Below are 46,925 nucleotides of genomic sequence, written 5' to 3'. Positions count from 1 at the left end.
TTATCCGGCGGCGGCAGACCCGCGAACTACTAGATGCGATTGCGATTGAGCGGGCTGGGAGCTTCGCCTGACGACCGTGATTGTCCAGTTAGTGGTATTGGCAAGGGAGCTTGATGGGTGCGCCATCGGCCTTAGGTGGCGACCTGGGCGCCATCACTACTACTTGTTGTCTCCGCCCAGCCGTCACGGGACCGTTCTCGCCGCTGGATCAGGCCAGTTTGCAACACGCCCAAACCATGCACGGAACCCCCGTTCGGGGTGGACTGGAAGACCCAGCAGAAGACGGTCACCGACGAATACGAGCAGCGTGGCTTCGCGGGGCGCTTTGGACCCGGCCTGCCCCGCGTCTCCGACGGGTCGATGCTGTTCTTGCTGCACCTGATCTCCAAGATGCAGCCCGCCAAGGGCGGCGAGGGTGGCAGTCGCCTGGCCATCGTGCTCAACGGCTCCCCGCTGTTCACCGGTGGGGCCGGATCCGGGGAGTCCAACATTCGGCAGTGGATCATCGAGAACGACCTGCTGGACGCGATTATCGCGCTGCCGACCGAGATGTTCTACAACACCGGCATCGCCACCTACATCTGGATCCTGGACAACAACAAGCCCACCAAACGGCGGGGGAAAGTTCAGCTCATCAACGCCGTGGAGATGTTCGGCAAGATGCGCAAGTCTCTGGGATCCAAGCGCAAGGAGCTACGGCAGAAGGACATCGAGCGGATCTGCCACCTGTACGAGGGCTACCGAAACGAACACGGCACCGATGAGCGCCTGGCCCACTCGAAGGTGTTCAAGGGTGAGGAGTTCGGCTACTCCACCATCACCGTCGAACGGCCCCTGCAGCTGCGGTTCACCCCCAGCGCCGACAACATCGAAGAGGTCCTGGCGCAGAAGGGCATCGCGAAGCTCAAGACCGGTGAGCAGGCCGCGATCCGCAGTGCCCTGACCGGGCTGATCAGCTGGGAATGGAAGGACCGTGACGAATTCGTCGCCGAGCTGAAAACCGCCCTCCAAAAAGCTGGGTTGACCAAACCCCCGGCCCCGCTGGTCAAGACAATCTGGTCGACCATCGGCGAGCACGACGACAGCGCCGCTGTCGTCACCGACCGCAAGGGCAACCCCGAACCCGACACAGCCTTACGTGACACCGAGAATGTGCCGCTGACCGAGGAGATCGAGGAGTACTTCGCCCGCGAGGTCCTGCCCCACGTACCTGATGCCTGGATCGACCACGGCAAGACCAAGGTCGGCTACGAGATTCCGTTCACCCGCCACTTCTACCGCTACACCCCACCCCGCCCACTGGAAGAGATCCAGAAAGACCTGCGGGTCCTCGTCGAGGAGATCCAGGTCATGCTCGCCGAGGTCGGGGCATGACCTGGCCTGCTTACCCGCGCTACATACGTTCGGGTATCGAATGGCTCGGCGATGTGCCGAGTGAGTGGGCGGTCGATCGGCTCAAACAGTCGGTGCTGCGGGGCCAGAACGGTGTCTGGGGCGATGAACCCGATGGTGGCCCAGACGATATTCGGTGTGTTCGAGTTGCAGACTTCGATCGTCCGCATCTTCGCATACAGGATCGCGACATCACCTACCGGAAGGTAAGCAGCTCTGATCGGCGGGGTCGCGTACTGGAACCTGGAAACCTCATCCTGGAGAAGTCGGGCGGCGGCGAGAAAAGCCCAGTCGGGTTCGTGGTGTTGTACGACAAAGGCGAACCTGCCGTCTGCTCTAACTTCGTCGCAAAAGTAACCCTGCGCCCTGGGATGAACCCCCGCTACTGGACCTACGTCCACCACTCCTTGTATCACTCGCGGTTGACGCAGCCGTCGATCAAACAGACGTCGGGTATTCAGAACCTGGACCAGCAGAGCTACTTCAACGAGAGAGTGTGCTTCCCACCGGAAGACGAGCAGACCTCCATCGCCGACTTCCTCGACCGAGAGACGGCCAAGATTGATGCGTTGATCGCCAAGCAGGGGCAGCTCATCGCCACCCTGCGCGAGGACCGCACTGCCACTATCACCCACGCCGTCACCAAAGGCCTCAACCCCGACGTCGAGATGAAAGACTCCGGCGTCGAGCTACTGGGTGAGATCCCCCGGGTGTGGTCGGTCAGACCGTTCTTGCGGTGTGTCGACGGCAGAGTGGACTACCGGGGAGCGACTCCGAAGAAGGTCGATGACGGCGTGCTCCTCATAACCGCTCGTAACGTGCGGCCTGGGTGGATCGACTACACGATCTCCGAGGAGTACGTCTCCGCCGATGAGTACGGCGAGATCATGCGGCGCGGACTTCCCGAAGTAGGTGACCTCCTCTTCACCATGGAGGCTCCACTGGGAAACGCAGCGCTGGTGGATCGGACAGATATAGCGCTGGCGCAGCGGATAATCAAGTTCCGTCCTGATCCTCGCGTCGTACACCGGAAGTTCCTCTTATACGCGGTCATAGCGGAGTCGTTCCAGGCTCAACTTGTTGCACGCGCAACAGGTTCAACAGCATTAGGCCTCAAGGCGAGCAAGTTACCGGAACTGCAGTTGGTGGTCCCAGATATCAGGGAACAGCGCCGCATCGCGGGCTTCCTCGACGAGCGGTGCGCCCGGATCGAAGCCTTGATCAACAAGGCCAACGAGGTGATCGACATGCTGCGGGAGTACCGCTCGGCGCTGATCACCGACGCGGTGACCGGCAAGATCGATGTGAGGGGGGCGGCGTAGTGGTTGCGCTGCAGCATCACGAGTCGGTGTTCGAGTCCGAGATTTGCGAGTACCTGGCCGCGCACGGCTGGCTGTACTCATCCACCGACGACGGGTATGACCGTGAGCTGGCGCTGTTCTCGGAGGACGTGTTCGACTGGCTGGCCGACACCCAGCCGGACCAGCTGGCCAAGCGGGTCAAACCGGACCTGACCGGAGACGCCCGGGCCAAGGCACGGGCCGGGGTGTTGGCGACGTTGGTGAAGGCGTTGGGGGCTGATCCGAAGGCCAACGGTGGCACCCTGTCGGTGCTGCGGCGCGGGTTTAAGGACCTCAACGCGCAGTTCCAGATGTGTCAGTTCCGGCCCAACACCACCCTGAATGAGACCACCGCCAAGAAGTACGCGGCGGTGCGCCTTCGGGTGATGCGCCAGGTGCACTACTCGACGCAGAACCACCACAACAGCATCGATCTGGTGTTCTTCGTCAACGGCATCCCGGTGGCCACCGCCGAGTTGAAGACCGACCTCAGTGTCCAGAACATCACCGACGCGGTCCTGCAGTACAAGCATCACCGGCCTCCCAAGGGAGAGCCTCTGTTGGCGTTCGGGTCTCGGGCATTGGTGCACTTCGCGGTCTCCAACAGCGAGGTGCAGATGACGACCAAGCTGGCGGGCAAGGACACCGTGTTCTTGCCGTTCAACCGGGGCGATCACGGCCACGCCGGAAACCCGCTCAACCCGCACGGGTCGAAGACTTCGTACCTGTGGCAGCAGATCCTGGCCCGCGACACCTGGCTGGACATCCTGGGCCGGTTCATGCACCTGCAGATCGACGAGACCATCGACCCCGCCACGGGCAAGAAGGTCCGCAAGCAGACCATGCTGTTCCCGCGCTTTCACCAGTGGGAGGCGGTCACCAGGCTGGTGGAGGCCGCTCACGAGCAGGGGCCGGGACACCGCTACTTGATTCAGCACTCAGCCGGATCGGGGAAGACGAATTCAATCTCGTGGCTGGCGCACCGACTCTCGGTGCTGCACGACGATGCGAACGCTGTGGTGTTCGACTCGGTCATCGTGATCACCGACCGCACCGTGCTTGATGCCCAGTTGCAGGAGGCGATCTTCCAGATCGACCGCACCCCGGGGGTGGTGGCCCACATCGCGGGGCTGGGCGGCGCAAAAGCTCAGGAGCTGACCCACGCACTGTCCGGTGGGACGAAGATCATCATCGTCACCATCCAGACCTTCCCCTACGCGCTCAAGCTGATCCAGGAGCAAGCTGATCTGAGGGGTAAGAGTTTCGCGATCATCGCCGACGAAGCCCACTCGTCGCAGGCCGGGGAGGCCTCCAAGCGACTGAAAGCAGCGCTGAGCGCCACGGAGATCGAGGAACTCGCCGACGGCGGCACCGTGGATGCCCAGGACGTGCTGGCCGCAGAAATGGCTGCTCGGGCGGAGTCGAAGAACCTGTCGTTCTTCGCGTTCACCGCCACGCCGAAGGCCAAGACCCTGGAGTTGTTCGGGCACAAGGGTATCGATGGCACCCCGCACCCGTTTCACCTGTATTCGATGCAGCAGGCCATCGGGGAGGGCTTCATCCTCGACGTGCTGCGCAACTACACCCCCTACAAGACGGCGTTCCGGCTGACCCACAACGGCCAGACCTACGAGAGCGAAGACACCGCCAACGCCGGGACCATCGCCGTCACGGGCAGCGCGGACGGGGAGTTAGTCGACAAGAGCGCTGCCATCAAGTCACTGATGAACTGGGTACGGCTACATCCGACCAACATCTCCCAGAAGGTGCAGATCATCGTCGAGCACTTCCGCGCCAACGTCGCACCCCGCCTGGATGGGCGGGCCAAGGCGATGGTGGTCACTTCGTCGCGGAAGGCGGCGGTGCGCTACAAGATCGCCATCGACAAGTACGTCACCGGGCAGGGCTACACCGATGTGGCCGCGCTGGTGGCGTTCTCCGGTGAAGTCTCCGACCTCGAGTCGGGGATCGAGAAAGTCAGCGAGACTTCGACCTTGATGAACCCGGGGCTTAAAGGCCGCGACTTGCGCGATGCGTTCGCCACCGACGAGTACAACGTGATGTTGGTGGCCAACAAGTTCCAGACCGGCTTCGACCAACCGCTGTTGGTGGCGATGTACGTCGACAAGCGCCTATCCGGGGTCGCGGCAGTCCAGACGCTGTCGAGGTTGAATCGGACCGCGCCGGGCAAGGACCAGACGTTCGTGTTGGACTTCGCCAACACCGCCGAGGACATCGTCGAGGCGTTCGAGCCCTACTACGAGGCCACCACGCTGGCCGACGTGACCGACCCGAACATCGTGCACCAGACGATGAACAAGCTGGATTCGGCGGGGATCTATCAAGAGTCGGAGATCGAGGGCCTGGTCGTCGATTACCTCAAGGGCAAGGGCCATGAGGCGCTGAACAAATGGGTGGGCCCGGCGCAGGATCGCTTCCGGGACCGGGAACGCACCGCCCGCGAGCACAACGATCAGCACGGCCTCGATGAGTTGGAGTTGTTCCGCAAGGACGTCGGCACCTTCTTGCGGCAGTACGATTTCCTGTCCCAGATCATCAACTACGAGGACGTCTCGCTGGAGAAGTTGTCGATCTACCTGCGCCACCTGGCCCCGGTGATCTCCAGCGAGCAGCTGCACCACGAGATCGACCTGTCCACCGTGGATTTCGACTACATCGCTCAACGCCAGCAGGCCACCACCTCGGCCAAGCTCACCGGTGACGTGCCGCTGGAACCACCCAAGGAGGCGGGAACCGGTATCGCTCGCGACCCCGAGATGGTGGCACTCGATGAGGTCATCGCCCAGATCAACGACCTGTTCTCCGGGGATCACCCGGACTCCAGCGTCCGCAACGTCGTCACCCACATCCGGGACCGGCTCGAGGAAAGCGAGACCCTGCAGCAGCAGGCCCAGAACAACACCCTGGCGCAGTTCTCGGCCAGCCCCGACCTGCAGAACGAGTTCGTCGGCGCGGTGATCGGGGCCATGGCCTCCTCCGAAGACCTGTCCGCCCAGATCCTCAACAACCCCGAGCTGTCCCAGAAGCTGCTCGGTGAACTGGTGCCGCTGATCTACAAGGGGCTGAAGGTGACGGCGTGATCGGAGACTTTGCTGGTCGAATCGTCAGCGGTGCATCGTCGTTGATCGCCGGGAGTGCGCGAGGCGTCCAAGCAGGCTTTAGAGGAGTGAAGGACTGGGCGGAAGAAAAATGGGCCGACTGGGAGATGCAGCGATACCTGAAGTTTCATCCATCGGTCGCCCCCGATCCGGCGACCAAAGAGCGGGAAGATAGCTTTTACCAGCACGCGCACCAAGTCGTTGATCTGTATAAGTCGATCGAAGATGCCGAGATCAATGCCACGGCTGGTGCGACTAGGGCCGACAGGGCGTATCTGCGTGCGGAAGCCCGGGCGGCCAAGGCGGAAACCAAACGCGCCCTGCCGCTACTAATCGCGGCATTCGAGAGTGAGATCAGAGGCCAGTCGGTGGATGACGTCGTCGAAACCGCCAGTACCCTGATCGAATCTCTTGCTGCCCACCTGAAGTATGCCGTCCCGCGAGTTCTCCATCCGCACGATGTGCTTCAAGACCTGCACTCCGCGATGTTAACGCAGGCCAATCCATGGCTCGACAATCTGGACAATTGCGATTAGCCAAACCAGCCGCAACGCCCCGCGAGTGATCCTCGTCAGCTGGTCGCCGAGCGTCTAATGTCCGCGTCGCGAAGACGGGAGACCCCCGAGCACCTCGTGTCCGGCGCGATCCAGCGCAGAGCTGCGGACAAGACCAGCAGGAAGAACACCACGCACACCGCGCAGTTCGCTTCTGCGCTTCCTTTCGAGGGTCTTCTTCGCCTGCTCCGGATCGGTTATCCGCGACTGGACTTCCTTCGCTCGGTGGTAGAGAAGCCGGTAGCGTTTGCCGCCGGATGCCGAGCGGCGCAGCGTCTCAACGAGGGTGTTGATCCGCTCAATCTCTTCGGCGGTCAGCTTCCGATCAGAAGGTATCCCCGCGACTTGGCCAACCTCACCGGCGAGCAGCTGGTACTTGGTCTTCTTGGGCACGGGGTATCCTTCGCAACGCATTACCGCGAACGCCACCGACCTAAGGGTCCAGCAGTCAGACGCGAGCGTTCGGTAGAGCATATCGAAACAGCTGGACATCGACGGGCCGTCACGCGGATGGCGGCAGCGATACCCAGGCCCACCCGCTGGGCCGGTTCCATGTGAGCACATGCTGGTACCCGCCCGTAATCCACAGGTGCGTCGCGGCGAAGTCCTCACGCGGCACGTGCGCTGGCACGTAGCCGCGTGGCGAAAGCAACTGGTCGACCAGATCGAACCCCGCCCGGTAACGGTCGACACCGACCATCAGATGCCGTTCAGCAACACCCTGGTGGTCGCGCAGCTTGTGCAACTTCGACACAACGCGAGCGTCCGCGAACATCCGCTCTAGATCGTGATCCAGATTCTCGGCGCGAGGCCAACCCGTCGTAGGCGGCAGGCGCACGGCGACTGTGCCGGGAGCAGACAGTGCACTCGGTGAAAGGGCCAACCCCGACAACATGAACCACTGAACGTCTGTGCAGTCTTCGCTGACCGGTAGTCGAGTTGGGTCATCAACGCCGTGGCGGTCGCATGCGGCGATTACCGCTCGAAGACGCACCTGCAGTTGATCCAGTTTGGTGCTGAGTTCGACCCTGACCGCCCATCCTCGTGGGCTATCAACGGGGATCGTTTCGCCGCCGCCATTCAGCTTGGCCTGCAGCGCTGCCGCCTGGCCGTCGCGGTAGGTGGTCATCTCGACAGCGCCATCCACCCCCTCGGGTGAGGTAAACACGTAATCGACCGCGCGCTGACGCCCGTCGCAGTCGAACTGTTCTAGCTCGACGCCGTGCAGCCACTCGATGACGGCGCGTAGATACAGCTCAGAGTTGCTTTCGTTGCCCACAGACGAACCGTAGTGGACAGACTCGGACCACCGATTCTACGCGGCCCGGCTGGCCTGCTTGCGTCCTCCGTTGCCGCCGGTGATGACGTTCGACAGTTCAATAGCTAGACCTATTAATTAGTTCAAGCTATTATTGACGGTGTGGTTGATCTGGCGGCAATTCGCAAGGCTGCCGGGCTGACCCAGGCGGAGATGGCGCACCGACTCCAGGCCACCCAGGGGGCGATCTCGCAGACCGAACGCCGCGATCCCATGAGCCTGAGGCTGGGCACGCTCGTCGAGTACCTCGAAGCCCTGGGGGGCCGCGTGGAGCTGACCATCGCCGTCGGTGAGACCACCTGCACCCACGATTTGACCGAGAAGGGGAGCTGTTGAGCCGACTGACCGCAATCGAACTCGCCGACGAGGCCGATCGGGCCAAGGCCCGCCGGTTCTTCATGGCGTGGTTGGTAACCGCCACCATCGTCTCCGTCGGCGGCAACGCCGCCCACGCCGTACTGGAGTGGCTGCCCGTCGTCGCGGTCAAGATCGCCGTCGCCTGCCTGCCGCCGGTCGTCGCCCTGATCGGCATCCACGGCGTGGCCGTGCTGGCACGCAGTGGCCACACCACCCGCGCCCGCACCTCGGCCACCGGCGGGTGGGTTTACGGCCTGTCGGTGGCCGTCACCGGCTTGCTGGCACTTGGTGCTGCAGTGCTCAGCTTCGCCGGGCTGCACAGCCTCGCGGTCGCCGGAGGCATCGACCCGCAACTGGCTGCGCTGTGGCCGATCTGCATTGACGCGGGGATCGCGGTGTCCACCATCGCGCTGGTGGTGCTGCGCCCCGCATCGCCTGCTGACCTACGCGCTGCACGTGCAGGTACTGCTGCACCCACGCCGGTGCAGACCAACGCACCCGCGGACCGCACAGCAGCAGCAGTAGCGGCCTCACCTGCACCGCGCACCGCGGGTGCGCCCGCAGTGCCCACTGCACCTGCACCGCATCATCGGCCTGCGAACCAGCCCTCACTGCAGGCCGTCGCACAGGCTGCAGGCGCGGACCCGGACGTGGCCGAACTGGCCCGCACCCTGGTCGATACTGGTGCAACCACCAAGAGCGTCGGTCAGGTCGAACAGGTCCTGGCCGCACATGCAGCCGGGACTGCGATCACGCGGATCGCCGCCGATGCGGGGATTCATCACCAGACGGTGCGGTCGATACTCACCGCGGCTGCCGAACAACGGCAACTGGCCACGGTCGGATGAGCTGACCCGCGGACCGAAGTTCGTGTGGAAAGCAGCCTCTCCCCACAGCATCACCGCGTGATGCTCAGGCGGATGGTCAGATCGGCGACCTCGACGTTGAGCGTCGGCGGCTCGGCGGCTCGGCGTTCTCGGCGGTGGGCTCGGTCTGGTCCTCGGCGCTCATCACGGCCCTCGCTTTCCTGACTAGAGGATGACTGAACATGTTCGCTGTCCGATACTCCGGGCCAGAGTCGGGATGCGTGAACTGCGGCGATTCAACCACGGTCATCATGACCGGAGTTGCTGGCGAGCAGCAGGTCGTGGGCCTCCGTCCCCCTGTGGGGTACGCAGCTCTCCGCAGCAGGTCATGGGCAACCGTATGCCAGGGGCATACGGTTGCCGAGGACGGCGAGTCATGGGCAGTTGTGGTGCTGAGCACCACGACTGGTGCAGTTGCTACCCAGCGGGTAGCAACTGGCGCTGGCGAGCGGTCGCAGCCACAGCCCCACGATCGGGTTGACGGTCGGCGGGTGGGTCAGCTTCCGGGTCATGTCGATCCCCAGCACCGTGTAGCGCGCTCCGTCGATGGCGACGGTGTCGCCCTGCCAGAGGGTGTGGGTCAGCTCGCGGGTGTCGATGCCGACCATGACGGTGTCGAGCTGGGTCGCGGTCTGCCACAGCAGAGACAGCTCCGCCACAGGTCGTGGGCCTGTGCTAGCCAGTGGGTAGTGCAGCTGCCGGTAATACTGGCTAGAGGACGCCTGTAGGCCGGATCCGCAGTAGGGGCAGGGCAGGCCGTCGCTGTAGGCGGTGAACACCGCGCTGGTGTAACGGTCACAGCCCGGGCAGGTCAGCTTGTAGGCCATCAGAGGGCCACCGCGTCGTCGCCCTGGCCGAACTGGGAGGTCAAGATGACCTCGCCCAGGTGGCGGTCGGTGACCCGGTAGAGTGCGAAATCTTCGACCGGGCCGAAGTACTCGGGGTGATCGGTGACCACCTGCAGGTCGGGATCGAGTCGACGTAGACCGCGTAGACCTCGTAGGTGCCGACGTCGGCGGGCAGGCCGTGGGCGCGGGCGCTCACCCGAGGACCTCGCTGGTCTCGTGGGGCTCGGCGGGCCGCTCACGGTTGGCCAGCAGCGCTGCGTGTCGTTCGTCGAGGGCCGCCGCCTGCGCCGGGTTGTCCCCGCGCCAGCGGTACTGCTTGACGTCCTCCCAGATCTCCTCCCACGCGACCTCCAGCTCCTCGACGCGATGGGCGTCCCAGTGCGTCAGGGCTCGGCGGCCAGCGTCGCCCGGACGGCGAAAAACACGTCCTCGGCTTTGTCGGGTCCGGCGGCGCGCAGCATGCCGGTCGCCCACTCCAAGGTCTCGCACCTCAGGCGCTGGCACGTCTCGTGGTTCCGGGTTATCGCCTCGCCAGACTGTCGTTCTTGCGGTGCCATGCCTTGATCTTCTCGCGTAGTTCTTCCACTGGTGTCGGTTCACGGGGCTGTGTGGCCTGCTGGCGCGCTATCTCCTCGCTGTGGTGCTCCTGGGCTCCAGAGCCGTGAAAATGGCATTTTGCGATCTCAAATCGCGAAGTGTCGTCGGCCGAGCCGACCAGAACCTCCGGGTCGTAGTTATTGCCCTCGATGTCTTGGGCCCGCGCCGCCATCAGCTCGTCGAAGTTGCTCAGAATCTGGTACAGCCCGGTCACCCGGCGACCACCCTCCATGGCCTGGCTCCAACTGCGCTCGGTGTAGCCGTTGTCGGCGACCGGGTTCGCGCCCAGCCAGCCCGAGTCGAAGACGTAATCGACGACCAGCACCGCCTCGTAGAGGGTGCGCTCGCCCAGCAGCCGATCGGCCCACCTGAGGTTGCGCAATGCCCGAGCGCGGGTGATCTGGTTCCACCGGCCTCCGCCGACCCAGCCGGGAGCCCTGCTCTGCATGGCCTTGGTGTCGATCTTGGCGGCCAGGTAGGACACCAGCCACCGAGCCTCCAGAGACCCCTGGGCGAGGTCTGCCCACCCCAGATCCAGGCTCGTGTCCCCGGGCACCGTGCTCGGGTCGGGGAACGTGGGGTCGACCAGGTGCAGTGCGGGCTTGGGTGCCCAGACCTTGGGCGAGCGGGGCTTGCGCGTCTTGGGCTTGGCCTTCGGCTTGCCAGAGCCTGCGACGGGCACCAGGGAGTGCCCCTCCAGGGATTCCAGCGGCTGACCCTGCGGCAGGACCAGGGTCTGCCCCCCGGCCAGCGGAACCAGGACCTGGCCACCGGCGGGCTCCAGGGTCTGCCCCGCCTCCAGCAGGATCACCGGGGCCGGAGTTTGCCGTGTGTTACTTACTCCAGGAGAGGTATCTACTGCTGAGAGTGACTCACCTTGATTAGCTCCTTGGGTATCTCCACCAGAAATAACCCTGGTAGTAGGTACACACTGCAAACTCGGCGCACCACCGGCTGGGGCCGATTCTGGTCCATTCTGGACCACCGCCAGGTTCAGCTCCTGGAGCTTGTCGATGGTCCTGCTCACGGTCTGGTGGCTCATGCCGGAGGTCTTGGCCAGAGTCCTGGAGGAAGCACCGGGGTGCTGCCGCAGGAGCATCTGGGTGACGGCGATCTGGGGTCCGTATTGGGCCAGAACTTCCAGGTCGATGTCGATGCCGTCAGGACCCCGGGAAGTCTTCGGCTTACGGATGTTAGTTGAGAGCATAACGATGCTCCTGAGTTGTTGGTTGGTACCGAACTTCGGAGCCACCTCCTGTGGTTGGGAGGTTCGAGGAACCCGGGTTACGGCCCGGGGTCCTCTTCCATCCGGGGCTACTCCCGGCTCACATCGGATCCCTCCTCGGATTCCGGCGGGTCGAGGCGGAGGCCATGTAGCCCTCCCAGGCCGCCCGGCGCTTCCCGATCCGCTCGGTCTCGATCAGCTCCTAGTAGTGGCTCTGGGCGGCGTACTTGGCGCAGTTCAGGCCGGTCACGGCGGTCGTGACTGCCGGGTAGATCGAATTCGGGTGGCACTACCGACGCTGGGGTCCTTCGCGGAACCAGACGGGAGGAGATCCTCGGCCCGCAGCTGCTGCAGGCGGTCACGACATTCCTCAGCGGTCGTCGCGCACCGCCTTGGCCTTGCCCCGCTGCGGCCGCGCTCGGAGTTCACTGGCCGACATGACAGGGGGAGGATCCTCCTCGGCCGGGTCGTCGGCGGGGCGATACCAGGGGTAAGGCCCGCAGTAATCGAGTGCGGGGGCGGCCCGCTTCATCACCCGCTGCCGCTGGGTGTCGTACTCCTCTTGCCGCTGCTTTAGGCGGGCCCGCAGCTCTTCGCCCTTGTCCCGCAGGGAGATCAGCTCTTCGGCCAGCTCCAGCAGGAGGTGTGCCTCTTCGAGTTGCTCCTGCAGCTCCCAGACATCGGCGATGTAGTCCTCCGCCGTCATCTCGCGGGTGTCCAGTCCGTGAACCGCCTTGAGTTCGGCGCGGTATTCGTTGACCATGTCGAGGCGTTTCTTGCCAGTGCTCATGCCGCACCGCCCTTGCGGCCACGGCGGGCCTTGGCCGACTTCAGCGCCAGCCCGCTGAAGTACGCCTTGCGGGCGCTCTCGGCGCGCAGACCGCGCTCGGCGGGTGGCAGCGTGCCGCCGGGGTCTACGTCGCGTTCGAAGCGGTCCAGCGCGGCCTGTCGGGCCGCTGCGGTGCGTGCGCTGCGGTCCGGTGTATTCGCCCACGAGGCGTGTGCCGCCATCCGACTGCGCAACGACCGCTCCGTGGGGGTCAGCCCTTCGTTGATGGAGGTCACTTCTCACCACCCAGGACACGGGCGATCCGCTCCACCTGGTCGGGTAGGAGCGGTGGGCAGAATTGCATCACCTCGGCGGCATGCTCGGCGATTCGAGCGGTGGCCAGATCTCGGTGGGCGGTTACGACCACGGGATCATCGAGGGAACGACCGCGCTTGAGCTGCGAGTACCGACCCGCAGCCCGGCTTAGATCTTTGTTCATCGGGAGTCTCCTGCGACAGGAATGGATCTCTGTCGCACGCTCCCGAGACCGGGCCGGAATCCGACACTCCGGTGTCTCGCGGTGTGCGCTGCGCTTGGTGCCTCGTCACATTGTCACGCTGGTCCAGGCGTCTACCCTCTCCGAGGGCAGCGGCTCGGTCGGATTCCGATTCACCTGGGCGCTGTACTGACTAGCGTAGCAGACTCTGGACGTCTAGTCGTTGTAACCCTAAGTAGCGCAAGGGTTTTCACTATAGTCCGACTATAGGATGACTTTCATTCGACTGGAGATGGCGGGCATCGCTGATCGGTTTCGTTACAGTTCGCCCAGATTCAGGCCGCGTGCCTCGGCGGCGGCGCGCTCGGAGGCGGATGCTCCGGTGTACCGATCGAGCATGGACCTGCTGGTCCACCCGGCCACCGACATCAATCCTTGTTCACTGCCCCCGGCGCGCAGCCACCGAGTCGCGGCGGTGTGCCGCATCAGGTGGAGATGGAAGCCAGGGATTCCCGCTGCCTTGGCCCGGTCACGCAGGGTGTCGTTGAGGCCGTGGTAACTCAGCCCCCGGTTGCCCCCGACTCCCAGCCACAGCGCTGGGGTGGCCGCCAGGTTGTGGGTAGCACGTATCCGTAGGTAGCGGTCCAGGGCGGTTCCGACCTGGGGGCCGAATGGTGCGGTGCGTCCTTTGCCGCCCTTGCCGCTGCGGATCGTCACCACGCCGCCCCGCAGCGGCTCCACGTCGGCCACGGTCAGCGCCACCGTCTCCGAGGCCCGGATACCGGTCTCCAGCATCAGTCGCACGATGGCGGTATCCCGACGGTCCCGGAAGCCGTTGCCCCTGCATGCGGTAAGTAGTGCACTGAGCTGGTCGTCGGAGAGTGCCGGGGTGACTTTGGTGGGGATTTTGGGTGCTCGCAGGCCCACGAGGGGGTCCTCGGGGATCTCTTCCTCCTCGGCCAACCACCGAGTGAATTGCTTCAGGGCGGCTAGACGGAGGGCCACAGTATTGGCGGCCTTTCCGTCTGCGATTAGCTCGCCCATGTAACGCTGCACCAAGGGCCGCGTAAGCTGCTCCGGGTGTTCGTTGTCGCCGCACCACTCCAGATAGAGTCGCGCCCCGCGCAGGTAGGACGTGATCGTCTTGGGGGAGCGGTTGGCGGACAGCAGTGCCAGCTCCCAGGATTGCGTGAGGTTGGACAGCAAAGGTTCCGGCACAGCCGTTATCTTACGTTCCAGCGCTGTGCAAAGCTGAAATCCGAGCATGGCCTGCCATAAGTGCAGGTCAATCCGCTAAAGGGAAGAATCGACTTTCCTAACTAACTGACCATTCTCTAGGAGACGTGAACGACCGTGGCTTCAACTGCTGACTTCAAAAACGGGCTGGTGCTGGTGATCGACGGCCAGTTGTGGCAGATCACCGAGTTTCAGCATGTCAAGCCGGGCAAGGGTCCGGCCTTCGTGCGCACCAAGCTCAAGAATGTGGTGTCGGGCAAGGTCGTGGACAAGACCTACAACGCCGGCGTGAAGGTGGAGACCGCCACCGTGGACCGCCGCGACGCCACCTACCTGTACCGCGACGGCAACGACTTCGTGTTCATGGACAGCGAGGATTACGAGCAGCACCCGCTGCCGGAATCGCTGGTCGGCGACTCGGCGAACTACCTGCTGGAGAGCATGCTGGTGCAGATCGCCTTCCACAACGGGGTGCCGCTGTATCTGGAGCTGCCGGTCAGCGTCGAGCTGGAGGTCACCCACACCGAGCCCGGCCTGCAGGGCGACCGGTCCAGCGCGGGCACCAAGCCGGCCACCATGGAGACCGGTGCCCAGATCAATGTGCCGCTGTTCATCAACACCGGAGACAAGCTGAAGGTCGACACCCGCGACGGCAGCTACCTGGGACGGGTCAACTCCTGACCATGCCTGCTGGCAAGCCGGTGAAGGGCCGGCACCAGGCCCGTAAGCGTGCCGTCGACGTGCTCTTCGAGGCCGAGGCCCGGGGCCTGACCCCGGCCCAAGGCGCGGAGCTGCGAACGGCGCTGGCGAGTGAGCAGCCCGACGTGTCACCGCTGCACCCGTACACCGTCACGGTGGCCAAGGGGGTCACCGAGCACGCCGCCCACATCGACGACCTGATCACCTCGCACCTGCAGGGCTGGAAACTGGAGCGGCTGCCGGCCGTGGACCGGGCGATCCTGCGGGTGGCGATCTGGGAATTGCTGCATGCCGATGACGTCCCGGAGCCGGTCGCCGTGGACGAAGCGGTGAAGCTGGCCAAGGAGTTGTCCACCGACGATTCGCCCGGGTTCATCAACGGCGTGCTGGGCCAGGTGATGCTGGTGACACCGCAGTTGCGGGCCGCCTCGCTGGCGGTGCGGGCGGCGAGCGAGCCGGCGGTCACACCCGGTGAGCCCGACTCCGAGGACACCCCGCAGGACTGAAAGCCGGGTTTCGCGAGGCCTGTCGGCCGAGGGATCCGGAGGTCGCTAAACCGGCCGATCCGCGTCAAGATCATGCAGACTGGCCCCATGGGCCAAGATTGGGACGCACGGAATCGGAGACTACGAGTATCGGCTTTAGCGGCGGTGGCGAACCCGTCGTATTCGCGGGTGGACACCTGGAACCTGCTCGACGACGCGTGTCGGGAATTGGCGGCGGTCGACCGCGCCGGGATGGACACCGCCCACCAATATGCGCAGGTCAAGCGCTTGATGCAACGCCTGGCAGCCTACGAGCGATATTGGTTGTTCCCCGGCGCGGGAAGGCTGGCGGCGTTTCGCAACTACCTCGAGGGCATGGCGACGGTGTCGCTGACCGAGCAGGTGTCGCTGGTGGTGCGGCTGCTGTCGGACTACGGCGACCGGGCAGCGCTGTTCGACCTGGGGTTACCGCTGTCTGATCAGGAATTGGTAGCGCAGGCCCGGCGGCAGCAGTTCTACACCGTGCTGCTGGCCGACGACTCGCCCCCTGATGCACCGGAAAGCCTCGCGGAAAGCCTTCGCGCACTGCGCAACCTCGACGACGAGGTGCAGATCGAACTGTTGGTGGCCTCCAGCGTTGAGGACGCCGTCACGGCCGTAGCGCTCAACGGTGAGATCCAGGCGGCGATCGTGCGCCACGACCTTCCGCTGCGATCGCGCGACCGGGTCCCGCTGATGACCACGCTTTTGGGCGCCAACGACGACGCGGGAGTCGTCGATGGCAGCCACGACGCAATCGAGTGCGGCGAATGGATGCGGCTGCTGCGTCCCCACATCGACCTGTATCTGCTGACGGACGAATCCATCGCCGCGGACACCGAGGAAGAGCCCGACGTCTACGACCGCACCTTCTACCGGCTCAACGACGTCACCGATCTGCACAGCACGGTGCTTGCCGGAATCCGGAAGCGCTACGCCACACCGTATTTCGATGCGTTGCGGGCCTATGCTGCCGAGCCGGTCGGTCAGTTCCACGCGTTGCCGGTGGCCCGCGGCGCCAGCATCTTCAATTCCCGCTCGCTGCAGGACATGGGAGAGTTCTACGGCCGCAACATCTTCATGGCCGAAACCTCGTCGACCTCGGGCGGGTTGGATTCGCTGCTGGACCCGCACGGCACCATCCGGGTGGCGATGAAAAAGGCTGCCAAGACCTGGAACGCCGACCACACCTATTTCGTCACCAACGGGACCTCGACGGCCAACAAGATCGTGGGGCAGGCGTTGACCCGGCCCGGTGACATCGTCCTGATCGACCGCAACTGTCACAAGTCGCATCACTACAGCCTGGTGCTGGCCGGTGCTTATCCGATGTACCTGGACGCCTACCCGCTGGCGGCCACGGCGATCTACGGCGCGGTGTCGCTGCACACCATCAAGCGGGCACTGCTGGACCTGGAAGCCGCCGGACAGCTGCACCGGGTCCGGATGTTGTCTTTGACCAACTGCACATTCGACGGCGTCGTCTACAACCCCGGCCGGGTGATGGAGGAAGTCCTGGCGATCAAGCCGGACATTTGTTTCCTTTGGGATGAGGCCTGGTACGCCTTCGCGACGGCGGTGCCGTGGGCCCGGCAACGCACCGCCATGGTGGCCGCCGAACGCCTGGAGAGCATGCTCGGCTCACCGCGTTACGCCCAGGAGTACCAGGCATGGCGCGAATCCATGGCGGGCATTGATCGCGACCAGTGGAGCGAACACCGGCTGCTGCCGGCTCCCTCGGCGCGGGTGCGGGTCTATGCGACCCACTCCACGCATAAGTCCTTGTCGGCCCTGCGGCAGGCGTCGATGATCCACGTCCGGGACAAGGACTTCAACGCGCTGGCGCGGGATGCGTTCGCCGAGGCGTTTTTGACTCACACCTCCACCTCACCGAACCAGCAGCTGCTCGCTTCGCTGGATCTGGCGCGCCGCCAGGTGGACATCGAAGGCTTTGACCTGGTCCGGCGGGTTTACGACATGGCGCTGGTGTTTCGCCACCGGGTTCGTAAAGACCGGCTGATCAACAAATGGTTCCGGATTCTCGATGAGGACGACCTGGTGCCCGATGAGTTCCGGAATTCCACGGTCAGTTCCTACCGTCAGGTCCGCCAGGGCGGTTTGGCGGAGTGGAACGAGGCCTGGCGTTCCGACGAATTCGTGTTGGACCCGACCCGGGTGACGCTGTTCGTGGGTCGGACCGGGATGAACGGCTATGAATTCCGCGAGAAGGTCCTGATGGACCGATTCGGCATCCAGATCAACAAGACCTCCATCAACTCTGTGCTGTTGATCTTCACCATTGGTGTCACCTGGTCCAGCGTGCACTACCTGCTCGATGCGTTGCGCCGGGTCGCCGGCGAACTGGACCGGGCCTGGGCGGCGGCCAGCAGCGACGATCGGGCGTTGCAGCAGCGCAAAACCGTTGAGATCACCGAAGACCTGCCGCCATTGCCGGATTTCAGCGAGTTCGCGCCCGCGTTTCGTCCCGGCGGTGCCAGCACATTCGGCGACATGCGATTGGCGTTTTACGCCGGCTATGAAGAGGCCGACCGCGAGTATGTGATGCTCGGCGACGCCGGGCGCCGGGTCGCCGACGGTAAGACGCTGGTCTCGACGACCTTCGTGGTGCCCTACCCGCCCGGGTTCCCGGTGCTGGTTCCCGGTCAGGTGATCTCCAAGGAGATCCTCTACTTCCTGGCCGAACTCGACGTGAAAGAGATTCACGGCTACAACCCCGAGCTGGGGTTGGCGGTGTTCACGCCCGAGGCATTGGACCGCTACGCGCAGGCACCCGGCCTCGCCGATTAAGTACGCTGACTCGTCATGGCCACGTCGGACGCAGTTGGCGGGTCGGGTGGCAATCCCCGGCTGTCCGTGCAGGACTGGGTGCAAGCCGGCTTCCGGATTCTGGCCGAAGACGGGCTCAAGGCGCTGACCATCGACCGGCTTTGCAAACGGCTCGGGGTCACCAAAGGCAGCTTTTACTGGCATTTCGCCGACATGAAGGCCTACCGCCAGGGACTGGTCGACACCTGGGCGACCGTGCGCGACTCCGAACGCGGCGACTTCGATGCGCTGTCGGAACTGCCTCCGCGTGAGCGGTTGTCGCGCATGATGACCGCCCTGGTCGGGCCCGCGCATTGGATGCTCGAACGTGCGATGCGCGAATGGGCGCGGTCGGAGGACAGCGTCGCCGCGGCGGTACGCAGCTCGGATCGGCGGGTGCTCCAAGCGGTTCGGCAGGTGTTTCTCGACGACGGCTTCGATGCAGACGAGGCCGAGATGCGTGCCAACGCAACGTTCGCCGCCGGAATCGGGTTTCTGCATCTGGCCGGGTCGGCGCCGAGCTCATCGGCCGCGGGACGGCGAGAACAGTTCCTGGACGTCATGCTTCGCCACTGACGTCCATACCAAAAGGTATGGTACGGTCCGACCATGGCGACCACGATGGCACCGGTGGTGTCCGAGGAATTCATCTCCCGACTGGCGCAGCGCGCCGCGGCGGCCGAGGAGCTGCGCCGACTGCCGGCAGACACCGTCGACGAATTCCGAAAGTCCGGGCTGGCCGACCTGCTCTTGCCGGCACGCTACGGCGGACGCCAGGCCGAGTTTCCCGAGATCCTCGACCCGATTCGGCGCATGGCGCATGGCTGCGCGTCGAGTGCCTGGACGCTCGGCTTCTACATCCTGCACAACTGGATGCTGGCGCTCTTCGGTGAGCAGGCCCAGGACGAGGTGTTCGCCGACGGGCCGGTGCTGTGCCCGGCGCCGTTGGCGCCGACCGGACGCGGCGTGCCCGACGGTGACGGAATCCGGCTGTCCGGGCGTTGGTCATGGGCGACCGGGGTGATGGATGCCGACTGGATCATGGTCGGAGCGATCTGCGGTCCCGACGACGGCCCTTACCCTGCGCTGGTGCTGCTCCCGGCGGCCGACATTCACATCGAGGATGTCTGGCACACCGCGGGCATGCGGGCCACCGGTTCCAACGATGTCGTCATCGAGGATGTGTTAGTCCCGTCGCACCGGCTGGTCAAGGTCGTCGACATCTACTCCGGTACCGCGACCGGCGCCGAGCTGCACGACGGCTCGGCGTACCGGTGGCCGATGGTCCCGGCGCTGGCCCTGGTCGCCGCGATGCCCGCCCTCGGGTCGGCCGAATGGGTCGCCGACTTGTTCGCCGAGCGCTTGGCCGGACGGGTCCTGGCGTATTCCGGTGCCGCGCAGAAGAATCAGCCGGCGGCCCAGATTCGCCTCGGTGATGCGCGGGTTCGGCTGCGTGCGCTGCGCGGCTTGCTCGGCGACACTGTCGGCCGGATTCAAGGTGCGGTGGACGCGCGGGAGCGGATCAGCCGTTCCACTCGGGCCGATGCCCGGGCGGCGGCCGCGTACATCGTCCACGAATCCCGCGCCGTGATCGCCGATCTGCTCGAAGCCTCCGGTGCCAGTGCGCAGTTCGTAACCAGCCCGCTGCAGCGCGCCAAACGCGATGTCGACGTGATCTGCGGGCACGTAGTCTTCGACTACGACGTGGCACGCGAGTTGTCTGGCGCACTCGAGGCCGGCGTGAAGATCTCACCGATCTCGATGATCTGACCACGAAGGGCACCATGAAGACGCTGTGGGTGGAAGCGAGTCCGAAGCAAGAGCACTCACTGTCCTCGGCACTGACCCAGGCCTTTCTGGACGCCGCGCCCGCGGCAGCGGTCGGCGACGTCGAACGGTTCTCGGTGTGGACCGACGAGATGCTGGTGTTCGGGCGCGACGCCGCATTCGCCAAGTTCGCTCCGCTCTACGGCGAACGCCGCACCCCTGAGCAGAAGCAGATCTGGTCGGAGGTGCTGGCCGAAATCGACCGGGTGCGTTCATTCGACCGCCTGGTGGTGTCGTCGCCGATGTGGAATTGGCATGTGCCGCATGCGCTGAAGGCGTGGATCGACGTCATCGTGCAACCGATGGCCAGCTTCACGCTCAACGAGCGCGGCGAACACGTGGGCACGTTGGGGCAGGGCAAGCCGCTGCAACTCGTCTTGACCCGCTCCAGCGCGTACGACGGCAATCGTGCCGACCTGCAGGATTTCCAGCGCCCCTATCTGGAGTACGTGTTCACCATGCTGGGCTACAACGTGCAGACCCTGGTCTTCGAACCGACCACGCGCTGGACCGCCGAGGAGCGGGAACAGATGCGCGACGCCGCGCTGGCGAAGGCTCGCCGGGCGGGCGCGAGTCTCGTGGGCGAGAGCCGCTAGACCGGGCTCACAGACCCAGCGCCGCGTAGGTCCGGCGGACGAACTTCGGCTGCGCCACCCGCAGTTTGGCGATCGAGGTATTGCCGGCGACCGCGACGGCCATGTCGGCGGAGAGCGTCGGAGAGTTCTGGACCAGATAGATCAGGATCAGGTCCGCGGCCGGATCCGCCTGCCACCACGTGCCGTAGGCGCCCGGCCAGCCGAACGCGCCCGCACCGCCCGGTCCGAACAGCGGCTGGGACTTCGCCGGGTCGGTCACCACCGACAGGTTGAGACCGAACCCGCGACCGACCCAGAACGGGGCGCCCAGGAACGCGTGCCGCTTCTGGTCGTCGGTGAGCTGATCGGTGCGCATCGCCCGCGCGGATTCCGCCGAGAGCACCCGGGTGCCGTCGAACATGCCGTCGGCCAGCAACATCCGGGCGAACGCCAGGTAGTCGTCGGCAGTGGACATCAGGCCGCCCCCGGCGTTGGGAAACGCCGGCATCGTGATCGGCACCGGACCCATCGCATCGTCGCGCAGCGTTTCCCCCTCGACGCGATACATGGTGGCGCTGCGCCCACGTGCCTGCGGTGTGACGCAGAAGCCGGTGTCGGTCATTCCCAGCGGGCCCAGGATCCGGTCCTCGATCACCTGGGGCAGTGGCTTGCCCTCGATCCGCGACAGCAGCACGCCCAGCACGTCGGTGCCGTGGCCGTAGGTCATGCGCTCACCGGGCTGATCCACCAGGGGCAACGCCGCCAGCGCCGTCAGCCAGGCTTCGGGTCCGCGACCGAAGGGCAGACGCTGGTACTCCCGCGCGATCGGACCGGGCACGGAGAATCCGTAGCCGATGCCGCAGCGGTGGGTCATCAGGTCGTCGACCGTGATCGCGCGCCGGGCCGCGGTGGTCGATTCCAGCGAACCGGCCGGGTCGACCAGCACCCGCGGCGCCGCGAACTCCGGCAGCCAGTGGGCGATCGGGTCGGTCAGCCGCAGCCGTCCTTCGTCGACCAGGGTCATCGCGGCGGCGATGGTGACCGGCTTGGTCATGGAGGCGATCCGGAAGACCGTGTCGCGGGTCATCGGAAGGCCGGCGCCGACATCGCGGTGGCCGATCTCGTTGACCTGCAGCACCGAGCCGCGCTGCCAGACCAGCGTCACCACGCCGGCCAGCAGGCCGGTGTCGCAGGCCTCGCGCAGGGGCGCCTGATTCGGGTCGAGATTCACCCGGTCAGGTTAGCGGCGACCGCAAGCGCGGCGGGTGTTAGGCTACCCGGCAGTTCGACATCCTTTAACGATCCGTCCCGAGAGGCGGAGAAGGAGGTCCTGCAGTTTCGCATGGGCGCTGCCGGTAATTCCAGCACCGACCGGGAATTGATGTCCTCGGCGGATGTGGGTCGCACTGTTTCTCGGATCGCACATCAGATCATCGAGAAGACGGCCTTAGACGACCCCGATAGAGCCAACTCCCCGCGCGTCGTGCTGTTGGGCATACCCACCCGCGGCGTCACCCTGGCCCAGCGGCTGGCCGCCAAGATCAGCGAATTCTGCGGAGTTGATGTCGCGCACGGAGCGCTGGACATCACGTTGTACCGCGACGACCTCATGCGTCAGCCCCCGCGGCCGCTGGAGCCCACCTCGATTCCGGCGGGCGGCATCGACGACGCGTGCGTGATCCTGGTCGACGACGTGCTCTTCGCCGGCCGATCGGTGCGGGCCGCACTGGACGCGCTGCGCGACGTGGGGCGACCCCGGATCGTGCAGCTGGCTGTGCTGGTGGACCGCGGCCACCGCGAGCTGCCGGTGCGCGCCGACTATGTCGGCAAGAACGTGCCGACCGCCCGCGGCGAAAGCGTGCACGTACTACTGGCTGAACACGACGGCCGCGACCAGGTGGTGATTACCCGGTGAGCACCAGGCATCTGCTGGCAGCCGGCGATTTGAGCCGTGATGAGGCCACCGCGATCCTCGACGACGCCGACCGTTTCGCTCAGGCGCTGGTGGGACGCGAGGTCAAAAAGCTGCCCACCCTGCGCGGGCGCACCGTGATCACCATGTTCTACGAGAACTCCACCCGGACCCGGGTCTCGTTCGAGGTGGCCGGCAAGTGGATGAGCGCCGACGTGATCAACGTGTCGGCGTCGGGATCCTCGGTCAACAAGGGCGAGTCGCTGCGCGACACCGCGTTGACATTGCGCGCTGCCGGCGCCGACGCGCTGATCATCCGGCACCCGTCCTCGGGGGCGGCGCACCTGCTCGCCGAGTGGACCGCGCGCGCCGAGGAGACCGGGCCGTCGGTGATCAACGCCGGCGACGGTACCCACGAACACCCGACCCAGGCGCTGCTGGACGCGCTGACGCTGCGCCAACGACTCGGCGGAATCGAGGGCCGACGGGTGGTGATCGTCGGCGACATCGTGCACAGCCGGGTGGCCCGCTCCAACGTGCAACTGCTGGCCACCCTCGGCGCAGAGGTGGTGCTGGTCGCCCCGCCGACGCTGTTGCCGGCCGGGGGCAGCGACTGGCCGGTGACCGTGAGTTACGACCTCGACGCCGAGCTGCCCGCGGCCGACGCGGTGCTGATGCTGCGGGTGCAGGCCGAGCGGATGACCGGCGGATTCTTCCCGTCTACGCGGGAGTACTCGGTGCGGTACGGGCTCTCGGAGAAGCGCCGGGCGATGCTGCCCGACCACGCGGTGGTGCTGCACCCCGGTCCGATGCTGCGCGGCATGGAGATCTCCTCGTCGGTCGCTGACTCGTCGCAATCCGCGGTGCTGCAACAGGTTTCCAACGGCGTGCACGTGCGCATGGCGGTGCTGTTCCATCTGCTGGTGGGCAGCGGATCCGCGGGGTCGGCTGGAGAGGAAGCAGCGTTGTGAGCGTGCTGATCCGCGGAGTGCGGTGCTACGGCGAAGGCGACCAGGTCAACGTCCTGGTGCAAGACGGCCAGATCGTGCAGATCGGGACCGGTCTGTCCGTACCGGACGGCGCTGAGGTCATCGACGCGCCCGGACAGGTGTTGCTGCCGGGCTTCGTCGACCTGCACACCCATCTGCGTGAACCGGGACGCGAATATGCCGAGGACATCGAAACCGGCTCGGCGGCGGCGGCCCTGGGCGGCTACACCGCGGTGTTCGCGATGGCCAACACCGATCCAGTGGCCGACTCTCCGGTGGTCACCGACCATGTCTGGCAGCGCGGCCAGCAGATCGGCCTGGTCGACGTGCACCCGGTCGGCGCAGTCACGGTCGGGCTGGGCGGCACGCAGCTGACAGAGATGGGCATGATGGCCGCCGGCACCGCCGGTGTTCGGATGTTCTCCGACGACGGTGTCTGTGTGGACCACCCGCTGGTGATGCGCCGCGCGCTGGAGTACGCGACCGGACTGGGGGTGTTGATCGCCCAGCACGCCGAGGAGCCACGGCTGACTGTCGGCTCGGTCGCCCACGAGGGGCCCAACGCGGCCCGGTTGGGCCTGGCCGGCTGGCCGCGCGTCGCCGAAGAGTCGATTGTGGCTCGAGACGTCCTGCTGGCCCGCGACGCCGGCGCCCGACTGCACATCTGCCATGCGTCCACCGCCGGCACCGTGGAGCTGCTGAAGTGGGCGAAGGCGCAAGGTATCTCGGTGAGCGCCGAAGTCACTCCGCACCACCTGATGCTCGATGACAGCCGGCTCGTCGACTACGACGGACGCAACCGGGTCAACCCGCCGCTGCGCGAGGCCTCCGACACCGAGGCGCTGCGTCAGGCGTTGGCCGACGGCGTGATCGATTGCGTGGCCACCGATCACGCCCCGCACGCCGAACACGAGAAGACCTGCGAATTCGCCTCCGCCCGGCCCGGGATGCTGGGCCTGCAGACCGCGCTTTCGGTGGTGGTGGCCACCATGGTGCAGACCGGTCGGCTGACCTGGCGTGACGTGGCCCGGGTGATGAGCGAGCGGCCCGCGCAGATCGTCGGTCTGCCGGATCAGGGCCGTCCACTGGAGGTGGGCGAGCCGGCCAACCTGACCGTCATCGATCCCGACACCACCTGGGTGGTCGCCGGTGCGCAACTGGCCAGCCGTTCGGACAACACCCCCTATGAGGAGATGACCCTGCCCGCGACCGTCACCGCGACCCTGCTGCGTGGCCGGATCACCGCCCGGGACGGGAAGAGCCCGGTATGAACACGCCCACGCTGATCGGCTCGCTGGTCTTCGCGTTTCTGCTGGTGGTGCTGATCGGCGTGGTGATCCGGTTGATGATGCGCGGCTGGCGCCGCCGCGGCCAGCTGCAGGACGCGCTGATCGGGACCCTGCCCACGGTGCCCGACACGGTGGGGGCACCGACTGTGGCCGCCACCCGCGGGCAGTATCTGGGCTGCACGCTGGCCCCGAAGTGGAACGACCGGGTGGTGGTCGGCGACCTGGGCTATCGCACCAAGGCGGTGCTGACCCGCTATCCCGAGGGAATCATGGTGCAGCGCAGCGGCGCCCGGCCGATCTGGATCCCTGCGGACACGGTGATCGCCGTTCGCGCCGAACGCGGCATCGTCGGGCGCACGATCCCAACGCGCAGCCATGACGGAGTGCTGGCGATCCGCTGGCAACTGCCGTCGGGCACCGAGATAGACACCGGCTTCCGCGCGGACGACCGCGCGGAGCACAGCCGCTGGTTGGAAGAAGAGGAAGACGACAGATGAACTCGCGTGCGGTGCTGGTTCTCGAGGACGGCCGGACGTTCACCGGAACGCCGTTCGGGGCCGTGGGACAGACCCTGGGTGAGGCGGTGTTCTCCACCGGCATGTCCGGCTATCAGGAGACCCTGACCGATCCCAGTTACCACCGGCAGATCGTGGTGGCCACCGCCCCGCAGATCGGCAACACCGGCTGGAACCGCGAGGACGGGGAGAGCCGCGACGAAAAGATCTGGGTGGCGGGCTATGTGGTGCGCGACCCGTCGCCGCGGGCGTCGAATTGGCGGGCCACCGGAACCCTCGACGACGAGCTGGTCCGTCAGGGCATCGTCGGTATCGCCGGGGTCGACACCCGGACCATCGTGCGCCACCTGCGCAATCACGGCTCGATGAAGGCCGGGGTGTTCTCCGGTGACGCGCTGGCATCACCGGATGAGTTGGTGACCCGGGTCCGTGAGCAGCCGTCGATGCTCGGCGCCGACCTCGCCGGGCAGGTCAGCACCGACGCCGGATACGTGGTGGAACCCGAGGGCGCACACCGGTTCACCATCGCCGCGCTGGACCTGGGCATCAAGACCAACACGCCGCGCAACTTCTCGCGGCGCGGAATCCGCAGCCACGTGCTGCCGTCGTCGGTGGACTTCGCACAGATCGCCGACCTGAAGCCAGATGGAGTGTTCCTGTCCAACGGGCCCGGGGACCCGGCCACCGCGGAGGCGATGGTGGCGTTGACCCGCGAGGTGCTCGGTGCCGGAATCCCGTTGTTCGGAATCTGTTTCGGCAACCAGATCCTGGGGCGGGCACTGGGCCTGAACACCTACAAGATGACGTTCGGCCACCGCGGCATCAACATCCCGGTGATCGACCATGCCACCGGGCGGGTGGCGGTGACCGCGCAGAACCACGGCTTTGCGCTGGAAGGCGAAGCAGGCCAACGCTTTGACACCGACTTCGGCCCGGCGGTGGTCAGCCACACCTGCGCCAACGACGGAGTCGTCGAGGGCGTCAAGCTCGCCGACGGCCGGGCGTTCTCGGTGCAGTACCACCCGGAGGCCGCGGCCGGACCGCACGACGCGGAGTACCTGTTCGACCAGTTCGTCGACCTGATGGCAGGGGAGAAGTAATGCCGCGCCGTACCGACCTGCGCCATGTTCTGGTGATCGGCTCCGGGCCGATCGTGATCGGACAGGCCTGTGAATTCGACTATTCGGGGACCCAGGCCTGCCGCGTGCTCAAGGCCGAAGGCCTGCAGGTGAGCCTGGTCAACTCCAATCCGGCCACCATCATGACCGACCCCGAATATGCCGACAACACCTACGTCGAGCCCATCACCTGGGAGTTCGTCGAAAAGGTGCTGGCTCAGCAGGCTGAGCGCGGCAACAAGGTCGATGCGCTGCTGGCCACCCTGGGTGGGCAGACGGCGCTGAACACCGCGGTGGCTCTGCATGAGCACGGGGTGCTGGAGCGCTACGGGGTCGAGCTGATCGGCGCGGACTTCGAGGCGATCCAGCGCGGCGAGGATCGCCAGCAGTTCAAGGACATCGTCGCCAAGGTAGGCGGCGAGTCGGCGCGTTCCCGGGTCTGTTACACCATGGCCGAGGTCACCGAGACCGTCGCCGAACTCGGGTTGCCCGTCGTCGTTCGCCCCTCTTTCACCATGGGCGGTCTGGGATCCGGGCTGGCGGCCAGCCTCGACGAGGTGGAGCGGATGGCCGGCGACGGCCTGGCCGCCTCGCCGACGGCCAACGTCCTGATCGAGGAATCCATCTACGGGTGGAAGGAATTCGAGCTCGAGCTGATGCGCGACGGCAACGACAACGTCGTCGTGGTCTGCTCGATCGAGAACGTCGACCCGATGGGCGTGCACACCGGCGACTCGGTGACCGTCGCCCCGGCGATGACACTGACTGACCGGGAATATCAGCGGATGCGCGATCTGGGCATCGCGATCCTGCGCGAGGTCGGGGTGGACACCGGCGGCTGCAACATCCAGTTCGCGGTCAACCCGAAGGACGGCCGGCTCATCGTGATCGAGATGAACCCGCGGGTCTCGCGATCCAGTGCGCTGGCGTCTAAGGCGACCGGCTTCCCGATCGCCAAGATCGCCGCCAAGCTCGCGATCGGCTACACCCTCGACGAGATCATCAACGACATCACCAAAGAGACCCCGGCCTGCTTCGAGCCGGCGCTGGACTACGTCGTGGTGAAGGCGCCGCGCTTCGCGTTCGAGAAGTTCCCCGGCGCCGACCCGCGGTTGACCACCACCATGAAATCGGTGGGCGAAGCGATGTCGTTGGGCCGCAACTTCATCGAGTCGCTCGGCAAGGTGATGCGCTCGCTGGAGACCGATCGCGCCGGGTTCTGGACCAAACCGGACCCCGACGAAGACTCGGCCACCGCAGCGCTGGAGCGGCTGCGCACCCCCACCGAGGGCCGGCTCTACGACATCGAGCTGGCGCTGCGGCTGGGCGCCAGTGTGGAAGCGGTCGCCGAGGCCTCCGGTGTGGACCCGTGGTTCGTCGACCAGATCAACGGCCTGGTGGCGCTGCGCGCCGAGGTGGTCGACACCCCGGTGCTGGACGCGGACCTGCTGCGCCGCTGCAAATACAGCGGCCTGTCGGATCATCAGATCGCCGTGCTGCGCCCGGAACTGGCCGGTGAGGACGGGGTGCGGCTGCTGCGGAACCGGCTGGGCATTCACCCGGTGTTCAAGACCGTCGACACCTGCGCGGCGGAATTCGAGTCCAAGACGCCCTATCACTACAGCACTTTCGAGCTCGACCCCGCCGCGGAGACCGAGGTGGCGCCGCAGGAGGTCAAGCCCAAGGTGCTCATCCTGGGTTCCGGGCCCAACCGGATCGGCCAGGGCATCGAGTTCGACTACAGCTGCGTGCATGCCGCGATCACCTTGAGCCAGGCCGGGTTCGAGACGGTGATGATCAACTGCAACCCCGAGACGGTGTCCACCGACTACGACACCGCCGACCGGCTCTACTTCGAACCGCTGACGTTCGAGGACGTGCTCGAGGTGTACTACGCCGAACAGCAGTCCGGGCAGGGCGGCCCCGGGGTGGTCGGCGTGATCGTGCAGCTGGGCGGACAGACCCCGTTGCGGTTGGCCCAGCGGCTCGCCGATGCCGGTGTGCCGATCGTGGGAACCAGCCCGGAAGCCATCGACCTGGCCGAGGACCGCGGCGCATTCGGTGACGTGCTGACCACCGCCGGCCTACCGGCGCCGCGGTATGGCACCGCGACGACCTTCGAGCAGGCCAAGCGGATCGCCGCCGACATCGGTTATCCGGTTCTGGTGCGTCCCTCCTACGTGCTGGGTGGGCGCGGCATGGAGATCGTCTACGACGAAGAGACGCTGCACGGCTACATCACCCGGGCCACCCAGCTGTCCCCGGAACATCCGGTGCTGGTCGACCGGTTCCTCGAAGACGCCATCGAGATCGACGTCGACGCACTGTGCGACGGTACCGAGGTCTACATCGGCGGCATCATGGAGCACATCGAAGAGGCCGGCATCCACTCCGGTGACTCGGCGTGCGCACTGCCGCCGGTGACGCTGGGGCGCAGCGACATCGAGAAGGTGCGGCGGGCCACCGAGGCCATCGCACACGGCGTCGGGGTGGTGGGACTGCTCAATGTGCAGTTCGCCCTCAAAGATGACGTGCTCTACGTCCTGGAGGCCAATCCGCGGGCCAGCCGCACCGTCCCGTTCGTGTCCAAGGCCACCGCGGTGCCGCTGGCCAAGGCGTGCGCGCGCGTCATGCTGGGCGCCACGATCGCCGAGCTGCGCTCGGAGGGCCTGTTGGCCGCCTCCGGGGACGGGGCTACCGTCGGCCCGAACGCCCCCATCGCGGTCAAGGAGGCCGTGCTGCCGTTCCACCGCTTCCGTCGCGCGGACGGCTCGGGCATCGACTCGCTGCTCGGCCCGGAGATGAAGTCCACCGGTGAGGTGATGGGCATCGACCGCGATTTCGGCACCGCGTTCGCCAAGAGCCAGACCGCCGCCTATGGGTCGCTGCCGGCCCAGGGCACGGTCTTCGTGTCGGTGGCCAACCATGACAAGCGTTCCCTGGTGTTTCCGGTCAAACGGCTCGCCGACTTGGGCTTCCGGGTGCTGGCCACCGAGGGGACCGCGGAAATGCTGCGCCGCAACGGGATTCCGTGCGATGTGGTGCGCAAGAATTTCGAGGAACCCAGTCCGCAGCGCCCGGAGCTGACCGCGGTGGACGCGATCCGGGCCGGGGAGGTGGACCTGGTGATCAACACCCCGTACGGCAACTCCGGCCCGCGGGTGGACGGCTACGAGATCCGTTCGGCAGCGGTCAGCGTGAACATCCCGTGCATCACCACTGTTCAGGGTGCGGCCGCGGCGGTGCAGGGCATCGAGGCGGGCATCCGCGGCGATATCGGGGTGCGCTCGCTGCAGGAGCTGCACAGCACCCTGGGCGGGCAGTAGTGACACCGGGGTTCGGGGCACGCCTGGCCGAAGCGACAGCGGCCCGCGGGCCGCTGTGCCTGGGCATCGATCCGCACCCCGAACTGCTGGCCTCGTGGGGCTTGCCCGCGACGCCGGACGGGCTGGCGGCGTTCAGCGAGACGTGTGTGGCGGCGTTCGCCGGGTTCGCCGTCGTCAAGCCGCAGGTGGCGTTCTTCGAGGCCTACGGGTCGGCCGGCTTCGCCGTGCTGGAGCACACCATCGCGGCGCTGCGCGAGGCCGGTGTGTTGGTGCTGGCCGACGCCAAGCGCGGCGACATCGGCTCGACCATGGCCGCCTACGCCGCCGCCTGGGCCGGCCCGTCGCCGTTGGCTGCCGATGCGGTGACGGCCTCGCCCTACCTGGGCTTCGGGTCGCTGCAGCCGTTACTGGAGACCGCCGCGCAGCATCGGCGGGGAGTGTTCGTGTTGGCCGCCACCTCAAACCCGGAGGGGGCCAGTGTGCAGCGTGCCCGAGACGCCGACGGCCGCACCGTGGCACAGGCGATCGTCGACGCGGCCGCGGAAGCCAATCGGGCCGAGGGCGCGGCGAGCCTGGGTTCGGTCGGGGTCGTGGTGGGCGCCACGCTGCGCGAGGTGCCCGATCTGAGCGCCCTGGGTGGGCCGGTGCTGGTGCCGGGCATTGGAGCCCAGGGAGGGCGCCCAGAGGCCCTTGCCGGGCTGGGAGGGGCCGCTGCGGGCAGCTTGTTGCCGGCGGTCTCGCGGGAGGTGCTGCGGGACGGACCCGATGCCGGTGCGCTGCGTACCGCCGCCGAGCGGTTGCGGGACGCCGTGGCCTACCTGGCCGCCTAGCCCCACCTGACACAACAAGGCCTGCGTGGCGCCCGTCAGGGGCGCCCCGCAGGCCCTGTATTGCCGGTTACCGGCCGCCGAAGTTGACGCCCCCACCGGTATTGGCGTGGTAACCGCCGCCGAAGGGCCCCATGTTGACGTTGGCGCTGTTGTTCTGTCCGCCGCCGGCGCCGATTCCGTTAGGGCCGAAGTTGAAGCCGCCGTTTCTGCCGACATTCATACCGCCCCCGAAGGGCCCCATGTTGACATTCACCCCGCCGTTGTTGCCGGCCCCACCGGTGATTCCGTCATTGGGTTCGGCGCCGGCCGCGCCGATCCCGAAAGCGCCGAGTGCCACCACCGCGGACGCCGCAAGAGCCCACCGGCCAGCACGGCCGACTGTCGTCATCGCCATCAATTCCCACTTTCTCTACCGAAACGGTATTCAGCGGAAATGTTCATAGTCATACCCCCCATAAACACCCCCGGGTGGACCGTCCACCTGGCCGGAACATTAGGCGGCTAATCCACGGCTTCGGCTGGGCAAATGTAAAAACTCCCTGAATAGTTGCTGTCAGTCCAGCGGGTATCTGGTTTCGTGTTTTTTTGCCGTGAGATCGAGCGCCTCCGCGCGGAAATAACGGGCGTTGGGGGCTTACCGGGGTTGCCGCCGGCGCATCCGCAGGCCGGGACGACGACCCTGGCTGCCAGGGGTTGGCCGGGGGCGCAAAGGGTGCCGAACACTGTGGTCGCCCACCTCGTCGAGGTGCCGGCGTCCGTTGCGATGGACCCCGGCAGTCGATGGCCCCCGGGTGGCCGGAACCGCCCTCGACACGCCCGACACGCCGCGCGGCGGGAAGTCAATGGCGTGAAGGTCCGGTCACATCCCGAAGACCACCCCCCGCGGCCACGGCGCGGCGTCCCATCTGACCGAGAATATGTAGCAAAAGGCTAGTTCAGAGCGGTTTTTCGGGCCGGGGCACCGAAGATGACGGTTCCCCCGGAGCGGGTCGAGCGACGGTGGCCGACTCGGGTGGGACGGTGCCGCGCCCAGACCCCATACGCTGGGCATTTGTAGCCGGAAACGGGGGGGTGGGGTTAGATTTCGTCAGACGGCGTGGGTACGGTCGTCGTCTCTGGCCGAAGTACCTGGCCGGGACAAGGAAAACATCGACGTTGTCGATGATGACGAGACGGAGGAATCGTGGCCCTTCCCCAGTTGACCGACGAGCAGCGCGCCGCCGCGTTGGAGAAGGCGGCGGCCGCGCGTCGGGCCCGAGCGGAGCTCAAGGACCGGCTGAAGCGTGGCGGCACCAATCTCAAGCAGGTGCTCAAGGACGCCGAGACCGACGAGGTCCTTGGCAAGATGAAGGTGTCTGCGCTGCTGGAAGCGTTGCCGAAGGTCGGCAAGGTCAAGGCGCAGGAGATCATGACCGAGCTGGAGATCGCCCCCACCCGCCGGCTGCGCGGCCTGGGCGACCGGCAGCGCAAGGCGCTGCTGGAAAAGTTCGACTTCTCCTGACCCGGCAGTGAATACCGGTGGAGGACCGGACAGCGGGAACGCGGGACGCGTCGTAGTGCTGTCCGGTCCATCCGCGGTCGGTAAGTCGAGTGTGGTCCGGTGCCTGCGGGAGCGGGTACCGGACCTGTATTTCAGTGTGTCGGCCACCACCCGGGCGCCCAGGCCCGGGGAGGTGGACGGCGTCGACTACCGATTTGTTTCGCCGGCCGAGTTCGACCGGCTGGTTGAGAAAAACGAGCTGCTGGAGTGGGCCGACATTCACGGTGGCCTGCAGCGCTCAGGTACTCCGGCGGCCCCCGTCATAGACGCCACCCGCTCCGGCCGACCCGTTCTGATCGAGGTCGACCTGGCCGGGGCCCGGGCCATCAAGAAGGCCCTTCCGGAGGCGGTCACGGTGTTTCTGGCCCCGCCGGACTGGGACACACTGCAGGCCAGACTGGCCGGCCGCGGCACCGAATCCACCGAGGTCATGCAACGCCGGTTGGCCACCGCACGCACCGAGTTGGCGGCGCAGGGCGACTTCGACGCCGTCGTGGTCAACAGTCGATTGGAAACAGCCTGCTCAGAATTGGTATCCTTGCTGGTGGATACCGCACCGGGCGCGGTCTGATTTACCCGGACGACAACCAGCAGGCGTGACCCGCCCCAGCCAAAGAGCTTCAGGAGATTGTCTTAAGTGAGTACCTCGCAGACCGACTCGGCCGTGCTGACCGACGCCGACGAGTTCGACCCGGCGTCGATCGGTGGTTATGACACGCCCCTCGGCATCACCAATCCGCCCATCGACGAGCTGCTGCAGCGGGCGTCGAGCAAGTACGCGCTGGTGATCTACGCGGCCAAGCGGGCACGCCAGATCAACGACTACTACAACCAGCTCGGTGAGGGCATCCTCGAATACGTCGGGCCGCTGGTCGAGCCCGGCCTGCAGGAGAAGCCGCTGTCGATCGCGCTGCGCGAGATCCACGGCGACCTGCTCGAATACACCGAAGGCGAGTAGCCGGAGCCGGGCAGGACGGGTCGTACCGGTGGGCCAGAAACGGGTCGTCGTCGGTGTCTCCGGGGGCATCGCCGCATACAAGGCGTGCACCGTGGTCCGACAGCTGGCCGAGGCCGGTCATTCGGTTCGCGTCGTCCCGACCGAGTCCGCCCTGCGGTTTGTCGGGGCAGCCACCTTCGAGGCGCTCTCGGGCCAGCCGGTCGACACCGGGGTGTTCGACGATGTCCCTCAGGTCCCCCATGTGGCAATCGGCCAGCAGGCCGACTTGGTGGTGGTTGCACCGGCGACCGCTGACCTGTTGGCGCGCGCAGTGGCCGGTCGCGCCGACGACCTGCTGACCGCCACCTTGCTCACCGCGCGCTGTCCGGTGCTGTTCGCTCCGGCCATGCACACCGAGATGTGGCAGCATCCGGCCACCGTCGCCAACGTGGCGACGCTGCGGGAACGCGGCGCAGTGGTCCTCGAACCTGCATCGGGCCGGCTGACCGGCGCCGACACCGGCCCCGGCCGGCTGCCCGAGGCCGAGGAGATCAACACCTTCGCGTCGCTGCTGCTGGAGCGCGCCGACGCGTTGCCGCACGACCTGGCCGGGCAGAAGATCCTGGTGACCGCGGGCGGCACCCGCGAGCCGATCGACCCGGTTCGCTTCATCGGCAACCGCAGTTCGGGCAAGCAGGGCTACGCCGTCGCCCGGGTGGCCGCCCAGCGTGGCGCCGAGGTCACCCTGATCGCCGCACACACCGCGGGGCTGATCGATCCGGCCGGAGTCCACGTGGTGCACGTCAGCTCCGCGCAGCAACTGCATGACGCGGTGTCCAAGCACGCCCCCGAGGCGCACGTCCTGGTGATGGCCGCTGCCGTCGCCGACTTCCGCCCGGTGCGGGTGGCTCAGGCCAAGATCAAGAAGGGCCCCGACAGCGCGGGGGAGCCGACCATCGAGTTGGTCCGCAACGACGACGTGCTGGCCGGCGCGGTGCGTGCCCGTGCCGACGGGCAGCTGCCGAATATGCGGGCCATTGTCGGGTTTGCCGCGGAGACCGGCGATGAGAACGGCGACGTGCTGTTCCACGCTCGGGCGAAGCTACGCCGCAAGGGTTGTGACCTGTTGGTGGTCAACGCCGTCGGGGACGGCCGGGCCTTCGAGGTCGACCACAACGACGGCTGGCTGTTGGCCGCGGACGGAACCGAGTCCGCCCTGGAGTCGGGCTCCAAGACGTTGATGGCCAGCCGCATCGTGGACGCGATTGCGGCGTTCCTCGGCAGCAACCGCGCCTGACACGGCCCGCCACCGCGTGGCCATCGCAGCATTGACCGCTCGTCGTCACTCGGCTAACTTGCAGAACGTAAGTTAGCCGAGAGGGGCCGGAAATGGACGACCGTCGCTACGTGGTGATCGGAGGCGGTCTGGCCGGTCTGGCAGCCGCGGTCTGGCTGGCCGAGGCCGGCAAGAAGGTGACGCTGCTGGAGCGGCGCGGCCGGCTCGGCGGGCGTACCCAGGCGATGCAGGTGCAGGGCATAGCGGACCTCGCCGACAACGGCCAGCACGTGATCGCCAGCGGCTACGACCACCTGTTTCGCTACCTGACCAGCGTCGGAACCCGATCGATGGTCGAGTTTCCGACCGGCGGAACGCTGCGCTGGCCCGGCGGGGCCACCACCACCCTGGTGACCCGCGGACTGGGCGCGGTGCGAACGCTGTTCGGGCCGCACCCCGATGCGAGCCTGCTCGACCGGCTGCGGACCGCTGCGGCCACGGTGCGCCTGACCGGTGAAGCACTGTTTCAACCCGCCGATCTGCCCGATCTGACCACCGACCAGTGGCTGCGCCGCGTCGGGATGCCCGCCAAGGCCCGGGAGGCGGTGTGGGACTGGCTGGCACTGGGCATCGCGGCCGAGCCGGTGGAGCGGGGTTCGGCGAAAGTCTTTGCCGACGTCCTGGCCACCGGAATCCGACTCGGCCTACGCCACCGCGCTGCGGTGACCATCGGTTACCCCACCACCGACCTCGACACGCTGTACATCTCCGGCGCGCTCGCCGTTTTCGACCGGCTCGGCGTGGAGGTGCGCTACCGCACCGTGGCGCGGCGAATCGTGGTGCAAGACAATGCCGTTCGTGCCGTCCAACTGGCGGATGGCACCGAGGTCGCGGCGGACGCGGTGGTGTGTGCGGTGCCCAACTCGAATATCGCCGGCCTGCTCGACGATCTGCCCGAGCACGCCGACATTTACGCCGCAGCAGAAAAGCTGCACTACACACCGATCGTGAGCACCAACCTCTACCTCGACCGTCCGTTGGGCACCGAGGCGGCGATGGAGTCGGTGATCGGCGGCACGGGCGTCATCGACGAGGTGTTCGACCGGCAGCGGATGCAGCGCCGCGATCCCGATGGTGCGTGGCTGTATTGCCTGACCACCAGCGGAGCCTACGAGCAGATTCACCGGTCCAACGAGCAGATCGTGGCCGAGCAGATGGACATGCTGCGCCGCTACTATCCGGCCGCGGCCGAGGCGAACGTGGTGGCCGCGCAGGTGGTGAAGATGCCCAAAGCCACCTTTTCGCAGGTGGTGGGCACCGACGGGCTGCGCCCGGATCAACGCACGTCGGTGCCGAGCCTGGTGCTCGCCGGGGACTGGACCCGAACCGATTGGTCGGCGACCATGGAAAGCGCCGCCCAGAGCGCGGCCCGCGCCGTGGAATTACTGCTCGAGCTGCCGCCCTCGCCATGAGCCCGCAATCAGAGCCGAAGCGGCGGATGTCGGCACAAGCGCGGCGGACGCAGTTGCTCGACCACGCCCGCGACATCGTCGCCGCCGAGGGCTACGCCGCGGTGACCATCGAACGGGTGGCCCGCGCCGCGCAGGTCACCCGGACGGTGCTGTATCAGAACTTCGGTGATCTGGCCGGCCTGATGACCGCACTACTGGACCGCGAATCGGCGATTGCCTTCGCTGGAATGCGCAGCGTAGACGGTCCGCCCGACGAGGACCCGGACGCGCTCGGCCGCGGCATTCTGGCGTATCTGCATGCGGCGCCGACCAGCTGGCGCATCATCCTGAGCTCGCCCGCCGGTGCTCCGCCCCAGGTGGGGGCCCGCACCGAGGCGGGCCGTCGCTATGCCCGAACCATCGCCGCAGGCCGGCTGTCCCGGATCGTGGGCCACCCAGTCGACGCCGACGGCGTGACGACCCGGCTGTTGCTGTCGGCGTTGGAGGAACTGGCCCTGCTCCACCTCACCGATCCGCGAACTCACCCGGACGAATTGGTGCTCAGTTATCTGCGGTCACTGGTCGCCTGGGCGGTCCGGGTCGAAAAGGCGACGGCGGCGACCGGACGGTAGAGTAGGCGCTCGCAGGGCCGAGTCGTTCAGGATCCTCGTCGTGGGGGATGTTGTCGAGGATTTTCTGGACGGAGGGCAGCACCGCCATTACCCGGCCCGTGGCACGGGGGATGGGCACCGGGCTGCCAGGCTCTCCCGAGGACCACACGGCTATATTAGCCCGAGCTAACTTCTTGAACGATTACCCGGAAGGCGACATTGTGAGCGAAAAGGGACGGCTGTTCACCAGTGAGTCGGTGACCGAGGGCCACCCCGACAAGATCTGTGACGCCATCAGCGACTCGGTGCTCGACGCACTGCTCGCCGATGACCCCCGTTCGCGTGTTGCGGTGGAAACCCTGGTCACCACCGGCCAGGTGCACGTGGTCGGTGAGGTGACCACCAACGCCCGCGAAGCCTTCGCCAACATCACCAACACGGTGCGCGAGCGCATCCTGGAGATCGGCTACGACTCCTCGGCCAAAGGCTTCGACGGTGAGACCTGCGGGGTCAACATCGGGATCGGCGCGCAGTCGCCCGACATCGCCCAGGGCGTCGACACCGCCCACGAGGCCCGCGTCGAGGGTGCGGCCGACCCGCTGGACTCCCAGGGCGCCGGCGACCAGGGCCTGATGTTCGGCTACGCGATCGCCGACACCCCGGAGCTGATGCCGCTGCCCATCGCGCTGGCTCACCGCCTGTCGCGGCGGCTGACCGAGGTTCGCAAAAACGGCACGCTGGACTACCTGCGCCCCGACGGCAAGACCCAGGTCACCATCGAGTACGAGGACGACGTCCCGACCCGGCTGGACACCGTGGTGATCTCCACCCAGCACGCCGAGGGCATCGACCTGGTCAACACCCTGGACCCCGACCTGCGCGAGCACGTCATCTCCACCGTGCTCGCCGAGCTCGCTCACGAGACGCTGGACTCGTCGTCGACCCGCATCCTGATCAACCCGACCGGCAAGTTCGTCGTCGGCGGACCGATGGGTGACGCCGGCCTGACCGGCCGCAAGATCATCGTCGACACCTACGGCGGCTGGGCTCGCCACGGCGGCGGCGCCTTCTCCGGCAAGGACCCGTCGAAGGTGGACCGCTCGGCCGCCTACGCGATGCGCTGGGTGGCCAAGAACATCGTCGCCGCGGGCCTGGCCCAGCGCGTCGAGGTCCAGGTGGCCTACGCCATCGGCAAAGCCGCGCCGGTCGGTCTGTTCATCGAGACCTTCGGCACCGCCACCGTCGACCCGGTCAAGATCGAGAAGATCGTCCCGGAGGTGTTCGACCTGCGCCCGGGCGCGATCGTGCGTGACCTGGACCTGCTGCGTCCGATCTACGCACCGACCGCGGCTTACGGTCACTTCGGCCGTACCGACATCGAACTGCCGTGGGAGCAGCTGGACAAGGTCGACGACCTCAAGCGCGCCATCTAGTTGCTTGCGCCAGCAGTCGCGAAAGCCCCCATTTCGGCCTCGAATTGGGGGCTTTCGCGTCTTCTGGCCTACGGCAGTCAGGCGCTGAACAGGTAGTCGTCCATGTCGAAGCGGCGGCTGCGCCAGTAGGCCTCCACGGTGGTGGTGGGCCGCAACGGGACATCCCCGTGCTTGTCGAAGTAGTAGCTGTTGGCCGATTTGCAGCTGTCCTGCCAGAACACCTGGCGGTGCCGTTTGCTCATCATCTCGTCGAAATAGCGGGTATTGGCCGCCTCCGATATCTCGATCCGGGTCGCCCCACGGCCACGGGCGCTCTTCAGGCACCGCACGATGTGATGCGTCTGTGCTTCCACGAGTGCGAAATACGATGACCCGACGTAGCCGTACGGGCCGAAGACACTGAACAGATTGGGGAATCCTGGGATGCTGACCCCCTCGTAGGCCTGCAGTCGGTGCTCGTCCCAGAAGCTGGCCAGGGTCTGGCCTCCGGCCCCGGTGACGCCGAAGGTGGGAATGTTGTCGCTGTCCATCACCTTGAAACCGGTGGCCAAGATCAGCACGTCGACCTCGTGGGACGTCCCGTCGGCGGTGATGACCCCGGTGGGAGCGATCCGGTCGATGGGGTCGACCACCAGGTGCACGTTGTCGCGGTTGAACGTCGACAGGTAGGTGTTGTGGAAGCCGGGGCGCTTGCAGCCGACGGCGTAGTGCGGGGTGAGCTGCTTACGCAGTTCTGGATCGCGCACCTGGCGCCGCAGATACGCCCGTCCCGCCGACTCCATCTGCTTGGCCAGCGGAAACACCGTGAAGTACTGCGCCGCGATGGGGAAGGTCGCCTCGACGTAGGCCTGACTGACCAGCCGCTGCAGGGACTTGCCGCCGGGAATCCGCATCGCCCAGCGGATCGGAGTGGGCAGCGGCACATCGAATTTCGGGAAGCACCAGATCGGTGTCCGCTGGAATACGGTCAGTGCGGAAACCTTCGGCGCGATCTCCGGGATCACCTGCACCGCAGAGGCTCCGGTGCCGATCACCGCCACTCGCTTGCCGGTCAGGTCCTGCGAATGGTCCCAGCGGGCGGTATGGATCGTCACCCCGGCGAAGGTGTCGACACCGGCGATGTCAGGAAGGTTGGGGGTGGTCAGCACGCCGCTGGCGTTGATCAGGAATCGCGCGCTGAGCTCACCGAGTTGATCCGTCTGAACGCGCCACCAGCCGCGTTCGTCGTCGAACTCCGCGGCAACCACCTTGGTAGCGAACCGGATTCGCGAGCGCAGACCGTACTTGTCCACGCAGTGCTCGGCGTAGGCCTTCAGCTCCCCGCCAGGCGCGTAGGTGCGCGACCAGTCCGGGCTCTGCTCGAACGAGAACTGGTAGGAGAACGACGGGATGTCCACGGCAATACCCGGATAGGTGTTCCAGTGCCAGGTGCCGCCCACCCCGTCGCCGGCTTCGATGATCGCGAAGTCCGACATCCCGGCACGGTCCAGATTGATGGCTGCTCCGATTCCGGAGAAGCCGGCGCCGACGATCAGAATCTCGTGGTCGGGTTCCTCGCTCACGGTGCGCTCCTCATCGCCGGTGTCGATCGAGGTCGACGGTAGCGCGCACGCCGGGCGACCGGGGCGGTGTTACGGCAAATCCTGGGCTTCGGGCGGCAGGCGCCACGGTGGATTCCGGCGGGCCGCACCCGCGCGAAACAGGCACAACCGGTGGCCGTCGGGATCATCGAGCCGGGCCTCTCGCCACAGCCACGGCATATCGGTCGGTGGTTGGGTGAACGCAACCGAACCGCGCAACCGCTGGTATTGCTCGTCAAGATCGTCGGCTTCGAAATAGATCGTCACCCGCTCATCGGACGCGATCTCGCTGCTGCGCTCGACCGAGAAGGTGCTGTCCCCGTCCGGGCACTCGAACCGTAGGTAGTCGTCCGTCTTGACGATCAGCCGCAGTCCGAGCAGGCCGTAGAACGTCTCGGCGCGGTCCAGGTCGGTGCTGCCGATGGTGACCTGGTTCAGCCGCATCGCATCACGCCAGGGCAGCCCGCAACGCGGCCAGCCCGAGGTCGGCGGCCTCGGTGGCCACCGGGATCACGCCGGCGTAGCCCAGATAGCCGTGCACCAGCGTCTCGGCGTTGTGGACTTGCACCGGAACCCCGGCAGCGGCCAGTAGCTCCCCGTACCGGATCCCGTCGTCGCGCAGCGGATCGTGCCCGGCGACCGCGATGTAGGCCGGCGGCAGGCCGGCGAGATTCTCGGCGCGTGCCGGAGCCAGATTCGCCGGTGGGCTGGTCAGGTCGAGGTCCCCGGCGTAGGCGCGCGTCAACGCGGCGATCGCGGCGCTGTCGATGATCGGCGCGTTGGCGTTCTCGGTGAATGACGGCAGGCTGCCGTCGTAGGTGGTGGCCGGGTACCACAGCAGCTGGAAGGCGATCTTCGGGCCGCCGGCGTCACGGGCCAGCTGGCACACCACCGCGGCCAGGTTCCCGCCCGCCGAATCCCCGGCCACCGCCAGCTTCGACGGGTCGACGCCCAGCTCGGTGGCGTGGTCCGCCACCCACTCGGTGGCCGCCATCGCGTCCTCGACGGCGGCCGGGAACAGGTTCTCCGGGGCCAGGCGGTAGTCCACAGACACCACCACCGCACCCGCGTCGACTGCGTGCATGCGCGCGGTGCCGTCGTGGGTATCGAGGTCGCCGGCGACGAAGCCGCCGCCGTGAAAGAACACCACCACCGGCGCGCCACCCGATTCGGTGCCCGCCGGCCGGTAGATGCGTATCGGCAGGGCGCCCCCGGGTCCATCGATCACCCGGTCCTCGCTGGGAAGCTCCGGGTGCACCGGCCGATGGGGCAGGTTGCGCATAGCGCGACGCGCTGCTTCGGCGCCGTCGTCCAGTGTCAGTCGGAACGGAATGGCTTCCAGTACCTTCAGCACTATGGGGTCGATTGCTGGCATAAAAACACCGTACGCAACCAAACGAGTATTCACCGGCTGGGCAGCTGCGGGATGGCTGGGAGTGGCTTACGGCATCTTCCTGACGGTGGTGGCGTTGCGCTCAGCGCCGGGAGAGGCGCTGACCGGGCAGTGGGTCGGGCAGCCGGCCTTCAAGGCGGCGATGGCGGTGCTGTTGGTGTTCGCCGCGGCCGCCCACCCGATACTGAGGGAGGCGCGCTGGCTGATCCCGGCCCTGATCTTCTCGGCTACCGGCGACTGGTTGTTGGCCATCCCGTGGTGGGAACCGTCCTTCGTCGCAGGTCTTGCCGCGTTCCTCGTGGCCCACCTGTGCTTTTTGGGCGCGCTGCTGCCGCTGGTGGTGGTGTCGCGGGCCCGGCTGGTCGGGGCGGGCGTGGTGGCGGTGAGCTGCCTGGTGCTGTTGGCGTGGTTCTGGCCCGGCATGGCCCGCGAAGGCATGACCCTGCCGGTGACGGTGTACGTCGGGGTGCTCGGCGCGATGGTGTGCGCCGCGCTGCTGGCGAAGCTGCCCACCCCCTGGACCGCGATCGGCGCGGTGTGCTTCGCGGTGTCGGACGCCATGATCGGAGCCAGCCAGTTCGTGTTGGGCAATGAACTGCTGGCGGTGCCGATCTGGTGGGCCTACGCGGCCGCACAGCTGCTGATCACCGCCGGGTTCTTCTTCGGCCGGCCCACCGGCACCGAAGCGGCGGCCACGGACTGACATCCGCCGCCGGGCTCGGTCGGTCAATGCCGGTGATTCCCGGTCCCGGGACGCAGTCGTTCCGGGTCGAAGGCGGGCAGCCGACGGCGGTGCGGGGCGGTCATGTGGTGGTTCGCCAACGCATCGCCGTGTCCCGAAGCGATGTCGCCGATGCTGAACAGGGACTCCCCGCCGGGATCGAAGTAGGAGCTGTGGCCGCTCATCGGCAATGTCACACCGTGGGTTTCGGCTTTGAAGCGAGTGGACCCGTACCCGTCGGCGGCCGGGTCGACGCCCAGCCCGAGCGTGGCCGATGTTGGGTGCAGCGGTAGTTGCGGCTCGCCACCGAAGCCGGTGATCGGATCCGACGACGCCGCCCCCACATACACGTGACCACCGGCCGGCAGGTGAAAGTCGTTGGTGCTGTGGGCCAGGTCGGTTCCCGGTGACCCGACGAGCACCACGTCATCAGCGCGCAACCCCGCCGAGGCCGCCGCGTCGGCCACCGCCGTCGAGCCGTAGGAGTGGCCCACAACGGTGACGTGTGAGCCGCCGACATGCGACGCCATCAGGGAGTTGACGTCGGCGGCCAGCAGCCTGCCCCCGGCCCGTGCGGCAGCCGGTTGGGTCACCGCCGGATCGAACAGGCTGTCCGGTGCGCGATAACCCATCCATACCACGACCGAATTGGTGCGGTCGGGATCGGAGCGGACCACCTCGCGATAGACATTGCGCCCGTCCGGGTGCGACAGGTAGCCGTCGCGGACGCTGCTGTGTGCGCCGGGCACTAGCACGGTGACGTTGTCAGCGGTGTCCGGATCGCCGATCGCGATGGCAGCCCGCCCGCGTCCGCCGAACGCTGCCGGTTCATAGGTGAGCAGCAGCACCGGGGCGGCGCCGTCACCGGCGTTGACCGCGAGCCCGTCGCGGACCCGTAGCGCGTTCTGGTAGCGCGCCAGCTCGGCGGGACTGATCGCCGACGTCGGGTTGGCCACCCGGCGAATGTCGTCGGCCAGCGCCTGCCGGTTGATCCGGTCGCGCAGCCGGGCCGGCACACCGTAGCCGGAACCGCTCGAGCGCAACCGGCCTGTCTGGAACCGATTGTCGGCGATGCCGTCAGCGACCACCCGGCAGATCTCTCGCAGCTTGGCGGCCAGGAAGAGCTGGAAGTGGCGGGCACCGGCCGGGGTGTCCCAGACCGGCGCCCACGGAGAAGCCAGGGTGTCGCGGATCTCGCCGTGGATGGCGTGCAGGTGGCGACCGCCGGCACGGGCGTGCGCGGCGGCATCGTGCACTGTGGCGGCCAGCAGGTGATCGGTCAGCCCCGCAGTCCGCATCCGCGTGGCGAGGTCCGCCTCGCGACGTCGCACCGCGGCCGCGTGGGCCCCGCGCTGTTCGGGCATACCGCAGCAACGTAATTCAGCTCAGTTGGGCACGTGCCCGCCGATACACAGCCCGTCATGGCTGTGATCCGCCGTCTGCCGCGGTCGGCGGCGTCTGCTAGACCTGCGTGGTGAGTGTCGACAGCGAACCCGACGGCCGCAGCGAGCCCATCGCTCGGGTGCTGCCGATGCTGTCGGTGCCGCACCTAGACCGGGAATTCGACTATCTCGTCACCTCGGAGCAGGACGAGGATGCCCGGCCCGGGGCCCGGGTGCGGGTGCGCTTTCACGGCCGGCTGGTGGACGCCTTCGTCTGGGAGCGTCGTGCCGACACCGACCATGTCGGCAGGCTGGGCCGGCTGGAGCGGGTGGTCTCGGCCGAACCGGTGCTCACCGACGAGGTCCGCCGGCTGGTGGAGGCGGTGGCCGCACGTTATGCCGGCAGCAGGGCCGACGTGCTGCGGTTGGCGGTGCCGCCCCGGCATGCCCGGGTGGAACGCGAAGCGATGCCGCCAACCGAACCCCCCGTCGTCGGCCCGGTCGACCCCGCGGGCTGGCGGCGCTACGGAGCGGGCGGATCGTTTCTGGCCGCGCTGGGCGAAGGCCGGGCGGCGCGTGCGGTGTGGCAGGTGCTGCCCGGGGACTCCTGGACCGACCGGTTCGTCGACGCCGCCGCCCAGACGATCCGCGCCGGCCGCACCGCCCTGGCGATCGTGCCCGATCAGCGAGACGTCGACGCACTGTATCGGGCCGCGACGGCCCGCATCGATGAGCCGTCGGTGGTGGCGCTGTCCGCCGGATTGGGTCCGGCCACTCGTTACCGGCGCTGGCTGTCGGTGTTGCGGGGCGGGGCGCGGCTGGTGATCGGTACGCGCAGTGCGGTATTCGCCCCGCTGGCTGATCTGGGCCTGGTGATGGTCTGGGATGACGGTGACGACTCCCTTGCGGAGCCGCGGGCGCCCTATCCCCATGCCCGCGAGGTGGCGATGCTGCGGGCGCATCTGGCGGGCTGCGCCGCCCTGATCGGCGGGCACGCCCGCACCGCCGAAGCGCACGCTCTGGTGGGCACCGGGTGGGCGCACGACGTGGTGGCCCCGCGGGCGGTGTTGCGGGCGGCCGTGCCGCGGGTGGTCGCCCTGGACGACACCGGCTATGCCGAGGAGCGCGACGCGGCGGCGCGCAGCGCTCGCTTGCCCACGGTGGCGCTGCAGAGCGCGCGCAGCGCACTGGCTGCCGGGGCGCCGGTACTGGTGCAGGTGCCCCGGCGCGGTTATGTTCCGTCGCTGGCCTGTGGGCGCTGCCGCACGATCGCGCGCTGTCGGCACTGCACCGGGCCGTTGTCGCTGCCCGAGCGTGGCGGGGCCGCCCAGTGCCGCTGGTGCGGCCGGGTCGACCCGGCGCTGCGGTGCGCGTGCTGCGGGTCGGATGCCGTGCGGGCGGTGGTCATCGGCGCCCGGCGCACCGCCGAAGAACTTGGCCGCGCCTTCCCGGGCACCCCGGTCGTGACCTCCGCCGGTGACACCATCGTCGACCGCATCGAGGACGGTGCGGCCCTGGTGATCGCCACTCCCGGCGCCGAACCCCGCGCCCCGCACGGCTACGGGGCAGCGTTGTTCCTGGACAGTTGGGCGCTGCTGGGCCGCCAGGATCTGCGTGCCGCCGAGGACACCCTGCGGCGCTGGATGGGCGCGGCGGCGCTGGTGCGTGACCATGCGTCCGGCGGGCTGGTGACGGTGGTCGCCGAATCGTCGATCCCGACGGTGCAGGCGCTGATCCGGTGGGATCCGGTCGGCCATGCCGACGCCGAGTTGGCCACCCGGGCCGAGGTGGGGCTGCCGCCCGCGGTGCACATGGCGGCCCTCGACGGTGATCCGGAGTCGGTGACGACGCTGCTGGAGCAGGCGCGGCTGCCCGACGGCGCCGACCTGCTGGGGCCGGTGCCGTTGCCGCCGGGAGTACGGCGTCCGGCCGGGGTGCCCGACGAGCTGAATGTGATCCGGATGCTGGTCAGGGTGGGTCGCGACCACGGCTTGCCGTTGGCTTCAGCGTTGCGTCACGGCATCGGAGTGCTCAGTGCCCGCGGCTCGACTCACCCGGTGCGGGTCCAGATCGATCCCTTGCACATCGGTTAGCTGGCTGTAGGTCGTGTCAAGTGGGTGTGTGGTCGTGGTGGATTGGCGTCCCGGCTCGGGGCGCTGACGTTGCGTGCTCGTCGGTGTGCTCGTTGGGGGCCGGTGCCTAGGCGCCCACGCTGATTTATGCGACCTCGATGTGTTGGGTCATCTGGCGTCGTTCGGGCTGCCGTGGAGGCGAAGGGCCGGGTGCCAAGCTAACCTCGGCGTAACTCGCGAGCGGGTCCGCCATAGCAAGTACGGCATCTGATCCGGCCCTTCGTCCCGTCTTCGAGCGTGGCACTGCCGACGGGGATTGTGAAGGGTCTGATCGGTCCTTTCGTTGATGGTGAACAGTCAGGCCCAGCGGGTCGGGTCGTAGGTCGCGTGGTCACGCACCAGAGCATGCGCGATACGGGTGGCGCGGTTGGCCAGTGCGCAGGCGATGACCCCGCCACGCTTGCCGCGGGTTTTGAGTCCGCCGGCGTAGGCCTTGGCCGCCGGCTCGGTCAGCCACAGCCCGATCCCGAGGTCGATCAGGGCACGCCGCAGCGCCACGCTGCCCTCTCGACTGATGGACCCGTCGCGGCGCTTATGAGCGGATTCGTACTGCATCGGCGACAGCCCCGAGGCGCGGTAGATTTGCCGCGGTCCGGGCCATCGGCCTGGATCACCCAGTGCAGCAGCGTAATTGGACACCCGCACCACGCCCCAACCCGGCACTGTCGTCAACGTGGTGAACGGACTGCGCGGCAGCAACGCCGCCAACTCATCCTCAGCCGCCTGGATTTGCGCATCCAAATCGGCGAGCAGGTTCAAGTCGGCGGCCAGGATATGGCGGGCGATCACCGCATCCCGGGTCGGCAACGCATCACGGGCCGCGCCGACCAGGCGCTCGGCAACGGGACGGCGCAGCCGCAGGTCCCGGGCCGCAGCGAAGCGGATTAACCGGTTGGCTCCGAGGGCGGCCAACCGCGACGGGTCGCAAAACTCCGCAGCGACCAGTCGGCCGATCTTGGTGGCCAGCACATCCGGTAGCGCCAAGGTCAGCCCGGGAAAGGCCCGATCCAGCTGGCCGAGTAGTTGGTTCTTCGTCGCCGTGCGGGTGGCTACCCGCCGGCTCCGATGCCCAGCCCAGGCACTGAGTTCACCGAACACCGAATCGCGGTCGCCGACCGAGCGTCCGTGCCCGGCCAGCACCAACTCGGTGATCGCCTCCAGGTCGATGACGTCGGTCTTGATCCGACGTCGGCCCTGCACGCGGCGCTGCTCGGCGACATGGGCGGGATTGAGCTCCACCACCTCCCAGCCATCTGGCCAGCGATAATCAAGCACCGGGCGGTGATAGTGGCCCGCGGCCTCCACGGCGACCTTGACTTGTCCCGACGCCGGAACCACAGCCATAGCGCGGTGCGCGGCGCACGTCAGGCCCGAGCGGTTCATCGCGAACTCCGTGGGGCTGATCAGCTGATCACGGGCCGCGTCGGTCACCGAGAACAATGCCGAAGTCTTGCCGACATCCACAGCAACGACGATCGTGGACGACGTGACTAGCGCACTCTGCACAGACATAACAACACCTCCGGGGCGTGTCAGGAGAACCCGCGTGCGTCAACACACGGGCCTCGAAAGGAATCCCTTACAGATCCCTTCCTGACACCTCCGGAGGCGTTTGTGAAGGACCTACCTCGACCTATATCAGCCAGTCGGCCGGCCCCGCCTCACCACGGCACGAGTTGGATCATGCCGGGCGCCCTGGGTGGCGTCGGCGGCGGCTCGGCAGGCGTGCCGTTGTCGGAGCCCCCGCCGCCTGCGCCGCCGTTGTCGCCGCCGCCGTTTTCTGAGCCGCTGCTGTCGGTGGCACTGCCGGACGGTGGACCGCCGGGGGCCGGCCGACTGGCTGATATAGGTCGAGGTAGGTCCTTCACAAACGCCTCCGGAGGTGTCAGGAAGGGATCTGTAAGGGATTCCTTTCGAGGCCC

45 protein-coding genes and 1 pseudogene are annotated in these 46,925 nt (G+C 67.1%); 28 read left to right on the top strand and 18 right to left on the bottom strand.

What is annotated here, in order from left to right; translation table 11 throughout:
* Positions 1–135: 135 nt before the first annotated feature.
* From EJK91_RS15445 to EJK91_RS15430, 4 genes are read left to right on the top strand one after another with little or no spacing between them, the layout of a single operon-like run.
* Positions 136–1,374, top strand: a complete 1,239-nt coding sequence (locus EJK91_RS15445; RefSeq protein WP_277424732.1) for an HsdM family class I SAM-dependent methyltransferase — start codon at positions 136–138, stop codon at positions 1,372–1,374.
* A complete protein-coding gene (locus tag EJK91_RS15440; RefSeq protein ID WP_125079370.1) occupies positions 1,371–2,714 on the top strand; it encodes a restriction endonuclease subunit S in 1,344 nt (447 codons plus the stop codon). Before EJK91_RS15445 ends, EJK91_RS15440 begins: the two co-directional genes overlap by 4 nt.
* Positions 2,714–5,833 (top strand): type I restriction endonuclease subunit R, encoded by a 3,120-nt coding sequence (locus tag EJK91_RS15435; protein WP_125079369.1) that lies wholly within the window; start codon positions 2,714–2,716, stop codon positions 5,831–5,833. The genes EJK91_RS15440 and EJK91_RS15435 overlap by 1 nt, the downstream gene beginning before the upstream one ends.
* Positions 5,830–6,387, top strand: a complete 558-nt coding sequence (locus tag EJK91_RS15430) for a hypothetical protein (RefSeq protein WP_241178712.1) — start codon at positions 5,830–5,832, stop codon at positions 6,385–6,387. Before EJK91_RS15435 ends, EJK91_RS15430 begins: the two co-directional genes overlap by 4 nt.
* Positions 6,388–6,441: 54 nt before the next feature.
* Here the strand turns inward: EJK91_RS15430 and EJK91_RS15425 are convergent, their stop codons facing one another.
* Both EJK91_RS15425 and EJK91_RS15420 read right to left on the bottom strand, forming a co-directional pair.
* Entirely contained in the window at positions 6,442–6,798 is a 357-nt protein-coding gene (locus tag EJK91_RS15425; protein WP_125079368.1) for a hypothetical protein, read from the bottom strand.
* Between the two features lie 109 nt (positions 6,799–6,907).
* Positions 6,908–7,684 carry a hypothetical protein gene (locus EJK91_RS15420; RefSeq protein ID WP_125079367.1) on the bottom strand — a complete coding sequence of 259 codons (777 nt, stop codon included), beginning with the start codon at positions 7,682–7,684 and terminating at the stop codon, positions 6,908–6,910.
* A gap of 141 nt (positions 7,685–7,825) precedes the next feature.
* Here EJK91_RS15420 and EJK91_RS15415 point away from each other — a divergent pair, with 141 nt between their 5' ends.
* Entirely contained in the window at positions 7,826–8,059 is a 234-nt protein-coding gene (locus tag EJK91_RS15415) for an XRE family transcriptional regulator (RefSeq protein WP_125079366.1), read from the top strand.
* Positions 8,056–8,928: a DUF2637 domain-containing protein gene (locus EJK91_RS15410; RefSeq protein WP_125079365.1), complete on the top strand. Its 873-nt coding sequence runs from the start codon at positions 8,056–8,058 to the stop codon at positions 8,926–8,928. Before EJK91_RS15415 ends, EJK91_RS15410 begins: the two co-directional genes overlap by 4 nt.
* A 392-nt stretch (positions 8,929–9,320) precedes the next feature.
* Here the strand turns inward: EJK91_RS15410 and EJK91_RS15405 are convergent, their stop codons facing one another.
* The 9 genes and pseudogenes from EJK91_RS15405 to EJK91_RS15375 form a co-directional block, all read right to left on the bottom strand.
* Positions 9,321–9,773, bottom strand: a complete 453-nt coding sequence (locus EJK91_RS15405; RefSeq protein ID WP_125079364.1) for a hypothetical protein — start codon at positions 9,771–9,773, stop codon at positions 9,321–9,323.
* A complete protein-coding gene (locus EJK91_RS22965; protein ID WP_277424731.1) occupies positions 9,773–9,904 on the bottom strand; it encodes a hypothetical protein in 132 nt (43 codons plus the stop codon). Before EJK91_RS22965 ends, EJK91_RS15405 begins: the two co-directional genes overlap by 1 nt.
* An 82-nt stretch (positions 9,905–9,986) precedes the next feature.
* Entirely contained in the window at positions 9,987–10,298 is a 312-nt protein-coding gene (locus tag EJK91_RS15400; protein ID WP_125079363.1) for a hypothetical protein, read from the bottom strand.
* 16 nt (positions 10,299–10,314) lie between these two features.
* Entirely contained in the window at positions 10,315–11,202 is an 888-nt protein-coding gene (locus EJK91_RS15395) for a hypothetical protein (RefSeq protein WP_125079362.1), read from the bottom strand.
* A gap of 174 nt (positions 11,203–11,376) precedes the next feature.
* Positions 11,377–11,490 (bottom strand): annotated as a pseudogene (locus EJK91_RS23180) (MarR family transcriptional regulator); the annotation flags it as partial.
* Between the two features lie 496 nt (positions 11,491–11,986).
* Positions 11,987–12,406 carry a hypothetical protein gene (locus tag EJK91_RS15390; protein ID WP_125079361.1) on the bottom strand — a complete coding sequence of 140 codons (420 nt, stop codon included), beginning with the start codon at positions 12,404–12,406 and terminating at the stop codon, positions 11,987–11,989.
* The gene (locus tag EJK91_RS15385) at positions 12,403–12,681 is read right to left on the bottom strand and encodes a hypothetical protein (protein WP_241178711.1); all 279 of its coding nucleotides are present in this window, start codon (positions 12,679–12,681) and stop codon (positions 12,403–12,405) included. Before EJK91_RS15385 ends, EJK91_RS15390 begins: the two co-directional genes overlap by 4 nt.
* Complete coding sequence (locus tag EJK91_RS15380; protein ID WP_125079360.1) at positions 12,678–12,884, bottom strand: hypothetical protein; 207 nt, start codon at positions 12,882–12,884, stop codon at positions 12,678–12,680. Before EJK91_RS15380 ends, EJK91_RS15385 begins: the two co-directional genes overlap by 4 nt.
* A gap of 315 nt (positions 12,885–13,199) precedes the next feature.
* A complete protein-coding gene (locus EJK91_RS15375) occupies positions 13,200–14,099 on the bottom strand; it encodes a tyrosine-type recombinase/integrase (RefSeq protein ID WP_241178710.1) in 900 nt (299 codons plus the stop codon).
* A gap of 135 nt (positions 14,100–14,234) precedes the next feature.
* Between EJK91_RS15375 and efp the strand changes: the two genes are divergently transcribed.
* The 6 genes from efp (at position 14,235) to EJK91_RS15345 (ending at position 20,589) form a co-directional block, all read left to right on the top strand.
* Entirely contained in the window at positions 14,235–14,798 is a 564-nt protein-coding gene (gene efp / locus EJK91_RS15370) for an elongation factor P (RefSeq protein WP_024442176.1), read from the top strand.
* A gap of 2 nt (positions 14,799–14,800) precedes the next feature.
* A complete protein-coding gene (gene nusB / locus EJK91_RS15365; protein ID WP_125079358.1) occupies positions 14,801–15,322 on the top strand; it encodes a transcription antitermination factor NusB in 522 nt (173 codons plus the stop codon).
* 87 nt (positions 15,323–15,409) lie between these two features.
* Positions 15,410–18,148: an aminotransferase class I/II-fold pyridoxal phosphate-dependent enzyme gene (locus EJK91_RS15360; protein ID WP_125079357.1), complete on the top strand. Its 2,739-nt coding sequence runs from the start codon at positions 15,410–15,412 to the stop codon at positions 18,146–18,148.
* A gap of 15 nt (positions 18,149–18,163) precedes the next feature.
* On the top strand, positions 18,164–18,742 hold the full coding sequence (locus EJK91_RS15355; protein ID WP_024442179.1) for a TetR/AcrR family transcriptional regulator: 579 nt from the start codon (positions 18,164–18,166) through the stop codon (positions 18,740–18,742).
* Between the two features lie 33 nt (positions 18,743–18,775).
* Complete coding sequence (locus EJK91_RS15350) at positions 18,776–19,936, top strand: acyl-CoA dehydrogenase family protein (protein ID WP_444850825.1); 1,161 nt, start codon at positions 18,776–18,778, stop codon at positions 19,934–19,936.
* Between the two features lie 14 nt (positions 19,937–19,950).
* Complete coding sequence (locus tag EJK91_RS15345; RefSeq protein WP_125079356.1) at positions 19,951–20,589, top strand: FMN-dependent NADH-azoreductase; 639 nt, start codon at positions 19,951–19,953, stop codon at positions 20,587–20,589.
* Positions 20,590–20,596: 7 nt separating this feature from the next.
* Here the strand turns inward: EJK91_RS15345 and EJK91_RS15340 are convergent, their stop codons facing one another.
* Complete coding sequence (locus EJK91_RS15340) at positions 20,597–21,799, bottom strand: serine hydrolase domain-containing protein (protein WP_046301550.1); 1,203 nt, start codon at positions 21,797–21,799, stop codon at positions 20,597–20,599.
* Positions 21,800–21,910: 111 nt separating this feature from the next.
* Between EJK91_RS15340 and pyrR the strand changes: the two genes are divergently transcribed.
* Genes pyrR through pyrF form a run of 7 tightly spaced genes read left to right on the top strand, consistent with a single transcriptional unit; the run spans position 21,911 to position 30,547 of the window.
* A complete protein-coding gene (pyrR, locus tag EJK91_RS15335) occupies positions 21,911–22,483 on the top strand; it encodes a bifunctional pyr operon transcriptional regulator/uracil phosphoribosyltransferase PyrR (RefSeq protein ID WP_024442183.1) in 573 nt (190 codons plus the stop codon).
* Complete coding sequence (locus EJK91_RS15330; RefSeq protein WP_046301551.1) at positions 22,480–23,451, top strand: aspartate carbamoyltransferase catalytic subunit; 972 nt, start codon at positions 22,480–22,482, stop codon at positions 23,449–23,451. The genes pyrR and EJK91_RS15330 overlap by 4 nt, the downstream gene beginning before the upstream one ends.
* Complete coding sequence (locus EJK91_RS15325) at positions 23,448–24,740, top strand: dihydroorotase (RefSeq protein WP_125079355.1); 1,293 nt, start codon at positions 23,448–23,450, stop codon at positions 24,738–24,740. Before EJK91_RS15330 ends, EJK91_RS15325 begins: the two co-directional genes overlap by 4 nt.
* The gene (locus EJK91_RS15320; RefSeq protein ID WP_125079354.1) at positions 24,737–25,255 is read left to right on the top strand and encodes a PH-like domain-containing protein; all 519 of its coding nucleotides are present in this window, start codon (positions 24,737–24,739) and stop codon (positions 25,253–25,255) included. Before EJK91_RS15325 ends, EJK91_RS15320 begins: the two co-directional genes overlap by 4 nt.
* Positions 25,252–26,373, top strand: a complete 1,122-nt coding sequence (gene carA, locus EJK91_RS15315; RefSeq protein ID WP_125079353.1) for a glutamine-hydrolyzing carbamoyl-phosphate synthase small subunit — start codon at positions 25,252–25,254, stop codon at positions 26,371–26,373. Before EJK91_RS15320 ends, carA begins: the two co-directional genes overlap by 4 nt.
* The gene (carB, locus tag EJK91_RS15310; protein WP_046301555.1) at positions 26,373–29,717 is read left to right on the top strand and encodes a carbamoyl-phosphate synthase large subunit; all 3,345 of its coding nucleotides are present in this window, start codon (positions 26,373–26,375) and stop codon (positions 29,715–29,717) included. Before carA ends, carB begins: the two co-directional genes overlap by 1 nt.
* The gene (gene pyrF / locus EJK91_RS15305) at positions 29,717–30,547 is read left to right on the top strand and encodes an orotidine-5'-phosphate decarboxylase (protein WP_024443563.1); all 831 of its coding nucleotides are present in this window, start codon (positions 29,717–29,719) and stop codon (positions 30,545–30,547) included. The genes carB and pyrF overlap by 1 nt, the downstream gene beginning before the upstream one ends.
* Before the next feature lie 67 nt (positions 30,548–30,614).
* Here the strand turns inward: pyrF and EJK91_RS15300 are convergent, their stop codons facing one another.
* Positions 30,615–30,941: a hypothetical protein gene (locus EJK91_RS15300; protein ID WP_125079352.1), complete on the bottom strand. Its 327-nt coding sequence runs from the start codon at positions 30,939–30,941 to the stop codon at positions 30,615–30,617.
* Positions 30,942–31,730: 789 nt separating this feature from the next.
* On the opposite strand from EJK91_RS15300, the gene mihF reads away from it, so the two are divergent.
* From mihF to metK, 7 genes are all read left to right on the top strand, one after another.
* The gene (gene mihF, locus EJK91_RS15295) at positions 31,731–32,048 is read left to right on the top strand and encodes an integration host factor, actinobacterial type (RefSeq protein ID WP_003932123.1); all 318 of its coding nucleotides are present in this window, start codon (positions 31,731–31,733) and stop codon (positions 32,046–32,048) included.
* A gap of 7 nt (positions 32,049–32,055) precedes the next feature.
* Positions 32,056–32,658: a guanylate kinase gene (gene gmk, locus EJK91_RS15290; RefSeq protein WP_024443561.1), complete on the top strand. Its 603-nt coding sequence runs from the start codon at positions 32,056–32,058 to the stop codon at positions 32,656–32,658.
* A 66-nt stretch (positions 32,659–32,724) separates the two neighbouring features.
* Complete coding sequence (gene rpoZ / locus EJK91_RS15285; protein WP_024443560.1) at positions 32,725–33,045, top strand: DNA-directed RNA polymerase subunit omega; 321 nt, start codon at positions 32,725–32,727, stop codon at positions 33,043–33,045.
* 28 nt (positions 33,046–33,073) lie between these two features.
* Positions 33,074–34,321: a bifunctional phosphopantothenoylcysteine decarboxylase/phosphopantothenate--cysteine ligase CoaBC gene (gene coaBC, locus EJK91_RS15280; RefSeq protein ID WP_125079351.1), complete on the top strand. Its 1,248-nt coding sequence runs from the start codon at positions 33,074–33,076 to the stop codon at positions 34,319–34,321.
* A 92-nt stretch (positions 34,322–34,413) separates the two neighbouring features.
* Positions 34,414–35,772 carry a hydroxysqualene dehydroxylase HpnE gene (gene hpnE, locus EJK91_RS15275; RefSeq protein ID WP_125079350.1) on the top strand — a complete coding sequence of 453 codons (1,359 nt, stop codon included), beginning with the start codon at positions 34,414–34,416 and terminating at the stop codon, positions 35,770–35,772.
* Positions 35,769–36,383, top strand: a complete 615-nt coding sequence (locus EJK91_RS15270; RefSeq protein ID WP_125079349.1) for a TetR/AcrR family transcriptional regulator — start codon at positions 35,769–35,771, stop codon at positions 36,381–36,383. Before hpnE ends, EJK91_RS15270 begins: the two co-directional genes overlap by 4 nt.
* A gap of 200 nt (positions 36,384–36,583) precedes the next feature.
* Positions 36,584–37,795 carry a methionine adenosyltransferase gene (metK, locus tag EJK91_RS15265; protein ID WP_024443556.1) on the top strand — a complete coding sequence of 404 codons (1,212 nt, stop codon included), beginning with the start codon at positions 36,584–36,586 and terminating at the stop codon, positions 37,793–37,795.
* A gap of 77 nt (positions 37,796–37,872) precedes the next feature.
* Here metK and EJK91_RS15260 read toward each other — a convergent pair whose 3' ends face one another.
* From EJK91_RS15260 to EJK91_RS15250, 3 genes are all read right to left on the bottom strand, one after another.
* Positions 37,873–39,357, bottom strand: coding sequence for a flavin-containing monooxygenase (locus EJK91_RS15260; protein ID WP_125079348.1), 1,485 nt, complete (start codon positions 39,355–39,357; stop codon positions 37,873–37,875).
* A gap of 69 nt (positions 39,358–39,426) precedes the next feature.
* On the bottom strand, positions 39,427–39,819 hold the full coding sequence (locus EJK91_RS15255) for a VOC family protein (RefSeq protein ID WP_125079347.1): 393 nt from the start codon (positions 39,817–39,819) through the stop codon (positions 39,427–39,429).
* A 4-nt stretch (positions 39,820–39,823) separates the two neighbouring features.
* Positions 39,824–40,750, bottom strand: a complete 927-nt coding sequence (locus EJK91_RS15250; RefSeq protein WP_125079346.1) for an alpha/beta hydrolase — start codon at positions 40,748–40,750, stop codon at positions 39,824–39,826.
* On the opposite strand from EJK91_RS15250, the gene EJK91_RS15245 reads away from it, so the two are divergent.
* Positions 40,749–41,471 (top strand): lysoplasmalogenase, encoded by a 723-nt coding sequence (locus tag EJK91_RS15245; RefSeq protein WP_192830908.1) that lies wholly within the window; start codon positions 40,749–40,751, stop codon positions 41,469–41,471. The two genes, EJK91_RS15250 and EJK91_RS15245, sit on opposite strands and share 2 nt — an antisense overlap.
* Positions 41,472–41,494: 23 nt before the next feature.
* Here the strand turns inward: EJK91_RS15245 and EJK91_RS15240 are convergent, their stop codons facing one another.
* A complete protein-coding gene (locus EJK91_RS15240; RefSeq protein ID WP_125079345.1) occupies positions 41,495–42,853 on the bottom strand; it encodes an alpha/beta hydrolase in 1,359 nt (452 codons plus the stop codon).
* A 167-nt stretch (positions 42,854–43,020) separates the two neighbouring features.
* On the opposite strand from EJK91_RS15240, the gene EJK91_RS15235 reads away from it, so the two are divergent.
* Entirely contained in the window at positions 43,021–44,964 is a 1,944-nt protein-coding gene (locus EJK91_RS15235; RefSeq protein WP_125079371.1) for a primosomal protein N', read from the top strand.
* 336 nt (positions 44,965–45,300) lie between these two features.
* Here EJK91_RS15235 and EJK91_RS15230 read toward each other — a convergent pair whose 3' ends face one another.
* On the bottom strand, positions 45,301–46,515 hold the full coding sequence (locus EJK91_RS15230) for an IS110 family transposase (RefSeq protein WP_125079344.1): 1,215 nt from the start codon (positions 46,513–46,515) through the stop codon (positions 45,301–45,303).
* Between the last annotated feature and the right edge of the window lie 410 nt (positions 46,516–46,925).

The organism is Mycobacterium sp. P7213 (genome assembly GCF_900604305.1).
Classification (GTDB): domain Bacteria; phylum Actinomycetota; class Actinomycetes; order Mycobacteriales; family Mycobacteriaceae; genus Mycobacterium.
The sequence above is the reverse complement of the archived record's forward strand: the minus strand, read 5'-3'. Positions and strand labels throughout refer to the sequence as shown.

Coding starts and splice junctions, on each gene's coding strand:
- EJK91_RS15440 (WP_125079370.1), top strand. CDS start 1,371: ATGACCTGGCCTGCTTACCCGCGCTACATACGTTCGGGTATCGAATGG.
- EJK91_RS15405 (WP_125079364.1), bottom strand. CDS start 9,773: ATGGCCTACAAGCTGACCTGCCCGGGCTGTGACCGTTACACCAGCGCG.
- EJK91_RS15390 (WP_125079361.1), bottom strand. CDS start 12,406: ATGAGCACTGGCAAGAAACGCCTCGACATGGTCAACGAATACCGCGCC.
- EJK91_RS15380 (WP_125079360.1), bottom strand. CDS start 12,884: ATGAACAAAGATCTAAGCCGGGCTGCGGGTCGGTACTCGCAGCTCAAG.
- nusB (WP_125079358.1), top strand. CDS start 14,801: ATGCCTGCTGGCAAGCCGGTGAAGGGCCGGCACCAGGCCCGTAAGCGT.
- EJK91_RS15360 (WP_125079357.1), top strand. CDS start 15,410: ATGGGCCAAGATTGGGACGCACGGAATCGGAGACTACGAGTATCGGCT.
- EJK91_RS15355 (WP_024442179.1), top strand. CDS start 18,164: ATGGCCACGTCGGACGCAGTTGGCGGGTCGGGTGGCAATCCCCGGCTG.
- EJK91_RS15350 (WP_444850825.1), top strand. CDS start 18,776: ATGGCGACCACGATGGCACCGGTGGTGTCCGAGGAATTCATCTCCCGA.
- EJK91_RS15345 (WP_125079356.1), top strand. CDS start 19,951: ATGAAGACGCTGTGGGTGGAAGCGAGTCCGAAGCAAGAGCACTCACTG.
- pyrR (WP_024442183.1), top strand. CDS start 21,911: ATGGGCGCTGCCGGTAATTCCAGCACCGACCGGGAATTGATGTCCTCG.
- EJK91_RS15320 (WP_125079354.1), top strand. CDS start 24,737: ATGAACACGCCCACGCTGATCGGCTCGCTGGTCTTCGCGTTTCTGCTG.
- carA (WP_125079353.1), top strand. CDS start 25,252: ATGAACTCGCGTGCGGTGCTGGTTCTCGAGGACGGCCGGACGTTCACC.
- carB (WP_046301555.1), top strand. CDS start 26,373: ATGCCGCGCCGTACCGACCTGCGCCATGTTCTGGTGATCGGCTCCGGG.
- EJK91_RS15300 (WP_125079352.1), bottom strand. CDS start 30,941: ATGGCGATGACGACAGTCGGCCGTGCTGGCCGGTGGGCTCTTGCGGCG.
- hpnE (WP_125079350.1), top strand. CDS start 34,414: ATGGACGACCGTCGCTACGTGGTGATCGGAGGCGGTCTGGCCGGTCTG.
- EJK91_RS15270 (WP_125079349.1), top strand. CDS start 35,769: ATGAGCCCGCAATCAGAGCCGAAGCGGCGGATGTCGGCACAAGCGCGG.
- EJK91_RS15255 (WP_125079347.1), bottom strand. CDS start 39,819: ATGCGGCTGAACCAGGTCACCATCGGCAGCACCGACCTGGACCGCGCC.
- EJK91_RS15250 (WP_125079346.1), bottom strand. CDS start 40,750: ATGCCAGCAATCGACCCCATAGTGCTGAAGGTACTGGAAGCCATTCCG.
- EJK91_RS15240 (WP_125079345.1), bottom strand. CDS start 42,853: ATGCCCGAACAGCGCGGGGCCCACGCGGCCGCGGTGCGACGTCGCGAG.
- EJK91_RS15235 (WP_125079371.1), top strand. CDS start 43,021: ATGCTGTCGGTGCCGCACCTAGACCGGGAATTCGACTATCTCGTCACC.
- EJK91_RS15230 (WP_125079344.1), bottom strand. CDS start 46,515: ATGTCTGTGCAGAGTGCGCTAGTCACGTCGTCCACGATCGTCGTTGCT.